The organism is Bacteroidota bacterium (assembly GCA_016718825.1).
Classification (GTDB): Bacteria; Bacteroidota; Bacteroidia; order J057; family JADKCL01; genus JADKCL01.
In genome coordinates this window covers 1-57671 of record JADKCL010000010.1, presented here as the reverse complement: position 1 = coordinate 57671, position 57671 = coordinate 1, and the positions used below count along the sequence as shown (strand labels likewise).

The 57671-nt window shown below is 50.3% G+C and carries 52 protein-coding genes and 6 tRNA genes (1 of these 58 running past the window's edge); 34 read left to right on the top strand and 24 right to left on the bottom strand.

Features of this window, described 5'->3' with window-relative positions; translation table 11 throughout:
• From IPN95_13235 to IPN95_13130, 22 genes are all read left to right on the top strand, one after another.
• Nucleotides 1-37 carry the 3' portion of a leucyl/phenylalanyl-tRNA--protein transferase gene (locus tag IPN95_13235; protein ID MBK9450344.1) on the top strand. It extends 644 nt beyond the left edge of the window, so only the last 37 of its 681 coding nucleotides appear in the window; its start codon lies beyond the left edge, outside the window; its stop codon occupies nucleotides 35-37.
• 78 nt (nucleotides 38-115) lie between these two features.
• Entirely contained in the window at nucleotides 116-649 is a 534-nt protein-coding gene (locus IPN95_13230; GenBank protein ID MBK9450343.1) for a LemA family protein, read from the top strand.
• Nucleotides 646-3795, top strand: a complete 3150-nt coding sequence (locus IPN95_13225) for a DUF2207 domain-containing protein (GenBank protein ID MBK9450342.1) — start codon at nucleotides 646-648, stop codon at nucleotides 3793-3795. The genes IPN95_13230 and IPN95_13225 overlap by 4 nt, the downstream gene beginning before the upstream one ends.
• A 98-nt stretch (nucleotides 3796-3893) precedes the next feature.
• Entirely contained in the window at nucleotides 3894-4844 is a 951-nt protein-coding gene (locus IPN95_13220; GenBank protein ID MBK9450341.1) for an SH3 domain-containing protein, read from the top strand.
• Nucleotides 4845-5706: 862 nt separating this feature from the next.
• Nucleotides 5707-6102, top strand: a complete 396-nt coding sequence (locus tag IPN95_13215; protein ID MBK9450340.1) for a RidA family protein — start codon at nucleotides 5707-5709, stop codon at nucleotides 6100-6102.
• A 53-nt stretch (nucleotides 6103-6155) separates the two neighbouring features.
• Nucleotides 6156-6953, top strand: coding sequence for a DUF4476 domain-containing protein (locus IPN95_13210; GenBank protein ID MBK9450339.1), 798 nt, complete (start codon nucleotides 6156-6158; stop codon nucleotides 6951-6953).
• Between the two features lie 491 nt (nucleotides 6954-7444).
• Nucleotides 7445-7527 (top strand) — tRNA-Tyr (locus IPN95_13205).
• Between the two features lie 77 nt (nucleotides 7528-7604).
• A tRNA-Gly gene (locus IPN95_13200) sits at nucleotides 7605-7677 on the top strand.
• 19 nt (nucleotides 7678-7696) lie between these two features.
• Nucleotides 7697-7769, top strand: a tRNA-Thr gene (locus IPN95_13195).
• 63 nt (nucleotides 7770-7832) lie between these two features.
• The gene (gene tuf / locus IPN95_13190; protein MBK9450338.1) at nucleotides 7833-9026 is read left to right on the top strand and encodes an elongation factor Tu; all 1194 of its coding nucleotides are present in this window, start codon (nucleotides 7833-7835) and stop codon (nucleotides 9024-9026) included.
• A 52-nt stretch (nucleotides 9027-9078) separates the two neighbouring features.
• A tRNA-Trp gene (locus IPN95_13185) sits at nucleotides 9079-9151 on the top strand.
• A gap of 14 nt (nucleotides 9152-9165) precedes the next feature.
• A complete protein-coding gene (gene secE / locus IPN95_13180) occupies nucleotides 9166-9360 on the top strand; it encodes a preprotein translocase subunit SecE (GenBank protein MBK9450337.1) in 195 nt (64 codons plus the stop codon).
• Nucleotides 9361-9377: 17 nt separating this feature from the next.
• Complete coding sequence (gene nusG, locus IPN95_13175; protein MBK9450336.1) at nucleotides 9378-9920, top strand: transcription termination/antitermination factor NusG; 543 nt, start codon at nucleotides 9378-9380, stop codon at nucleotides 9918-9920.
• A gap of 5 nt (nucleotides 9921-9925) precedes the next feature.
• A complete protein-coding gene (rplK, locus tag IPN95_13170; protein ID MBK9450335.1) occupies nucleotides 9926-10372 on the top strand; it encodes a 50S ribosomal protein L11 in 447 nt (148 codons plus the stop codon).
• A 12-nt stretch (nucleotides 10373-10384) separates the two neighbouring features.
• Nucleotides 10385-11080 (top strand): 50S ribosomal protein L1, encoded by a 696-nt coding sequence (locus IPN95_13165; protein ID MBK9450334.1) that lies wholly within the window; start codon nucleotides 10385-10387, stop codon nucleotides 11078-11080.
• Nucleotides 11081-11083: 3 nt separating this feature from the next.
• Nucleotides 11084-11602 carry a 50S ribosomal protein L10 gene (locus IPN95_13160; protein ID MBK9450333.1) on the top strand — a complete coding sequence of 173 codons (519 nt, stop codon included), beginning with the start codon at nucleotides 11084-11086 and terminating at the stop codon, nucleotides 11600-11602.
• Nucleotides 11603-11662: 60 nt separating this feature from the next.
• Nucleotides 11663-12040 carry a 50S ribosomal protein L7/L12 gene (gene rplL, locus IPN95_13155; protein ID MBK9450332.1) on the top strand — a complete coding sequence of 126 codons (378 nt, stop codon included), beginning with the start codon at nucleotides 11663-11665 and terminating at the stop codon, nucleotides 12038-12040.
• Between the two features lie 140 nt (nucleotides 12041-12180).
• Complete coding sequence (rpoB, locus tag IPN95_13150; protein ID MBK9450331.1) at nucleotides 12181-15975, top strand: DNA-directed RNA polymerase subunit beta; 3795 nt, start codon at nucleotides 12181-12183, stop codon at nucleotides 15973-15975.
• A 27-nt stretch (nucleotides 15976-16002) separates the two neighbouring features.
• Nucleotides 16003-20334, top strand: coding sequence for a DNA-directed RNA polymerase subunit beta' (gene rpoC, locus IPN95_13145; protein MBK9450330.1), 4332 nt, complete (start codon nucleotides 16003-16005; stop codon nucleotides 20332-20334).
• Between the two features lie 132 nt (nucleotides 20335-20466).
• On the top strand, nucleotides 20467-20982 hold the full coding sequence (locus IPN95_13140) for a phosphoribosyltransferase (GenBank protein ID MBK9450329.1): 516 nt from the start codon (nucleotides 20467-20469) through the stop codon (nucleotides 20980-20982).
• A gap of 12 nt (nucleotides 20983-20994) precedes the next feature.
• Nucleotides 20995-21990 carry a zinc-binding dehydrogenase gene (locus IPN95_13135; GenBank protein ID MBK9450328.1) on the top strand — a complete coding sequence of 332 codons (996 nt, stop codon included), beginning with the start codon at nucleotides 20995-20997 and terminating at the stop codon, nucleotides 21988-21990.
• 62 nt (nucleotides 21991-22052) lie between these two features.
• Nucleotides 22053-22385 (top strand): hypothetical protein, encoded by a 333-nt coding sequence (locus tag IPN95_13130; GenBank protein ID MBK9450327.1) that lies wholly within the window; start codon nucleotides 22053-22055, stop codon nucleotides 22383-22385.
• 129 nt (nucleotides 22386-22514) lie between these two features.
• On the opposite strand, the gene IPN95_13125 is transcribed toward IPN95_13130, so the two are convergent.
• The 3 genes from IPN95_13125 to IPN95_13115 form a co-directional block, all read right to left on the bottom strand.
• On the bottom strand, nucleotides 22515-23312 hold the full coding sequence (locus tag IPN95_13125; protein ID MBK9450326.1) for an alpha-ketoglutarate-dependent dioxygenase AlkB: 798 nt from the start codon (nucleotides 23310-23312) through the stop codon (nucleotides 22515-22517).
• Nucleotides 23313-23320: 8 nt separating this feature from the next.
• On the bottom strand, nucleotides 23321-24544 hold the full coding sequence (locus IPN95_13120) for a hypothetical protein (protein MBK9450325.1): 1224 nt from the start codon (nucleotides 24542-24544) through the stop codon (nucleotides 23321-23323).
• A gap of 327 nt (nucleotides 24545-24871) precedes the next feature.
• Nucleotides 24872-25147, bottom strand: a complete 276-nt coding sequence (locus tag IPN95_13115; protein MBK9450324.1) for a hypothetical protein — start codon at nucleotides 25145-25147, stop codon at nucleotides 24872-24874.
• A 234-nt stretch (nucleotides 25148-25381) separates the two neighbouring features.
• Here IPN95_13115 and IPN95_13110 point away from each other — a divergent pair, with 234 nt between their 5' ends.
• Nucleotides 25382-26551: a PKD domain-containing protein gene (locus tag IPN95_13110; GenBank protein ID MBK9450323.1), complete on the top strand. Its 1170-nt coding sequence runs from the start codon at nucleotides 25382-25384 to the stop codon at nucleotides 26549-26551.
• A gap of 80 nt (nucleotides 26552-26631) precedes the next feature.
• Here the strand turns inward: IPN95_13110 and IPN95_13105 are convergent, their stop codons facing one another.
• From IPN95_13105 to IPN95_13090, 4 genes are all read right to left on the bottom strand, one after another.
• The gene (locus tag IPN95_13105; GenBank protein MBK9450322.1) at nucleotides 26632-27000 is read right to left on the bottom strand and encodes a hypothetical protein; all 369 of its coding nucleotides are present in this window, start codon (nucleotides 26998-27000) and stop codon (nucleotides 26632-26634) included.
• On the bottom strand, nucleotides 26994-27326 hold the full coding sequence (locus IPN95_13100) for a hypothetical protein (GenBank protein MBK9450321.1): 333 nt from the start codon (nucleotides 27324-27326) through the stop codon (nucleotides 26994-26996). Before IPN95_13100 ends, IPN95_13105 begins: the two co-directional genes overlap by 7 nt.
• A 40-nt stretch (nucleotides 27327-27366) precedes the next feature.
• Complete coding sequence (locus tag IPN95_13095; protein ID MBK9450320.1) at nucleotides 27367-29775, bottom strand: hypothetical protein; 2409 nt, start codon at nucleotides 29773-29775, stop codon at nucleotides 27367-27369.
• 295 nt (nucleotides 29776-30070) lie between these two features.
• A complete protein-coding gene (locus IPN95_13090) occupies nucleotides 30071-30658 on the bottom strand; it encodes an alpha-ketoglutarate-dependent dioxygenase AlkB (GenBank protein ID MBK9450319.1) in 588 nt (195 codons plus the stop codon).
• A gap of 72 nt (nucleotides 30659-30730) precedes the next feature.
• Between IPN95_13090 and IPN95_13085 the strand changes: the two genes are divergently transcribed.
• Nucleotides 30731-31333 carry a hypothetical protein gene (locus tag IPN95_13085; GenBank protein MBK9450318.1) on the top strand — a complete coding sequence of 201 codons (603 nt, stop codon included), beginning with the start codon at nucleotides 30731-30733 and terminating at the stop codon, nucleotides 31331-31333.
• Between the two features lie 134 nt (nucleotides 31334-31467).
• Here the strand turns inward: IPN95_13085 and IPN95_13080 are convergent, their stop codons facing one another.
• The 5 genes from IPN95_13080 to IPN95_13060 form a co-directional block, all read right to left on the bottom strand.
• Nucleotides 31468-33402, bottom strand: a complete 1935-nt coding sequence (locus tag IPN95_13080) for a flotillin family protein (GenBank protein ID MBK9450317.1) — start codon at nucleotides 33400-33402, stop codon at nucleotides 31468-31470.
• Between the two features lie 581 nt (nucleotides 33403-33983).
• Nucleotides 33984-34460 (bottom strand): DinB family protein, encoded by a 477-nt coding sequence (locus IPN95_13075; protein ID MBK9450316.1) that lies wholly within the window; start codon nucleotides 34458-34460, stop codon nucleotides 33984-33986.
• 445 nt (nucleotides 34461-34905) lie between these two features.
• Nucleotides 34906-35424 carry a shikimate kinase gene (locus IPN95_13070; GenBank protein ID MBK9450315.1) on the bottom strand — a complete coding sequence of 173 codons (519 nt, stop codon included), beginning with the start codon at nucleotides 35422-35424 and terminating at the stop codon, nucleotides 34906-34908.
• 174 nt (nucleotides 35425-35598) lie between these two features.
• Nucleotides 35599-36651: an ABC transporter permease gene (locus IPN95_13065; GenBank protein MBK9450314.1), complete on the bottom strand. Its 1053-nt coding sequence runs from the start codon at nucleotides 36649-36651 to the stop codon at nucleotides 35599-35601.
• Nucleotides 36652-36654: 3 nt separating this feature from the next.
• Entirely contained in the window at nucleotides 36655-38010 is a 1356-nt protein-coding gene (locus IPN95_13060; protein MBK9450313.1) for a DoxX family protein, read from the bottom strand.
• A 296-nt stretch (nucleotides 38011-38306) separates the two neighbouring features.
• Between IPN95_13060 and folP the strand changes: the two genes are divergently transcribed.
• The 6 genes from folP to IPN95_13030 all read left to right on the top strand — a co-directional run bounded on the left by folP (nucleotide 38307) and on the right by IPN95_13030 (nucleotide 42909).
• Entirely contained in the window at nucleotides 38307-39140 is an 834-nt protein-coding gene (folP, locus tag IPN95_13055; protein MBK9450312.1) for a dihydropteroate synthase, read from the top strand.
• Entirely contained in the window at nucleotides 39127-39918 is a 792-nt protein-coding gene (locus IPN95_13050) for a TIGR00159 family protein (protein ID MBK9450311.1), read from the top strand. The genes folP and IPN95_13050 overlap by 14 nt, the downstream gene beginning before the upstream one ends.
• 2 nt (nucleotides 39919-39920) lie before the next feature.
• Nucleotides 39921-40277, top strand: a complete 357-nt coding sequence (folB, locus tag IPN95_13045; GenBank protein ID MBK9450310.1) for a dihydroneopterin aldolase — start codon at nucleotides 39921-39923, stop codon at nucleotides 40275-40277.
• Nucleotides 40274-40999 carry a substrate-binding domain-containing protein gene (locus IPN95_13040; protein MBK9450309.1) on the top strand — a complete coding sequence of 242 codons (726 nt, stop codon included), beginning with the start codon at nucleotides 40274-40276 and terminating at the stop codon, nucleotides 40997-40999. The genes folB and IPN95_13040 overlap by 4 nt, the downstream gene beginning before the upstream one ends.
• Before the next feature lie 23 nt (nucleotides 41000-41022).
• A tRNA-Cys gene (locus IPN95_13035) sits at nucleotides 41023-41093 on the top strand.
• Between the two features lie 463 nt (nucleotides 41094-41556).
• A complete protein-coding gene (locus IPN95_13030; GenBank protein ID MBK9450308.1) occupies nucleotides 41557-42909 on the top strand; it encodes an FAD-dependent oxidoreductase in 1353 nt (450 codons plus the stop codon).
• A 6-nt stretch (nucleotides 42910-42915) separates the two neighbouring features.
• Here IPN95_13030 and IPN95_13025 read toward each other — a convergent pair whose 3' ends face one another.
• The 8 genes from IPN95_13025 to IPN95_12990 form a co-directional block, all read right to left on the bottom strand.
• Complete coding sequence (locus tag IPN95_13025) at nucleotides 42916-44115, bottom strand: CapA family protein (GenBank protein MBK9450307.1); 1200 nt, start codon at nucleotides 44113-44115, stop codon at nucleotides 42916-42918.
• Between the two features lie 47 nt (nucleotides 44116-44162).
• Nucleotides 44163-44960, bottom strand: a complete 798-nt coding sequence (locus tag IPN95_13020; GenBank protein ID MBK9450306.1) for a sel1 repeat family protein — start codon at nucleotides 44958-44960, stop codon at nucleotides 44163-44165.
• Between the two features lie 72 nt (nucleotides 44961-45032).
• A complete protein-coding gene (gene blaOXA / locus IPN95_13015; protein MBK9450305.1) occupies nucleotides 45033-45857 on the bottom strand; it encodes a class D beta-lactamase in 825 nt (274 codons plus the stop codon).
• Nucleotides 45854-46123, bottom strand: coding sequence for a hypothetical protein (locus IPN95_13010; protein MBK9450304.1), 270 nt, complete (start codon nucleotides 46121-46123; stop codon nucleotides 45854-45856). Before IPN95_13010 ends, blaOXA begins: the two co-directional genes overlap by 4 nt.
• A 120-nt stretch (nucleotides 46124-46243) precedes the next feature.
• Nucleotides 46244-46882: a DUF2490 domain-containing protein gene (locus tag IPN95_13005; GenBank protein MBK9450303.1), complete on the bottom strand. Its 639-nt coding sequence runs from the start codon at nucleotides 46880-46882 to the stop codon at nucleotides 46244-46246.
• 498 nt (nucleotides 46883-47380) lie between these two features.
• Nucleotides 47381-47454 (bottom strand) — tRNA-Ala (locus tag IPN95_13000).
• Nucleotides 47455-47517: 63 nt separating this feature from the next.
• Nucleotides 47518-47865 carry a hypothetical protein gene (locus IPN95_12995; GenBank protein MBK9450302.1) on the bottom strand — a complete coding sequence of 116 codons (348 nt, stop codon included), beginning with the start codon at nucleotides 47863-47865 and terminating at the stop codon, nucleotides 47518-47520.
• Entirely contained in the window at nucleotides 47862-48260 is a 399-nt protein-coding gene (locus tag IPN95_12990; GenBank protein ID MBK9450301.1) for an outer membrane beta-barrel protein, read from the bottom strand. The genes IPN95_12995 and IPN95_12990 overlap by 4 nt, the downstream gene beginning before the upstream one ends.
• Nucleotides 48261-48337: 77 nt before the next feature.
• Between IPN95_12990 and IPN95_12985 the strand changes: the two genes are divergently transcribed.
• The 3 genes from IPN95_12985 (at nucleotide 48338) to IPN95_12975 (ending at nucleotide 51465) form a co-directional block, all read left to right on the top strand.
• Complete coding sequence (locus tag IPN95_12985) at nucleotides 48338-49354, top strand: potassium channel protein (protein ID MBK9450300.1); 1017 nt, start codon at nucleotides 48338-48340, stop codon at nucleotides 49352-49354.
• 70 nt (nucleotides 49355-49424) lie between these two features.
• Nucleotides 49425-50435: an SPASM domain-containing protein gene (locus IPN95_12980; protein MBK9450299.1), complete on the top strand. Its 1011-nt coding sequence runs from the start codon at nucleotides 49425-49427 to the stop codon at nucleotides 50433-50435.
• Between the two features lie 55 nt (nucleotides 50436-50490).
• Nucleotides 50491-51465 carry a CPBP family intramembrane metalloprotease gene (locus IPN95_12975; protein MBK9450298.1) on the top strand — a complete coding sequence of 325 codons (975 nt, stop codon included), beginning with the start codon at nucleotides 50491-50493 and terminating at the stop codon, nucleotides 51463-51465.
• Between the two features lie 204 nt (nucleotides 51466-51669).
• Here the strand turns inward: IPN95_12975 and prfA are convergent, their stop codons facing one another.
• From prfA to ftsH, 4 genes are all read right to left on the bottom strand, one after another.
• Nucleotides 51670-52740, bottom strand: coding sequence for a peptide chain release factor 1 (prfA, locus tag IPN95_12970; GenBank protein ID MBK9450297.1), 1071 nt, complete (start codon nucleotides 52738-52740; stop codon nucleotides 51670-51672).
• Nucleotides 52741-52877: 137 nt separating this feature from the next.
• Nucleotides 52878-53786 (bottom strand): hypothetical protein, encoded by a 909-nt coding sequence (locus tag IPN95_12965; GenBank protein MBK9450296.1) that lies wholly within the window; start codon nucleotides 53784-53786, stop codon nucleotides 52878-52880.
• Entirely contained in the window at nucleotides 53704-54579 is an 876-nt protein-coding gene (locus IPN95_12960; GenBank protein MBK9450295.1) for a UDP-2,3-diacylglucosamine diphosphatase, read from the bottom strand. Before IPN95_12960 ends, IPN95_12965 begins: the two co-directional genes overlap by 83 nt.
• 28 nt (nucleotides 54580-54607) lie before the next feature.
• On the bottom strand, nucleotides 54608-56665 hold the full coding sequence (ftsH, locus tag IPN95_12955) for an ATP-dependent zinc metalloprotease FtsH (protein ID MBK9450294.1): 2058 nt from the start codon (nucleotides 56663-56665) through the stop codon (nucleotides 54608-54610).
• A 673-nt stretch (nucleotides 56666-57338) separates the two neighbouring features.
• On the opposite strand from ftsH, the gene IPN95_12950 reads away from it, so the two are divergent.
• Nucleotides 57339-57671 (top strand): aspartate kinase (locus IPN95_12950; protein MBK9450293.1); only part of this gene is annotated, 333 nt, incomplete at its 3' end.

Here is a 57671-nt window from a genome sequence, read left to right as displayed (position 1 = left end):
TCAAAAGCCTTGCTGGACCGGAAAGTGGGATCGCTGACCAAAGTCGTTCAAATTCGGTAAGCTGAAAAGTTGTAGAATGCTTATCTTGACCTCAGTTTCAAAAATCGAGGTTCAAGTGCCCAGTTACGGATATATTTTTGGCGGCGTCTTCGGGTTCACCATGTTGATGGCCCTGATGGGAGTCTATTATTACAACAAGTTCAGCAGTCTCAAAGTGCGGATGGAGGAATCCATGCGAACGTTGGATGTGTTGTTGGATCGAAGGCAAGGTCAGTTGTTGCAAATCGCCACGCTGTTCAAACGCCTGGGATTGCTCGGCGAAAACGATGCCAAGACCGCCATTGAATTTGGCAGAAAGGCGATCGATACCGCCTCTGCACCGCAGAAGGCATTCGGACTTGAAGAGGCCGACAAGGCAGTGCAAAAGCTCTTCATCCAGAGCGCTAATTACCCCGAACTTCAAAAAAACTCAGAATTCGAGCCCGCTTACCGCGCCATCGAGAAGACCAACATTGAGATTGATGGCGCGCGACGCTACTACAATGCGCTGGCAAGGGACTACAATATGCTTGCCTCGCGCATGCCGTCTGCGCTGTATGCCTTGCTCCTCCGTTACCAAAAGTCAGATTATTTGGAGACGAAACCATGAAAGACTGTACCTTCCACCGGATGGTTCTCCGAACCTTTGTTTTCGGAGCATTGCTGCTTTTGTTGATTCCGTCAGCGATCGCCCAAGGGTGGCGTGTGAAGAGTTTCAGCGCCGATATCACACTTCACCCAGATGGAACTTTTGACGTCATTGAACGCATCAAAGTGAATTTTTCGGAGTCCAAACGCGGCATTATCCGCAAGCTTCCCTATCGGTTTGCGCAGTTGTCAGTCCCGGACGGGGAGCTTGCAGAGGATCATTCGCCAGGCAAGGATTATCTTACCCCGATCGTGAACATTGACGTTCAGGATTGGACCTATTCAGTGACGAAAAGCCAAAACGACCACGAAATCAAAATTGGAAAGTCGGATGTTTTCCTCACCGGTGAACAAGACTACGTGATTTCTTATAAGGTCTATGCTGCCATCAACTTCTTCAAAAACAGCCAGGAGTTTTATTGGAATGTCAACGGCAATGATTGGGACGTTCCTTTTGACAATATCGATGTGACGATCCATCTCCCCAACAATCGGAAAATGGCGGCTGAAGATGTGTTGGTGTTCGTGGGCGTGGCAGGATCGACAGAAAAAAGCTCCGAATTGATAATTGAGCCGGGAACCGTAAAGGTGCCTTCGACGCGGGGATTGTCGGCAAATGAGGGGATGACCGTTGTGATGCGATTTCCCAAAGGCTATCTTACCAAAACTCCAGTTCCACTTTCGGTCATGGCAAATAACTGCGTGATTGACAGTGTTTTCTCTGACTTTGCTTTGAGAAATGATGGAGTAGTGGAAGTGGAGGAAAGGCTTTACCTGAACGTGGTGACAGCTTCGGCGGATTTCGTTCGCAGCCTTGAAAGGTCCTATTTCGGACCGATGTTTCCTGAAATGGAGCCTGGCCGTGTGCAATATGAAATGCTCGAATCCACGGTGCATGTCGGGAGTGGCCATCATTACAAAGCCTACGAAAGCGTGTCCGGATATGAAGCCGACGCATCCGATTTCAAGATCTCCATACCCGGCTCCAATTTTCCCGAACCCGGGATGTATGTCGTCACGCTCAAATACCGGATTTGGGGAGCAACGCGCGAAAGTGAACGCGGATTGTCCGTTTATCTACCGTGGTTGAACCCCGACGACCATGAGCCGATCGCAGTCGCCCGTTGTCTCTTGCATTGGGATCAACCTGCCCGCATCAATCTGGGCGATGTTGGTTTGAAGGATACTGCCCCGGGTAGCGGCAAGGTCACCTTGGATTCCACCTATTTGGAGATGGAATTTCCGGAGAATCTCAAGGCTGGGCAAAAGCTGCACTTGGCCAAGTACTTTCCCGGGCTGGACTTGAAAATGGCCCGAACCCCCGGCCATGTTTCATCACCCGATCAGTATTATTCCTACTACGACATTGATTGGGAGATTCAGCCGAATGGAAATGTACATATCACGAACAAATTCTGCATGTACCGCTATTCAAGCTATAACCGGATCACGCGTCCGATTACCAATGAATACAACGGCTATCGCCCAACAATGGCCAATGCTGTAAAGCCACAGTCTTGGGGTAGCGTCGGGAAATATGCCTTCAATAATCTAGAGGGCCCCGGGGATTTGATCAATTACAGCACCTATGCCGATATGCAAATGGAGTTTCCTGGCAATGCCTCACTGACACGCACCGGATTTGATACCATCAGCTTCAGTTACGACATTCTGGGTATCGTCGGAAAGTCCGGGGACGGCTTCCGACTGAGTTTTCCGTTGTTGGAGACCATTGAACACGTGGCCGACGTTGTGCGGTTCCGCATTCGCTATCCAGGCGGAGCGACGCTCAAGGAAGGTGATATTCAACTCAGTAGTGGATCGACGTACGGCATCCAGCGTAACTTCGAAAATGGAGACAATGTCGACTTGAAGTTCGAGCCGGGGGAAATTTCTGGAGAATTCCCGGACGGTATTTTTGCTTTTGAAGAACTGAACATTGCCTTGGATTTGCCTGAGGGAAGTATTGAAGGGAGTATGTCGTCGGATTTGCGGCTGCTTTGGATCAATCACAAGGCTATTTTCTTCCCACTGTTTTTCTTGATCCCACTCGCCCTGGCTTGGCTGATTTTTGGTCGAGATCGCAAATTCACCACTGTTGTGGAGTTCTATCCGCCTGAGGATCTTACCCCGACGGAAGCCGGCTTGCTCATGGATGACCACCTGCACAACCGTGACTTGTTGGCACTGATCTATTACTGGGGTGCGCAAGGGGTCATTTCCATCGATGAGGTCTACGACAAGGATGGTACGGCAATTGATTACAAATTCACCAAGTTGAAAAGCCTTCCCGGTGGTGCCCGGAAATACGAAAAGACGATTTTCAATGGGTTGTTTTCCGCAAGCGATTCAACGACAGTATCGGCGCAGCGTCAGAAAATGTACAGCTACCTTGCCACGGCACGCTCGGAGGTCAATACCTATGCCAAAACGCGCAATTTCTATGTTCCTGGAACGATGGGTTGGTCTGCGGTGATTGGCTTGATAGGTTGGGTGGTCGCAGGTATCGCCGTGGTTGCCACAGGCCTTGTCATATTCCAGGCGACATCGTGGCAAGCAGGCAGGTGGGAAATCGCAGGTGGATGGACGCTAAGCGCTGCATTGTTGTTCCTGTTTGCCCGCCTTATGCCGCGTAGAGGGCCATTTGGTCAGCAGCAATACGAAAAATTGGTCGGCTTTCGGGAGTTTGTGCTCCGGGCCGAGAAGGACAAACTGCAACGACTCGTCGATACCAACCCCGATTATTTTGGGATGACGCTGCCGTATGCGATTGCCATGGGCATCGCCACGAAATGGGTGGACCAATTTGGAGATTTGCTCACTGCTCCGCCGACTTATTACCATTCCTCGCAGTCCGTTTCAAGCTTTCAGTTGCATCAATTCAATCGCATGATGCAACGTCAGCTGGATCAGATGGCCACGAGTTTTAATAGCACACCACCGGCGGCAAGGTCGAGTGGGGGTTGGGGCTCGGGTGGCGGATCCTCCTCCTCTTATTCCTCTTCCTCAAGTTACAGTAGCCGTAGCAGCAGCGGCGGCAGTGGTTTCAGCAGTGGGGGAGGGTCTTCTGGCGGCGGGTACGGCGGCGGCGGCGGGAGCGCATGGTAAGCGAGTTTCCTGAAACCCAGACTTTCGAAATTTTGCAGCGCCCAAACGATGAATTTGTCTATTTTGCGTCTTGATTACCCTCAAATTGATTCGATAGTATGAAGAACCTGAGTTTGTTTCTGTTGTGTTTGATGATGGCATTTGTATTTTCTGCCTGCAGTTCCGAGACCAAGGAAGGCGCAGACGATGAAACTGAAACCACATCTGACGCAGATGATTCGGATGCTGATGACAATGAGGATTCGAATATCGCCCTCAGTACTTGGGATGGGCATTCGGCAAAAGACGCTCCCGGGAACGATGCCAAATGGGTCGCTTCCATCGCATTTGGGGAGGAACTGACCCTGCTCAATGAGACAGAAACCGATTCGAAGACCAATAAATCCTTTGAAAAGGTAAAGCTCCTCGACGGAAAAGAAGGCTGGGTCCGCGCCGATTTCATCGCGAAAGGCGCCGAACTCGCTGCCGTGACCACCGATGCGCAAATCTATAAGCGGCCAGGCATCTCCAACATCACGGATGAAGTCATTTCGGCGGGCACGATTGTCGTTTTGAAAGGAACCAAGGATGAATTCTCCGAATTTATTTCCAAGAATGACGCTGCCAAAAAGCGCAAGGAAGGCTGGTTGTTGGGCGACAAGGCTTTGACAACGAACGAAGACGACCTTTCGGCAGCCATCCTGCTTTCCAAGGCTTTGGCGGAGAAGAACCCAGCAAAGCGCAAGGAAAAACTCAAGCAGGTTGCAGACCAGTACCCCAATTCGGTATTCGCGAAAACCGCCCAAAACAACATCGATGCCGTGGATGCGAGTGCCAATCTTGCCGAGGATGAATTGATGATCGCCGGAGAGAATGTGAACGTGCGCTCTGCACCTGACGTGAAGTCGGAAAACAAGATTTTCCAGCTCAACACCGGCGACGTCTGCAAAATCCTGGAGCGCGGCGAAATGGACGAAATCGGAGGCAAACTGGATTATTGGTACAAAATTTCATCTCCTGCCGGCAAAACAGGCTGGGTGTTTGGGACATTTACCAGCAAAGCACTGTAGTTCATTTATAAATCCATTGCACTGATATCGAGCAATGCTGGATGTTTCGTTTTGAATGGAATCCGAAGTTTCGTCAAAACAGTTGATACCAAAACAGTGCAATAATCCTTGCACTATACCTTTCCTTCGAAGTAAGTTTTATTGACCTAAATGGTGAATGAAAATTGAAAATAGGGCGGTATTGACCCGTTTTTGGCGTGAAATGCACGTAAGAATCGTTCAAATCCATCGATTGTTTTAAATTGAAATTCCCCACCTTTCGTTCACGCGATCAGAAACCGCGAATGAATGGATATGAATGTCGCTTATTCGGACTTGTTCGGTAAAAAAGTAGCCTTGCTCGTATGGTACAATAATGAAAGTGGGGATCAAACTGCGGGAGTGGTTTCGGGGACGGCCTTTCTGCACGATGGGCAAATGGCTTTACATCGGGGAAGCCTTCTCCCACCCATGGCGATCCCCCTTCAATTGGTGTGGCGTGCCAAAAGGGTTCCCAACGAATTGAAAGATATTCTGAAAATGGCGGATTTCTGCATTCAGGGAACTGTGAGCGAGCTCGGTTTGTGGCCGCGACCTGAACGAGAATGGCTTGATCATTGAAGAATGAGCCTTGTTCTTAGGTTTTGGATTGTTGTGCAATATGGGAAGTCCCGGTGCTGCGCAAAAACCACGTGGTCCTTTACCTATGACATAATTGGACCGCATCCGAATCAATTACTCTGAAAATCAGCTTTCTAATTCTTTTTTTGCTGCGTTCACTTGTCAGCCAAGCACATCTCGAAGTATTTTTGAGATGTCTTGCTTGCGGGCAATAGACGTCCAAACGATTGAATTAAAATCCAACTTCACCAAATTTCAACGAATGAGTGCCAATGATGAATCAATCCGCATTTCCAGCGGAGCGCCTTGGGAGGATATTGTAGGATATTCCCGGGCAGTGAGAAAAGGAAATATGATCTGGGTATCAGGAACCGCTCCGATGAAAGACGGACTCGTGGTAGGCATCGATGACCCTTACCGACAAGCGGTGATGTGTTTTCGCATCATCAAAAATGCCATTGAAGCCTCAGGAGGCAAAATGTCGGATGTCGTCAGAACCCGCATGTACCTCACGCGGATTCGCGATTGGGAACATGTAGCCCGCGCGCATGCAGAGTTTTTCGGAAGCGTACGCCCCGCAACAACCTTGGTGCAGGTTGCCAAACTCATCGATCCCAATATTCTTGTCGAGATCGAGGCCGATGCCATGCTCGATTGAGGCGTTTGCCTTCTGTCAGAGATGATTATCTTTGCCCAATAATTTGACTGAAGATGAAAACGCTGCGGCTGTTCTATGCCTTCCTTTTTCTGTTGGGTGCAACCAATTTGATGGCTCAAAATTCCAATTTGATCGTCTACACCGGCGAAAATGAGGATTTTACCCTGTGGATCAATGGTTTCAAGATCAACAATGTTCCCAGTCAGCATGTTCGGGTTACGGGTCTGAAACCTAGTCAGTACACGGTAGAGGCTGTTTTTCAGAATCTTCATCTGCCCAAAAGGTCCATCAACATTTCCATTCAGCCGGAAAGAGAAATCACCTTTGGGCTTGTGAGAGCAGCCAGTGCATCTGCAGTGGAATTCAAGTTTCTCTACGAATCAACTTTGGGATATTTTCCGGTAGCACCGCAAAAGATAGAAGTTATTCCCTACTTCGGTCCTGTGACTGTCCCGCAAAACGTGCAGCCCGTACCCACTCCTGCACCCATACAAGTCCCCGGACCTGTGGTCGTTGTCGCCCCAAACCCGCTGCCAGGATACAATGGCCCGTTGGGATGCCAAAATCCCATGGACCCAACGCAGTTCTCAGAGGCCAAAAAGAGCATTGCTTCAAAATCCTTTTCAGACACCAAAATGCAGCTTGCAAAGCAGATCACACGGAGCAATTGCCTCCTGACCAGCCAAGTATCCGAATTGATGAGCCTGTTTAGCTTTGAATCCCAGAAGCTTGAATTTGCCAAATTTGCCTATGAATTCACCTATGACAAAGGCAACTATTATAAGGTGAACGATGTCTTCGGCTTTGAGAGTTCGATCAGGGACTTGGAGGAGTATTTGAAGGGGAAATAGTGGCAAAGAAAAAAGGCGACCGACAATTCATGCCAAGCCGCCCTTTTGAATTAAAAGCCAATTCCGATCAATCCAAAGTTAAAACAATGTTTTTGACCTTGCCAACATTTGAGTGAAACTTTTTGAAAAAAAAGTGTTGAGCAATCCTGAGGAGGAAAATGCTGTATGCGTTACGATTGCAGTCAAGGACAGCAAGATTTCCATTGACACAAAAAGAAGCGTATCGGCGAGGCTCAAAAAAATGTGTATTTTTCTGGAATCTGGGTTTGTTTCATAAAATTATAGCGCTAACTTTGCCGTCCGCTATTGAGAAATGTGCTCTCAAGGAAACAAGAATCAAAAAAGATGATTGTAGCTATTGTGCGCACGGAAAAAAGTCTTAATTTTGCGTCTCTTTGATAGAAAAAGAAGCCAATCTTGAAAAAACAGCGATTTTCAATGATTCGGAAAGGTTGGCTAGAGTTCTTTGTGTTAAAGGTTTTAGGATCTTTGGGGAAATTCCAGAGCGGCCAAATGGGACAGACTGTAAATCTGTTGTCTTACGACTTCGGAGGTTCGAATCCTCCTTTCCCCACGGTGCAGTTTTAAGGAATCAGTTTAGGTGCAAGATGCTGCTCGTGCTTGTTTTACCAGGCCTAGACTGTTTTTGATGCGGGAGTAGCTCAGCTGGTAGAGCATCAGCCTTCCAAGCTGAGGGTCGCGGGTTCGAATCTCGTCTCCCGCTCTTTGAGAGTAAGTTACCAGCCTTTGTAGCTCAGCTGGTAGAGCACCACTTTGGTAGAGTGGGGGTCATCGGTTCGAATCCGATCAAAGGCTCAAAGGATCTGGATGGGTCCGATATTTTTTGTATAAGGCAATTTTTGAAAATCAAGAAAAACAATGGCTAAGGAAACTTTTAAACGGAATAAGCCGCACGTGAATATCGGTACCATCGGTCACGTTGACCATGGCAAAACGACGCTCACGGCTGCTATTACGTGTGTTTTGGCCAAAAAAGGCCTCTCACAAGTGCGTGATTTCTCGTCTATCGACAACGCTCCAGAAGAAAAAGAGCGTGGTATCACCATTAATACCGCACACGTCGAATACGAAACCATGAACCGTCACTATGCGCACGTCGACTGTCCAGGTCACGCCGACTACGTGAAGAACATGGTTACGGGTGCTGCCCAAATGGACGGTGCTATTGTCGTCGTGGCTGCCACCGACGGTCCTATGCCACAAACCCGCGAGCACATCCTGCTCTCACGTCAGGTTGGCGTTCCACGTCTGGTGATTTTCATGAACAAGGTTGACCTTGTTGACGACACCGAACTCCTCGACCTCGTCGAAATGGAAGTTCAGGAGCTGCTCACATCCTATCAATTCTCCGAAGAAACGCCTATCATCCGTGGCTCTGCCCTTGGTGGTCTCAATGGTGAGCCACAATGGGAAGAAAAAATCATGGAGCTCATGGACGCTGTGGACCGTTGGATCCCACAACCTGAGCGTGATACCGATAAGCCATTCCTTATGCCTGTCGAGGACGTATTCTCGATCACAGGTCGTGGTACCGTGGCTACCGGTCGTATCGAGCGTGGCGTGATCAACACTTCCGATCCAGTCGAAATCATCGGTCTCCGTCCAATCGACGAGAAGCCATTGACATCGGTTGTTACGGGTGTTGAGATGTTCCGCAAATTGCTCGACCGTGGTGAAGCAGGTGACAACGCCGGTCTTCTCCTCCGCGGTATTGAGAAGGAGCAAATCAAGCGCGGTATGGTTATCTGCAAGCCAAAGTCAGTGAACCCACACACCGACTTCAAATGCGAAATCTACGTGCTCTCCAAAGAAGAAGGCGGTCGTCACACACCATTCTTCAAAGGATACCGTCCTCAGTTTTACTTCCGTACCACTGACGTTACCGGCGTAATCACCCTTCCAGAAGGTGTTGATATGTGTATGCCAGGTGACAACATCTCGGTGACCGTGGAGTTGATCTACCCAATCGCTATGGAAAAAGGTCTCCGTTTCGCTATCCGCGAAGGTGGCCGTACCGTAGGTGCAGGTCAGGTAACTGAGATCATTAAGTAATAAAAAGTTCCCGACCCGTCCTTTACGGGGCGGTCGGGAATATTTGGTATAAACGGGTGTAGCTCAGCTGGTAGAGCGAAGGTCTCCAAAACCTTAGGCCCTGGGTTCGATCCCTAGCGCCCGTGCAAATCAGGAAAAGATGGATAGACTTAAGGCATGGTTCCAGACATATTCGGATGAGTTGCTGTACAAAGTGCAGTGGCCCACCGTGCCGGAATTACAAAGCAGTACCATCACCGTGTTGGTAGCTTCCCTGCTGATTGCGTTCGTGATTTTTGTTCTTGACATCGTCTCGAGCAATCTCATGTCGCTGCTTTACGGATTATTCAACTAATAAAAGCGTTCTTCGCGATGGGCAAGCAGTGGTTCGTAGTTCGCGCGGTCAGCGGGCAAGAAAAGAAGGTGAAAACCTATATCGAGTCCGAAATCGAGCGTCTTAAGCTTGAGAATCAGGTCTCCCAAGTTCTGATTCCTACCGAAAAAGTATTCGAAATGCGCGGTGGGAAAAAGAAGATTCGCGAAAGAAGCTTTTTGCCAGGTTATGTTTTGATGGAAGCTGATTTGGATGGTGAAATCATGCAAGTGATCAAAGATGTACCGGGAGTCATTGGATTCCTCGGAACTGAAAAAGGTCAGAAGCCTGTTCCCCTCCGCGCTGCGGAAATCAACAAAATCCTCGGTAAGGTCGACGAGATGAATGAACTTGGGGAAGTCCCTGAAGATCCGTTTGTCTTGGGTGAGCCAGTCAAAGTGATGGCTGGACCGTTCAACGGCTTCTCCGGCACTGTGGAAGAGATCTACGAGGATAAAAAGAAACTCAAAGTGATGGTCAAAATTTTCGGACGTAATACGCCAGTCGAACTGAACTATTACCAAGTCGAAAAAGAATTCTAAAAAATATGGCTAAGGAGGTATTTACATACGTTAAGCTTCAATGCAAAGGTGGTCAAGCCAACCCGGCTCCCCCCATTGGCCCTGCCCTTGGTTCCAAAGGTGTCAACATCATGGACTTCTGCAAGCAGTTCAATGCACGCACCCAGGAAAAGCAAGGTCAGATTCTCCCAGTGCTCATCACCGTTTACACGGACAAGAGCTTTGAATTTGTTGTCAAAACTCCCCCCGCTGCCGTTCTGCTGATGAATGCTGCAGGATTGAAGGGTGGATCTGCTGAGCCAAACCGGAAGAAGGTTGGTAAGGTAACTTGGCCTCAAGTGCAAGAAATTGCGGAGACAAAAATGCCTGATCTCAACGCCTTCACGCTTGAGTCTGCTATGAAAATGGTTGCGGGTACAGCCCGTAGCATGGGAATCACTGTCGAAGGAACCGCCCCCTGGGGAGCGAATTAATCTCAAGTAAAGATGCCGAAGGTTTCAAAAAAGCATAAAGCCGCAATAGCTGCTGTTGATCGCACCAAATTTTATCCGGTGAGTGATGCAGCCAAGCTCTTGAAGGATGTCACTTACACAAAGTTTGACTCCTCGATCGAAATGCACGTCCGTCTGGGAGTTGATCCACGTCAAGCCAATCAAATGGTTCGTGGCGTTGCAACCCTTCCACATGGTACTGGCAAAACTGTAAAGGTGTTGGTTCTTACTACACCTGACAAGGAAGCAGAAGCGGTCGCCGCTGGTGCAGACTTCGTAGGTCTCGACGAGTACATCGAAAAGATCAAAGAAGGATGGACCGACATCGACGTCATCATCTGTTCTCCAAACGTGATGGGCAAAGTAGGTCCTTTGGGACGTGTGCTTGGTCCACGTGGTTTGATGCCTAACCCTAAAAGCGGTACAGTGACGATGGAAATCGGCAAAGCTGTTACCGAGGTGAAAGCTGGTAAAATCGATTTCAAAGTCGACAAAACCGGTATCATCCACGTGGGAATTGGTAAAACCACTTTCACAGCTGATCAACTCGCTGAAAATGCCCGCGAACTCGCAACGGTATTGCTCAAATTGAAACCAAGTGGCTCAAAAGGCACTTACTTCAAAAGCATCTACCTCAGCAGCACGATGGGCCCCGGTATCAAAATTGACAACACCTCAGTAGGAGTATAAGTCATGACGAGGGAAGAAAAAAACACAATTGTACAAGACTTGGTGAGTCAGCTTAAAACTGCTCCTAACGTGTACGTGACCGATGCCGGCGGTTTGACCGTGGCACAAGTCAATGACCTTCGCCGTATGTCTTTCAAGGCAGGCATCGAGCTGAGAGTCGTAAAAAATACATTGCTTCGCAAAGCGATGGAGGCTACTGGCAAAGATTATTCAGGAGTTTTTCCTGAATTGCAGCAGCAGTCCTCAGTGTTCTTTGTCGGTGAGAACTACAAAGTTCCTGCCAAACTCATTAAAGACTTCCGCAAGAAAGGTGCTAAACCTGCCTTGAAGGTAGCTTATGTCGATGAGTCTGTGTTTGTGGGCGACGATCAACTCGACGTCTTGCAAAACCTCAAAGGCAAAAATGAGTTGATCGGAGAAGTGATTGGTTTGCTCCAATCCCCAATCCAAAAATTGCTCGGCCAATTGTCCTCTGGCGGCACGACCATCGCAGGCGTGCTCAAGACCTTGGAAGAGCGTTAATTTTCTATTGCTGTTACACACTCGAGATAGATTTTCGAAACAATTTAATTATTAGGAAAAATGGCAGATCTGAAAGCATTTGCAGAGCAACTTGTAAATCTTACCGTTAAGGAAGTTAAGGAACTCGCTGATATTCTGAAGTCTGAGTACGGCATTGAGCCAGCTGCTGCAGCGGTTGCTGTTTCAACATCTGGTCCTGCTGCTGTCGCTGAAGAAGTCGTCGCTCAAACCGAGTTTGACGTCATCCTCAAAGACGCTGGCGCTGGTAAACTCAACGTTGTCAAAATCGTGAAAACTCTCACTGGCCTTGGCTTGAAAGAAGCTAAAGATCTCGTGGACGCCGCTCCCGGTCCAGTGAAAGAGAAGATTTCCAAAGAGGAAGCAGAAGCTATCAAGGCACAGCTTGTTGAAGCTGGAGCCACTGTAGAGATCAAGTAATCAGGTCTTTGACGACCCAACGCTTGGCTCTATCCTGCCGATAGACCTGGTTTGAAAAAATCAGGTCTATCGCTGTTTCCTCTGACTGTACTTTTCATCTTGTTGATGACCCTTTAATATTCTGGACATTGGCTGCCAATATTTATACCTCCAACCGGATCTCGTTCTCCCAAATTAAGAAGGTAATCGATTATCCTGACCTACTTGAGGTTCAGTTGAAGTCGTTCCGAGAGTTTATGCAGCTCGATACTCCGCCTGAAAAGCGCAAGGAGGAAGGTCTGCATAAAATGTTTCAGGAGAATTTCCCGATCACGGATGCACGGGAGAATTTTGTGCTTGAGTTCCTCGATTATTATATCGATCCACCCAAGTATTCAATCGAAGAATGCAAAGAGCGTGGACTTACCTACGCTGTACCCCTTAAAGCAAAACTTTACCTCTATTGTACCGATCCCGAAAACGATGATTTCGAGCCGGTCGTACAAGAGGTTTATTTGGGGAATATCCCTTACATGTCTGATTCTGGTACGTTTGTGATCAATGGCGCCGAGCGTGTCATTGTGAGCCAATTGCACCGGTCACCAGGCGTGTTTTTTGGTTCAAGTCTGCACGCAAACGGTACCAAGCTGTATTCAGCTAGGATTATTCCGTTTAAAGGCTCTTGGATTGAATTTGCAACGGACGTGAACAACGTCATGTTTGCATACATTGACCGTAAGAAGAAATTCCCGGTAACCACGCTGTTGCGTGCCATCGGTTATTCCACCGACAAGGACATCCTCGAAATCTTTGGCCTCGCTGAAGAGGTTAAAGTTTCCAAGGCGAATCTCAAGAAGTGTGTGGGCCGCAAGCTCGCCGCAAGGATTCTCCGTACTTGGGATGAAGACTTTGTTGATGAGGATACCGGTGAAGTGATCACGATCACACGTAACGAGGTTCTTCTCGAGCGTGACCACGTGATTGACAAAGATGATATCGATACCATCGTTGACTCGAGCGTCAAGGTGGTGATTTTGGTTTCCGACAACAGCAATTCTGCTGAATATTCGATCATCTACAATACACTTCAGAAGGATAACTCCAACTCTGAGGCTGAAGCTGTGGATTTGATCTACCGGCAGTTGCGCAACACCGAACCACCGGATGAGGAAACCGCACGTGGCATCATTGACAAATTGTTCTTCAGCGACAAGCGCTATGACCTCGGTGAGGTTGGGCGGTATCGTTTGAATAAGAAGTTGCACAAGGCCTACGATGAGAAGTCCCAGGTGTTGACGAAGGTCGACATCATTCGCATCGTCCAGTACCTCATTCAGCTTCAAAACTCCAAGGCACACGTCGATGACATCGACCACTTGAGCAACCGTCGTATCCGTACGGTGGGTGAGCAATTGTATGCTCAGTTTGGTGTCGGTCTTGCACGTATGGCACGTACGATCCGTGAGCGGATGAACATTCGTGACAACGAGGTGTTCACGCCTGCTGACTTGATCAACGCCCGTACATTGTCGAGCGTCATCAATTCGTTCTTTGGAACGAATCAGCTGAGCCAGTTTATGGACCAAACCAACCCACTTGCAGAAGTAACGCACAAGCGGCGTGTTTCTGCCTTGGGACCCGGTGGTCTTTCCCGTGAGCGTGCAGGCTTTGAGGTTCGTGACGTTCACTATACGCACTACGGACGTCTTTGTCCGATTGAAACACCTGAAGGACCAAACATCGGTCTGATTTCTTCTCTTTGTGTTTATGCAAAGGTGAACGACATGGGCTTCATCGAAACGCCTTACCGCGTTGTCGAAGGTGGTGTGGTTCAAGAGAAGACGGTCTATCTGAGTGCTGAGGAAGAAGACAACATCATCATTGCACAATCCAATGCCCCATTGGATGACAAAGGCAATTTTGTTGATCCTCGGGTTCGTGCACGTAAAATGGGTGACTTCCCGCTCGTCGAGCCAGGTGAGTTGACCTATATGGACGTGGCACCAAACCAAATCGTATCGTTGGCTGCATCGTTGATTCCATTTTTGGAGCATGATGATGCTAACCGTGCGTTGATGGGCTCAAACATGCAACGTCAAGCTGTTCCGCTTTTACGCCCGCAGGCACCGATCGTCGGTACCGGTTTGGAGCAAAAGGCTGCCGTTGATTCGCGTGCATTGATCATCGCCGAAGGCAATGGTGTCGTCGAATTTGTCGATGGCAACAAAATCACGATTCGTTACGAGCGTACGCTCACCGACGATCTCGTCAATTTTGAAACCAACGTCAAGGAGTATTTCCTTCCAAAGTTTCAACGCACGAACCAAAACACCTCCGTCAACTTGCGTCCGATTGTGAAGCAGGGAGACAAAGTGGAGCAAGGTTCTGTGTTGGTGGAAGGCTATTCGACGCACGACGGTGAATTGGCGATTGGCAAGAATCTTTTGGTTGCGTTCATGCCTTGGCAAGGATACAACTTCGAGGATGCTATCGTGATTTCCGAGAAGGTCGTCGCAGATGACGTGTTTACTTCGATTCACATTGAAGTGTTTGATATTCAAGTGCGTGATACCAAGCGTGGCGAAGAGGAACTCACCCGTGAGATTCCAAACGTCAGCGAGGAAGCTGTCAAAAATCTCGACGAAAACGGTTTGATCCGTGTCGGTGCTGAGGTGAAAGAGGGCGATATCCTGATTGGTAAAATCACACCAAAAGGCGAAACCGATCCGACTCCGGAGGAAAAACTCTTGCGCGCCATCTTTGGAGACAAAGCAGGTGACGTGAAGGATGCTTCATTGCGTGTGCCACCATCCGTAAGAGGTGTGGTCATCGACAAGAAGCTTTTCCGCAAGGACAAGAAGGAAGGTAAGGCCCGTGCCAATGACAAGAAGAAGTTGGGTGATCTCGAAGGTAAATACAAGAGCGATCTTGCAGACCTCGACCGCTTGATGACGGGTAAATTGTTGCAGTTGCTTGGCCAAGAAAAGTCGATCGGCGTACGTAACAAGTACGGTGAGGAGATTATCCCGAGCGGCAAGAAATTCAACGAGAAGACTTTGGCTGCGATCAAGTGGCTGGAGATCATTCCTTCTGATTGGACGGCAGACAATGAGCTCAACGGCAACGTTCAGCGCTTGTTCCACAATTACAAGATCAAGTACAACGAAATCGAAGGTACTTTCCGCAGGGAAGAATTCCAGATTCGTGTCGGTGACGAGTTGCCATCAGGCATCCTCCAATTGGCAAAAGTCTATGTCGCCAAAAAGCGTAAGCTGAAAGTCGGTGACAAGATGGCTGGTCGCCACGGTAACAAAGGGGTTGTCGCAAGGATTGTGCCTGTCGAAGACATGCCATTCTTGGAAGACGGAACGCCGGTGGATATCGTGCTCAACCCGTTGGGTGTGCCTTCCCGTATGAACTTGGGCCAAATCTATGAAACGGTTTTGGGCTGGGCAGGTCGCAAACTCGGAGTGAAGTTCGCTACGCCTATCTTTGACGGTGCGCACCCTGAAGACGTCGCAGGTTATCTGAAAAAGGCTGGACTTCCTGAGTGGGGCCGCAGTCACCTGTATGACGGTCAATCCGGTGTACGTTTTGATCAAATGACCACGGTCGGTATCATCTACATGTTGAAACTGAGCCACTTGGTCGATGACAAGATGCACGCAAGGAGCATTGGTCCATACTCGCTCATTACCCAGCAGCCGTTGGGTGGTAAAGCGCAGTTTGGTGGTCAGCGTTTCGGTGAGATGGAGGTGTGGGCACTCGAAGCATTCGGTGCAGCACATATTCTCCGCGAAATGTTGACGGTCAAGTCGGATGACGTCTTTGGCCGCGCCAAAACCTACGAAAGTATTGTGAAGGGCGACGTGCTGCCCAAGCCGGGAATTCCCGAGTCTTTCAACGTGTTGTTGCACGAATTGAGAGGCCTTGCACTTGAAGTTACCTTAGATTAACCTTGAAATATATTTAGGAGCATGTCAATGTCCGCAACCAAGGAAAAGAAAGGGATTACCAGCGATTTTAGGAGGGTTACGATCAGCCTAGCTTCGCCGGAGATGATTTTGGAAAGATCTCATGGCGAGGTCTTGAAACCCGAAACCATCAATTACCGCACATACAAGCCCGAAAAAGACGGCCTCTTCTGCGAGCGCATCTTCGGGCCGGTCAAAGACTATGAGTGCCACTGTGGTAAATACAAACGTATTCGCTACAAAGGTATCATCTGCGACCGCTGTGGGGTGGAAGTTACTGAGAAGAAGGTGCGCCGCGAACGCATGGGGCACATTGCCTTGGTGGTTCCGGTAGCCCATATCTGGTACTTCCGCACCTTGCCAAGCAAGATCGGTTATCTGCTTGGCCTCACCGGCAAGAAACTCGACCAAGTGATCTATTATGAGCGCTATGTCGTGATCAATCCGGGTGTGAAGGCTGTTGACGGGATGGAAAAGATGGACTTCCTTACAGAGGAAGAATATCTCAATGTCCTGGAATCGCTGCCGAAGGATAACCAAATGTTGGATGACCGCGATCCAAACAAGTTCGTAGCTAAAATGGGTGCCGAGGCGCTTGATCAACTTTTGGGTTCGATCAACCTCGATGACCTCAGCTACAACTTGCGCAAGCGCGCCGCCGACGAAACCTCGCAACAACGTAAAAATGATGCGCTCAAGCGTCTCAAGATCGTTGAAGCTTTCCGCTCAGCCAACCGTCGCATCGAGAACCGTCCTGAATGGATGGTGATCCGCATGGTGCCTGTCATTCCGCCAGAATTGCGCCCCCTCGTTCCCTTGGAAGGTGGTCGTTTCGCAACTTCTGACTTGAATGACTTGTATCGCCGCGTGATTATTCGCAACAATCGTCTCAAGCGATTGATCGAAATCAAAGCTCCGGAGGTGATTTTGCGCAACGAAAAGCGCATGTTGCAGGAAGCCGTCGACTCCTTGTTTGACAACACGCGTAAAGTCAACGCTGTCCGTTCTGATTCTAACCGTGCTTTGAAATCCCTCTCAGATATGCTGAAAGGTAAGCAAGGCCGTTTCCGTCAGAACCTCCTTGGTAAAAGGGTGGACTACTCCGGTCGTTCTGTGATCGTGGTCGGTCCAAACCTCAAACTGCACGAATGCGGTTTGCCAAAGGACATGGCCGCCGAATTGTTCAAGCCGTTCGTGATCAGGAAACTGATCGAGAGAGGCATTGTCAAGACGGTGAAGAGCGCCAAAAAGATTGTGGACAAGAAAGAGCCTGTGGTATGGGACATCTTGGAAAACGTGTTGGTGGGCCACCCTGTGCTCCTCAACCGTGCTCCAACCCTTCACCGTCTGGGTATTCAGGCTTTCCAACCCAAGTTGGTAGAAGGTAAGGCCATCCAACTTCACCCGCTCGTCTGTACCGGTTTCAACGCCGACTTCGACGGTGACCAAATGGCAGTTCACGTACCGTTGAGCAACGAGGCTTGCCTCGAGGCCATGGTGCTGATGCTTGCTTCGCACAACATCCTTCACCCTGCAAACGGTAAGCCGATCACCCTTCCTTCACAGGACATGGTTTTGGGCATCTATTACCTGACAAAGGGGCGTCCAAAGCAAATTGGGGAAGGTCTTGTCTTCTCGAGCTTCGAAGAGGTCGTCATTGCCCACAACGAAGGTCGTCTTGCCAAGCACGCACACATTCGCATCCGTGTTCCTAAAAAGGAATTTGCTACCGGTGAAGTGCATATGCACCCCATCACGGGCAAGCCGGAGACTGAGATCATCGAGACCACTTGTGGCCGCGTGATGTTCAATCAGATCGTGCCGGTCAATGTTCCTTATATCAACAAAGTCCTCACCAAAAAGGCCGTTAATGCGATCATTTCCGACATCTTCACAAGATGCGGTTTGAAGCGTACCGCGATCTTCTTGGATGATTTGAAGGCGCTTGGTTTCCGCAATGCATTTGCAGGTGGCCTTTCCTTCGGTCTTTCCGAGGTCTTGATTCCCGAGGAAAAAGAAGCCTTCATCAAAGGAGCCGAAACGGCGATCGCTGCGATCACCGACGACTACGAAATGGGCTTCATTACGGAAAACGAACGTTACAATCAGGTGATTGACGAGTGGACAAAAACCAACCGTGAACTCACCAAGACGTTGATGCTCCAATTGGAAAACGACAACGACGGCTTCAACTCCGTTTACATGATGTTGGATTCCGGTGCACGTGGTTCACGTGAGCAAATTCGTCAATTGGGTGGTATGAGGGGTCTGATGGCCAAACCACAGAAGTCACTCAAGGGTTCTGCTGGCGAGATCATCGAAAACCCGATCCTCTCCAACTTCAAAGAAGGTCTCTCCGTGTTGGAGTACTTCATTTCGACCCACGGTGCACGTAAAGGTCTGGCTGATACCGCTTTGAAAACGGCTGACGCAGGTTACCTTACCCGTCGTTTGGTCGACGTCTCACAAGACGTGATCATCACGGAAAGCGATTGCGGAACGTTGCGTGGTCTCAAGGTTGAAGCCTTGATTCAAAGCGACGAACTTGTCGAGGGCATTGGCGAACGTGCTTTGGGTCGTGTTTCCGTTGAGGAAATTCGTCATCCAGAAACGGATGAAGTGATTGTCCCTGCCAATGAGATGATCACTGAGACCTATGCCACCGCCTTGGATGCATCCGGTTTGGAAAGTATTGAGATTCGCTCCGTGCTTACCTGCGAAAGCAAAAACGGTGTATGTATTAAGTGTTATGGTCGCAACCTCGCAACCGGCCGTCACGTTGAAGTTGGCGAAGCTGTCGGTGTCATTGCAGCGCAATCGATCGGTGAACCTGGAACCCAGTTGACATTGCGTACCTTCCACGTGGGTGGTGCTGCAAACCGTCTTGCTGCGGACTCCAAAATTGTCGTCAAGTACGCTGGAAAGATTGAATTTGAGAACATTCGTACCGTTCAGCGGCGCGAAGGTGACGATTTCAAGACCATCGTGATCACCCGTTCCGGTGAGATGCGTTTGATGGGTCCAAAGGGTAGGGTGCTTTCAACGCACAATATTCCTTACGGTTCACAATTGCTTTTCGCAGATGGTGCTGATGTCGAAAAAGGAAATGAAGTCTGCCGTTGGGACCCTTACAATGCTGTGATTCTCTCCGAGTTTGATGGTGTGGTTCACTACGATAGCCTTGCCAAAGACATGACCTTTTTGGAGGAGACGGAGGAAACTACTGGTCACACTGAAAAGGTGGTCATCGATTCCAAAGACCGTACCTTGAACCCGGCCATCAAAGTATGTGACGCCAAAGGCAAGCCTTTGCGTTCCTACAACTTGCCGATCGGTTCACACATCATGGTCGACGACAAAGAGGAAATCAAGGCCGGTCAAATCTTGGTGAAGATTCCAAGAGTCAGCGGCAAAACCTCTGATATCACCGGTGGTCTTCCAAGGGTAACGGAACTTTTCGAAGCACGTAACCCAAGTAACCCTGCTGCTGTCTCCGAGATCGACGGTATCGTCTCCTTGGGTGGTATCAAGCGTGGTAACCGCGAGGTGTTTGTCACGAGCCGCGATGGTTCTGACACCCGTAAATACATGATTCCGCTCACGAAGCACATCCTCGTTCAAGACAATGACCTGGTTTACGCTGGTGATTTGCTCTCCGATGGTGCTGTGGTTCCAGCCGAAATCTTGGCCATCAAAGGCCCAAGTGCGGTGCAAGCCTATATCGTGAACGAAATTCAAGAAGTGTACCGTCTCCAAGGTGTGAAGATCAACGATAAGCACATCGAGGTCGTGGTACGCCAAATGATGCAAAAACTGCTGATTGTCGATGCAGGTGATACGATCTTCCTCGAGAAGGAACAAGTCTCCCGCCGCGACTTCCAGGAGGAGAATGACTGGATCTGGGACAAAGTCTTCATCGAAGAGTCTGGTGACAGCGAGAAGCTGAAAGCTGGACAAATCGTCAGCAGCCGCAAATTGCGCGAAGAAAACCAAATGTTGGCCCGCAAGGAGCTCAAATTGGTGGTCGCTCGCGTCGCTCGCCCTGCTGTCGGCCGTCCGATCCTGCAAGGAATTACCCGCGCCTCTTTGGGTACGAAGAGCTGGCTATCAGCTGCATCGTTCCAAGAGACCACCAAGGTGCTCAGCGAAGCCGCTATCACAGCCAAGACCGACGAATTGTTGGGTCTGAAGGAAAACGTGATCGTCGGCCACTTGATCCCTGCAGGTACCGGTCTGCGCGAATACGAAGATGTCATTGTCGGCGACCTCGCAGAATTCAAGGCAAAACATGCCAAGGAAAAAGCTGGGGAAGCTCGTCATCGCGACGTGGTGCGCGACTAAGCGCTGCCATATTCCAAAATGAAAAACGGGAACTTTCGGGTTCCCGTTTTTGTTGATACCTTGTGCAGCCTTTTCTACTTTTATTGTTGCCTTTCGCGCATCCAATCCCGCTTTTGTATTATTTTTAGCCTGATGGAAGCTACCAAGGAAAAAGTTAAAATTCTGAGCGCAGGTGCCATTTCGGCCATGCTTCGCAGAATGGCCTATGAGATTTATGAACGCAATTTTGCTGAATCCACGATCTTGCTGACGGGCATTGGTCCACGTGGAGGGTATCTGGCAGACAGAATTCAGCGGCATTTGAATGAAATATCGCCATTGCAGGTAACGCGTGCCGACTTGGTCAAAGTTGCTGATCGTAACGAACTCGCTTGGGAAACGCCGGTCAGCGTTGAAACCCTCGCGAGTGGTACGATCCTGATTGTGGACGATGTCTTGTATTCCGGTGGTACCGTCGTGCAAGCGCTTATTTTGGCTGCCGACTTGCGCCCTGCCAAGATTCAGACGGCATTTCTCATTGACCGGGGCCACCATTTGTTTCCCGTCACACACGATTATGTAGGGATGGAAATGGCGACGAGTCTCAAACAATATATCACGGTTGAAGTCGATCCCGATACAGAGCGGGCCGAAGCCTTCATTTTCTAATTCAATTCCGCTATGAAAGCACTTGTCCTCGAAGGCAAAGACATTCCGTTGCAAATCAAAACACTACCTGATCCATTGTTGAAGGCGGGGAAGCTGCAAATCCGCATCAAGGCGGCTGCCTTGAACCACCGCGACCTTTGGATCACCAAGGGGCAATACGCTGGCATCAAGTACCCTTTGGTACTCGGTTCAGATGGTGCCGGCATTGTCGAGAAGGTAGGTGCAGCGGTATCCCAGGAATGGATGGGGAAGGCTGTGTTGATCAATCCAAGCTTCAATTGGGGAGAAGACGAAGATGCGCAGGGCAGTGAATTCAAGATTTTAGGTTTGCCGGATAACGGAACTTTGGCCGATTTAGTCAATGTTCCTTTGGAATATGTGCATCCAATGCCTGCCCACCTTTCGTTTGCCCAAGCTGCTGCCTTGCCTTTGGCAGGTTTGACGGCTTTTCGCGCCTTGTTCAAGCGCGCACGCACGAAGGCGGGTGACCGTGTGCTTGTGACGGGCATCGGTGGGGGAGTGGCTCAGTTTGCCTTGCAATTCGCGCATAAAAGTGGTTGCGAAGTTTGGGTCACAAGCGGATCGGATGCGAAAATCAAGTCAGCCATCGGAATGGGAGCAAAGGGAGGCGTGAACTACAAGACCGAGGGTTGGGCCAAACAACTCAAGGAAGCGGCTGGAAGTTTTGACGTCATCATTGACGGCGCAGGCGGTGCTGGATTCGCCGATTTGACCGATTTGGCAGGGAATGCCGGAAGAATCGTGATTTATGGTGGCACGCGCGGCAACCTGGAAAAAGTCTCTCCCCAAAAAATTTTCTGGAAACAACTCAGCATTCTAGGATCCACGATGGGTTCGCCTTCCGATTTTCACAATATGCTCCGGTTTGTCAATGAACACGAAATTGTGCCGGTCATCGACGAGGTTTTTCCGTTTGAGGAAGCACAGCAAGCATTTGCCAAGATGGAAGCCGGAACGCAGGTAGGAAAATTGGTGGTGGAGCTGTAGAATTGATGCAATCCGAATACAAGCAAAAGTTCAGCGATTTTTCAAACGAAAGGTTGATCACAATGCTTGCCAATCGTACGGATTACCGACCGGAGGCGATTGCAGCGATGGAGGAAATCTTGCAGGAACGAAATTTGCCTGCCAACGAAATCCAATCCATGTTGTCGGATGCTGAGCAGGCAAAGCAGGCGCAAGCGCAATTGGCGGAGGAACCGATGCCGTTGGGGTTAAAGATGACGTTGCTCGTTTTTCCAGTGATCGGATTCATTGGTGCGGCAGTCGTGAGTCTCTATTTGAAGGAAAAGGGATACCACCAAAAGGCTGCCGATACCGTTCTATGGACGGTATTGGGGTTACTCTTTTGGGGTTCATTGGTTTCGATCCTATCCGTTTGAATTTCGATTGTTTTCATTTTGGGATTATGGGATTCGTTCTGCAAATCCTTCATTTTCAAGTGTTTTTTTAGGGCGTTTTTGGGTTTCGGGGAATAGCCTTGGAATGGTCATGGATCGCCAAGCTACCTTTCAAATCTCCCGAGGTTCCAACATATCCCCGGTGCTCAACGTGTAGGAAATGTCAGGGTATTCAAATTCGAGGGCATCGTTTTCCTGCCCACGCAATTGATAAAATTCCCTGGCTTGTTCCGGGTCAGCCAAGGTCAACAATTCTCCGTTTGGAAAGTAACCGCGTTGATTCTTGAATTGAATCCATGTCTTGGATTGCCGAAATGTAATCCCAAGCCATCGGTTGCCGCCTTCTGTAGGCTGGAAACCCGTTGGCGCTTCCAAGACGATTTTGTGCTGGAATCTTGAATTGGTTGCCAAGGAAAAGAGGATCACCGAGTTGTTTTCAAGGGTGAATTCAAATTCCTCGAATGTGACTTTGTTTTGGATTTTGAGTTTTCTGAGCGTTTTTTCAGTAAGGTCCGACGGCCGCTCGTAGCAGGAAAACAGGGCAATACAGGAGTTTGCTTCCAAATCCAAGGCCTGATCGGAATGGTATTTCATCTTGCTGTAGCGGTCGTCGTAGATTTCAATCAAGGCGTTGTTGAATTTCAGAGAAGTGTCTTCGAGGATTTTCCGATGCCTGACGTCCTGACGGATGGCCTCCGAGATTGCTTGGTGTATGCCGGCGAATGTATTCGGAGCCTTTTCATAGCGGGTCGTCGTTCTCACAATCGGGACTCCCTGAGCCCCCGGATCGACCAAATGGGTTCCTTTTCTTCCCTTGGCAACGTCTTCAAATTCAGCGGAATGAGAAAGCGTGGTGAAGACTTCCTTTTCCAAGGGAAGCAAAATTTTGTGGAAGCCGTGGTTTTCCATTTCCGGTTTCAATGAATGGGTTGTTGATAGTCGCCACGGTTCATGCTGAAATGCACTTTTCCATATTGAACCCTTCTCTCCGTTTGATTTTCTTCGACATAACTCTCTTTCAAACTGTTCATCGTTTCAATCGTCATGTCTTCGAGCGGCACCCAATTGCCATTTTCCATGATGAACGTTTGCGCGTCCCGGAAAATCGCCTCGGTGGACGAGCAGCGTGCCACATATCCCAATCTTGTGGGAATCATGTCAATGTTGAGCATCGATGGCCGAATCTCATGGGTGTACAGCCGATTGGTGGAAAGTGGAATAAAAAAGACAGAATTCGGATACAAGGTCACACTGAATTCTTTGGCAAGACGATCATCAGCGACGGATTTTTTCAGTTTGAAGTGTAGCCGGGTCAATCCGCTAGCTTGCTTGTAACACCAATCAAATCGGTCCGTTGATGAGGGCTTGAGATGCTCGAAATTGGCGCTGTCGTAAAACGTACAGAACGCGATCAAGGCTTCTTTGGGCATATCCTTTGTCTTGTCGGAATGCGCTTTGATCCTGGCCTTGGATTCTTTTTCCTCCGAATCGGACTTCTTTTTGTTCTCATAAATCTGCGCTAAAACATGATTCAAGGTCGTTTCTTCCTCAAAAACATATTTTGCAGCGGCGTTGATGCGATCCATGATTTCATGGTCTGTCGACCTGAAATTGTCGGTAGGACCAGATAAATTACTTGAACAACGTAGCAGCCTGTAATGCAATGCCTCTTTGCCGTCCACGCTTTCCTCCTTTGAAACCGATGTCAAATAGATTCCCTTTCGCAAGGCCATTCCCGGCTTGGTCGATTCTGTCAAATCTTGGAATACATGCTCATTTTTGATCCTTTGAAAGTAATTATCCTCCTCAAACAACCTCCGAAAGTACACGCCGGCATTGCTGACAATCACTGGAACTTGGCCCAGAGAGAGGAAGTGAATTAGCGCCGGATTCGAGTCTTCGTAGTTGAAGGAAAGCTCCCGAATGATGTACAACGGCGTTCCGATCTCTTCAAGTTGGGCAATATCCCCACAAACATGGATCCGTTTCCCAGTGAGATCTGCTGGAAACTCCGCGAGTTTACTGACCACCACGCCGCAGAAATGCGCGGACAATTCCCGAAGTGCTTGCGCATTTTCGTCTCGGTTGTGCAAAAGGAGGAGCAGGTTCTTTGTTTTCGAAATCGTGTTTTCTGTTTTCATGATTGCGGTGCGCCGATGGGGGGGGATGAGATTTGAGCTCATTACCCTTTGCATATTTCCTTGAATTGTAAACGATTCACGTGGTGACCAAACGAATTCCGTGAATGAATTCATTCCGTTTAAAGATAAGGATCATGCAAGTGATTGCAAAATGTAAGAAAGAAGGCTATCGCTTCCAGCGCGTCGCTCAAAAAGCGCATTCATCGACAAGCGCACAGGTAAAAGGCCAAGCCCTAACTTATAGGGGAAAGGTCAAGCAGCCCCAAAGACGAGGATATCCTTGGATGTCGACTGAAATGCGTTTGCGGGTATCTATCGCGCATAGGCTCACAATTCCCGCACTTCCGAAAGCAACTTTTCAGTCTTGGCCTCTGAGATCCTGTTCATCAGCTTGCGCTGCTCATGCTGATCGCGCAGGGTTTTCGCTAAACTGAAGCATGAAACCGTGATGAAAACGATGCCCATTCCCAAAAAGGCTTTCACCCAGATCATCAAGGGTGCGATGACCAGGCCTGTCACCGTCGCTGTGAATGAGATCACAAAACCTGCCCAAACGAGAAAATTCCAGCTGCTTGTGTTGGAGTCAAAACTTCCTGGTTGCATATTTTTTGATGTTTTAGTGAGACAATGCGCAGGTTTACGAATCGGAATCGGATTTTGTTATGCATGCATACTAATTACCATTCAACTTTCGGAGGAATGGATCGCGCTTGCAGGCGAATCAGGAGGCTATTGGCGGCATTTACCTGTTGTTTTCCAAGAGATTACTTTGTAAATTGTCCTTCGCATACGGTAGGTAAGGCTTGATTTCGATTTATCTCACCAATCGGTTTCACAATGGTCAATTCGAAACGATGGGCAATTTCAGCCCTGCTTTGCTGCGTTTGTATCCTGTCTGGTCAATCCGTATTTGCGCAAAATCCACCTGTGGCGGGCATCACGTTTGACAGCCTGCGTGCTGGTTTTCAGGTTCAAGAATGGATGGCCTACCTGCACAACACCTCGACTGGCAGTCCGACATCATGGAACTACCGTGTCACGGCGGCCAATTGCCCTTCATTGCCTTGTGTCACCTATGGGAGCCAAAACGCAACAAACTACAGCCCCACTGCGATCGTGACCAGCAACAATATTCCGGGTAATACTGTGAAGATCTGGCAAATCGTTTCCAATGCCTTTGGGTCTGACACGACTTTCATCGTCCAGGACTTTGATTGCCAGCACCTGACTACGCCACTGAATTTGGAAGTTCTTTATTACACTGGTTCCCTGCCTTACTTGTCAGCGAATGCCTATGCCAATATCTGGGTCAATACGGTGGAGATCAACATATTTGGCCCGGGCCTCACGACCTCCCCCAAGTATTCTTTTGGGAGTGTTGTGACTGACACCGTATTGGTGCCAGGTCCAGTGTGGGCCTGCGGCTATTACTTTGGCAGCAATTGTTTTTCCTATGCAACGACCTGCGATACCATCAACATTGCTTGCTGGCGCTCGCCAGTGGTCATTTTGCAACACCAAATGAGTGGATTCCAAACGACTTTTACCGATTCCGTTATTGCCACTGCCGGTGCCATCTGGCTTTGGGATTTCGGCGACGGCAACACGAGTACTGCAGTCTCCAATTCCCTCACGCATACCTACGCCGGCCCGGGCACCTACAATGCCTGCCTCACCGTTACCGATACTTGTGGCACCACGACGACCTGCACGACGGTCAATCTGAACACTACGGCTATCCAAGCCTTGCAATGGACAGACCTCGAGATCGTACCCAACCCCAGCAATGGTCAGTTTCGGCTCGAAGGGCATGGCTTGCTGGATGGTGAATTGCGGTACTACATCCAAGACCTACATTCGAAGGTGCTCGCGGCTGGTTCTCTCCCGGTCAATCGAGGTATGTTGCGGCAAGAGCTGGACCTTCGACTGCCGCAAGGGCTCTATTGGATCCGTTTGGAGGATGGCAATGGCAGCAGTCTTGTGAAGAAACTTGTGATCGCAGAATAGGATTTGAATCCATTTGCGGATGCTTTGGCCGCGACGCAGATTCACAAAGTGGGATCGCCAATGCCAATTTCCAACCTCGCCTATGAGAGCTGGATTTCGATTCGTTTTCGCTTCGTGTCAATGTCGAATCCCAATTCCTTGCTTGGATCGGGAAAACATTCCCTGATGTCCAAGTTTCTTGCAAAGCGGCTCAAGGCTTTGTTTCCGAACTTTAAAATCAGTTCGTATTCCGTTTGCCCATCCTTGCCCACATAAGCTTTGAAGGCCATCCGCCGATTGTCATTTACAAATTTCTGAGCATCAGCAAGTTCGGGCTGGTGAAAAAGCACGCCATCGCACCAAAAACCTCTGATGCTGTCCATCTCAGAATGCTCAAATGCCTTGCAGAGTTTATACTCTAAAAATGTACAGAAGTCTTGGTCTAGCATCGCACCCACAGTTGTCACCACGACTTCTTTCCCCGGGATTTTGATTTGGCATCCGACAGCATGAAGTGCGCTTCACACAGGGTCGTTTCCCAGCCATCCATCACCGTGTAAAATCCGCTCTTTCCACATATTTCGCACATCTTTCGGCTGATGTAATTCACCTGCTGTGTAAGTTCCTTGAAATGCTCATCCTCTCCACGAAAACGAACTTCCAGCCCAGCCCATTTTTGGAACACTTCCGTGATTTGAACATTCTCCGGTTGATTGTCAAAAACAATATCCACCAAATTGAGCCATCCCAAGCCACAAGTTTCTTGGATGTGATTTTTTGCAGTTGCGCTATCCACGTAGAATATTGTTTTTGAAATCGATCATGACCTTTGGGTGCTACGCCTCCTTCACACTGATCACCACAATCGTACTCGTTCCTGCGCGGCCGGCCTTGACATCGGCGTCGTTTTTCTCGATGTAGTGCTTGACCAAGCTTGAAGGGATGCTCTGACCCTCATGCGAAATCCTGATTTTGCGCTCGATGGATTCACCCTTGTCGTGCGTCTTGACCTGCTTGGTCTTGCCGCCGTTGAAGACGATGCCGATCATGCCAAATTCTTCACCTTTGTAATGCGTGGAGCTCTTAGCTTTCGTGAGCTTGATCTTGTAATGGATATTGAAGTAACGCGCCCGGGTTTTCTCCCTTTCGGCGTCCTTTTTCTTCTTTTCCGCATCTTTTTTCTTTTGCTCGGCCTCGCGTGCTTTGGCGGCTTTTTCGCGCTCCTTGTCATTGGCGGCATTTGCCTTTTCGCGCTCTTTTTGAGCTTTTTCGCGCTCCTTGGCTGCAGCAGCTTCGACCTTTTCGCGTTCCTTTTGGGCTTTTTGGCGCTCTGCCTCCCGCTCGGCGGCAATGCGGGCTTGCTTGGCTTCCTCGATCTTGAGACGCTCTTTTTCCTTGGCCCAGGCATTGTCTACGAACCATGTGATGCCGTCCAAGTCCTGCAATTTGCCATTGACCAAGAGCCGCATTTCACCCGAATAAAACCCGTCCTCGTCCCACATGCCATCCTTGAATTCGCCCGTTTTGGGGTTTTCCCAGCGGCCCAATACATTCGGGATTCCTTCCGCCCACATACCTTCGTACCATGAGCCGTCGGCCTCGGTCTTGCGCACATCACCTTCTACAAATTGGCCGTTTTCCCAGGTGCCGTCTTCGAAATCGCCATTGGTCTTGTCCAGCCTGCCCTTGCCATGGTAGACGTTGTCAAGCCATTCGCCATCATAGACATTGCCGTTGGGATACACACGTTTCCCTTTGCCCGTCCAGTCACGGTCCACGATATCGCCCTCGTAGCTGCCGCCGTCGCTGAATGTGCGGTTGGATTTCCCGCTGACAAATGCATCGTTTTGAAAGAGGCCATCGCGGTAGCCGGAGCCATCGCCATAGGTGAATTTGCCCTTTCCGTGCATTTCATTGTCCTGAAATTCGCCTTCGTACACATTCCCTGAATTGTAAACGAGCTTGCCTTGCCCGTGGTACATGTCGTTTTTCATTTCCCCCTCGTAGGTGGCATTTTCGAGTACCAACTTTACCTTGCCCTCGATGAAATTGTCATTCTCCCATTTGCCCTCCTTCCAATCGCCATCCGAATAGACAAATTTGCCCCTGCCGTCGTAATTGCCATCCAGGAATTCGCCTTCATAGTAGCTTCCATTGACGAAGGTCAGTTTGCCCCTGCCATTGCGTCCCTCCAACGCGTAGCCGCCTTCGTAGACATTGCCATCCTCGTCCGTTTCGCGGATGCGTCCCTCGACGAATTCATCGTTTTCCCAAGTACCATTTTTCCAGTCGCCGTTGGGTTCCTGATATTTGCCTTGTCCCGTGAAAGCGTTGGTATTGAATTCCCCGGAGTAGAAGGTGCCGTCTTCATAGGTGTACTTGCCCATGCCGTTCCAGGCACCATCGCTGGATTCACCTTCATAGACATTGCCGTCTTCATCGGTGGAGCGCACTTTGCCCTTGATCAATTCGCCCTGCTCGAATGTGCCTTCCTCATAGCCGCCATCGCCGTTGTCGCGGCGGCCACGGCCCTGCAAATCGCCGTCTTCATTGAATTCGCCATCCTCGTAGAGGTCGCCATCGATGAAAATCTTGCCTGACACCATCACGCCCTCAGACCAATTGCCGTCCATGACGGTCTCGGCTTCTTCGCCTTCGTCCTCCGGATCCTCCTCGTCTTTGACGATTTCCGAATAGGTGTATTTGCCCTTGCCGTGCAATGCAAAATCCTTGAATTCGCCCTCGCTCACCGATCCGTCTGCCTCCGTAGCCTTGCCGCTGACGAATTGATTGCCAGCCCATTTGCCTTCATAGACAGTGCCTTCGGGATCGGTGAATTTGCCATCGGGCCCCGGGCCGACTACTGTTTCATTCGCGGGTGTCGTGAGCGAAGCAGGTGTGCTTGTTGCCACGGCCACAGGCGCGCTCACAGGTGCCTCCAGCACAGGCGCAGATACCTCCACAGGCGAAGGTGCGGCGGATCCGATACGGGTTCCGTTCCATTTCCCACGCATCGGTCCGGGCTCCATGCCGGATTTATAAACACCGTTGAAATTGCCGTCGGCATCAAATGTCCACTTGAAAAGGCCGCTGCCTGCGCCATTTACCCAAGTGCCGGTGACTTCCATGCCTTCGAGCTTCCCCTCGACTTGGCCTTTTTCTTGATACCGGGCGGTAATGGAATTTCCGTCCTGAAAGATCGTAACTTCCTGATGCTGCGTATCGTATTTTCCTGCGATGTTCATTTTTCTAACTCACTTTCTATGATTGCCGAATCGATCATCCTGCACGCGGTGCAACTGCACCGTGCTGCGTTTGGAGGGTAGGATCTTTTCGAAAGCGAATTTAGGAGATTTTTCGGGGGTGACAAATGGTCTTTGCGCGAAGGCAAATGAGTTTGCATGGCAAGCAAAAAGCCGTCTTTGGACCTTTCCTGAACCATTACGAAGGACTTGGTTGTTCAATTCCCATATTCTTCGCCATCTCAGCGTATCGCCTCTCGAGGATTCATTTCATCCATCAATTTCAGCCAAAAAATGGTTAGGAATACCCCCTCAAAGTCACCGAAATCCGCCTTCCATATTGTGTCTTCGAATGCGGTACCTCGTGCGTCCAGGCTTGGTTGGTGGCTTCGGGCACGACAATCGCTTGCCCATTTTGGAACGGAAAGTCCCGAAAGCCCTTTCCTTTGTAGGGGCGCATTCGAAAAACACGGGATTCGCCAAGAGAGATGGTCACGATCGGACTCCCCGGAATCAAGTCCCGTGTATCGTCTCGATGCGCACCGATATAGTGCCCAAGCCGACCGTCATACCAATTGAGCAGAAGCCCATTGAGGCGTTCATCGATGTTTTTGTTGCTCCATTCCAAGAATCCCATGAGAATTTCGGGGATCGGTAGCGCATTGTTTTCGGAGCCGGTGTAGCGGTAATTTTTACCGTAGGACTGCTGCCAACGCGGCGTGGGCACTTCCTTGCCTAGGATTTTGACCTTGTGAAAGATCGTCGGATGGCAATTCCAGATCGCATCAAAGGCTTCGCCAGTCTTGGCCAATTCCGAGACGGGTTTGGAAATGTAGACGCCATGTTGCGCATCAAGCATCACTTTCGTAAAATGAATAGGATTCATGTGTGCAAGATTAGTAAAAAACTAATTAAATTGCAATTGAGGAAATGAATTTTCGTCTTAATTTAGCGGCGAATGAAAACGGGACCGATTACAAAGCTTTTGTTGGTTGCTGGAATGCTGAGCCTATACTGGGGATGTCGGGAGAATCAACCTGCATGGACGGGTGCTCCAATCGCTGCCCTGCAAACCTTCGCTGCTGAACTAGAATCATCGGGTTGGGTTGCAGACACCGCTCGGGTGCGCAAGGTCGCCGGCTATGCTGGATTGAAAACGGCATCGATTCGCAGTTTTGATGGGCGACCGTTTTACCGCATCGCCTTTGAAGACAGTGAAATTCCTCACGGAGAAGGTTCCGCGGCCTTGGATCAGAACCTATTCCGCAATGCCAAAAGCATCTGGGGCTACTACTACCGCCAAAAAGACGCGACAGATTGGATTTCAGACGGCGTCATCGAACAATGGGAATTTGACAATGCAAGTTTGGCCTCAAAAGCGATGCAACAACTGACGCCCGTCGGCGACGAGGTCTATTTCAATACCACGCCTTATTTCTGCTGTTTGAATCAATACCTGATCATCTTTCACACGCGGGCAAATGCATTCAGCTATGACCAAGCACCGTTGTTTGCGCAGTTTGTGCGGGAAATGAAAGCGGAGACTTTAACGCGGAATTGAATGCGATTTGGGATGGGTAATCGTGAAATTGATCACGGTCATCCCCCAACGCAAAAAAGCACCGCCTCACAGCGGTGCCTCTTTTGCAAATTCTGAATGTATGGGAGTAAAACCCTCCGCAGAGCACTCAGCCCTCAATTTTCGCTCGGCTTTTCCTGCTCCAGCACAGCGGTGACACGCTTTTCCGGGTCCATCATTTCCATCAATTTCAGGCCGAGCAGGCCGTCCATCGCGGAGCCGCCGCCGTTGCCGCCATTGATCCAGAGGTCCGGAATAAGCTTGATGTGGCCCTTGGCGAGCTCCTTGGTAATCTTGAAGCGGGTGAAGTTCTCACCGCCCATGGCGCTGACGGCGAGCTCATAAGCATTCGCGTTGGACTCACCGATGGCGCGGATTTTGCCGGCCTCGGCATCGCCGGTGAGCGTGATTTCCTCGGCGAGCGCGGCGGCACGCAGCTTGAGTGCCTGCGACTCCGCGATGGACTTAGCCTTGGTCGCTTCGGCCTCGGCATGGGCGCGCATTTTGGTCGCCTCGGCCTCGGCACTCACGGCGAGCTTCATGCTTTGGGCCTCGCCCTCCGATTTTTTCACGGCGGCGTCAGCGGTGCGTTGCGCAATTTCCACGCTCTGCTGTGCTGACACAATCTGCCGCTGCATGTCGGCAATGGCCGTCTCTTTTTCCATCCCTTGGCGCGTTTCCTGAGCCTCTTGCTGCATCTCGTAGGTAATCTTTTGCTCCTCGGCGATCTTGCGGTCGGTGAGCGTTTTCATCAACGAATCCGGTGGCACAATATCCCCGATCAGGGTGTCGACGGCATTCACATTGTACTCGTCAAGCACGCGCTTGATGTGGGACTTGGCCGATTCCTGACGCTCCTTGCGGGTGGTGAGGAAGGCGATCACGTCTGCCTCCTGCGCAGAATTGCGGAAGTAGTTGCCGATCGTGGGCTCGAGCACTTGCGACACAAGATTGGTCATGTTCCCGAAGCGGGCGATCACCTTGGGTGCCTCCGTATTGGGCACGTGGATGATCTGCGAGACATCGAGGTTGAAAGGGAAGCCGTCCCGCGAACGCACCGTAATCGTTGAGAGATTCTTGTCGAGTTGGTGCGACTCTGTGCGGGCACTCGCCCAGTTCAGGACGAGGTTGGTCGTGGGCACAAGTTCGACACGCATGATGTACTTATTGACCGGATATTTACCCGGACCGAGTGGTTCCGACCATACACCTTTGAAGCCTTTTTCCACGATATTTCCGTGCTTGAATTCGACGCCTGTGAGGTCCATGCCATCCTGCCCGACAAAGGAGATCACCACGCCGACAAAGCCGATGGGTATCTCTGTCATGCGGTTTTCCTCGATTTGTACGGCCCATGGATTGAGGTTGTAGGAACCCGAAAGAATGACCTGTGGTTGCAAGCCGCGGCTGCCGCCGTGTGCGATGAAGGCATCGAAGTCTTGGAAATTGTTGTGCCCTTCGATCTGCTTTCCCGCAATTTGGCCGTCCTCGATGGGTTGTCCGTCGAGGGTGGTGACGATGCCTACCATGCCTTCGCCGATGCGCACCATCTCCGAGATCGTAATATGGAAGAGCATGCTGTTGATGCGGTAGCTGCCGGCCGTAATATAATTGTTTTGCCGACCGCGTTGCCCGCCGTTTTTCAGGAAAAGCTCCGCATCTTGAAAATTGTCACAGTCGACACGGCGGGCGAGGATATTGCCCGTCGGAATCTCAGCGCCGTCTCGCGCAAGCACGAGGCCGATCATACCTTCGGGGATTACGGTGAAGTCCTCCATGGTTACGTGGTATTGCCAGAGCCATTTCCAGAAATACAGGCCAGGAGCCAATGTTTTGGCTTGAAAACCAGGCTCTCCAAGGGTAGCCATGATGCGCCCGTCCGGCAATTCGCGGTTTGCGCCGAAGAGCACAAACTTCTTGGTCACAAGGCCGATCTTGTTTTCCGGTACGATCACGACGCCAAAGAAAAAGCGCAATGTGAATTTGTAAAAGAGCAAGGCAGCAAGCAAAGGCAATACCCAAAAGTAGGGCAATAATTGTATGAGTTCCATAATATTTAGGAATTGAGAATGGAGAATTGAAAATGGAGAATTGGAGATTTGAATCCTGTATTTGTCCCAGGATATGCGGCAAATAAGTTCATGAATGCCATTCTTGCGACCCTCCTAAAAATTGGATTGTGGTCGGCACAGAGGCAAACAGAAGCAGTGGAAACAGGGGACCAATGAAGAGTATGGAGAACTTTCCGTTCGTCCATCGTCATTGATCCTCTACAGGAAAAGCCAGGGCTGAAATTTTGGTCAGTCTAGCCTTGGGAGGCGTGGTGGGGAGGATCCGTGTTGCGATACATAATGCAACGATCGGCAGCAATTTTGCGTTGCCGATGACGGGATTGTACGTGGGGCTTGTGAAGAGGTTGGGTGTAGGTTGGGAAATATTTTTGGAGAATGGTTTAGTCGAAATGAAGGCGGTTTTGGCTGCGATATTTTTGTTTTGTGATCGCCACCAAGGCATAAAGACACGAAGTTAGGGTGCCCTATCTTCGTGTCTTTGTGCCCAAATCATCACGCGGCACAACGATCCTGGACAGTCACCCTGCCCATCACATACGCGCTACAAATGCCGCTTCTAATCAACCTTTCAAAAACGCAATCTGCCCCATGTGGTAGCTCAAATGGTTCGTACGGCTGTTGAGCACGTTCAATCGATTACGATGCGGCTCCTTGGCGAAGTCCTCGGCAGAGACTGAATTGTGCTTGAGGAACCATTCTTCCGGCTTGATAGTGCTGAAACCACTTGCCAAGGCTGCATTTACCTGATGCCAAACGGCGCGTAATTCGGATGGGCTCATTGCATCGGCGGCGGGGCCGTCTGCGGTGCGGATGTAGCTGTCCACAAGCTGCGGATGCTGTGCTTGACCGAGGTTCAGCAACGGCAGCATCGCATCGTGTACAGCAGTGAGGTGCCCGAGCAAGTAGGTGCCACGGTTGCGACCGGGCGCGACGGGGCGCAGCAAGTCGTCATCCGAAAGCTTTTCCAAAAGTGCATCAGCGCGCTTGATCGTCGCGTACCATGCATCCAAAACCATTTTGACGAGTGTTTCTTCCATTTGGGCTAAACTCCATCGGCGGAGGATTGTTGGATGACATCGACCTCAATGTTTAGTTTTTGACGCGATGCATGCGTTTCGACAAAGGATTCCTCTCTTGTGCCTTCGATTTCTTCGGCGAATGATTTGTTTTTAAAAACGCCACCTAGAGGATGCAATCATTGACGCCCGTCGGCGACGAGGTCTATTTCAATACGACGCGGTACTTCTGACGCCTCCTGCAATACTTGATTATCTTTCACACGCGGGCAAATGCCTTCAGCGATGATCCGGCGCCTTTGTTCAAACGGTTTGTGCTGGAAACGAAATCGGATACCCTTGTGAGAGAATAAGATACGGTTCGTGGTCGATGATGTGTTGGGCAATTCGCTTGATGCGGATGCGGTAATTCTGCCCGGCAACTTCAGTAAACGCTCAATCGCAGTGATGTTGAAAAAACACTGGTTTAGGTTGCGACGATAAATTGCGCAATCAACTCCCCCACAAATTTTTTGTTGCAATCGGTTTCCGGAATCACGGTCTTGGCCTGCCCGTAAAATCCTGCACGCTCCATCAATTTCTTGTGCACAAAAACCTGCAAATCACCGTCGATGCTGTTGAGCAGTGGCCGTTTGTCTTTTGAATTGCGGAGCCGGTCGGTGAGACGTGCGGCACTCATGTCGAGGTAAATCGTATGTCCGCTTTGGTTCATCAGCGCCATGTTGTCAAAGAAACAAGGTGTGCCGCCGCCACAGCTGACAAACAGATCAAGCCCTTCGATGGCACAAACCTCTTCCAGGCATTTGCGTTCAATGTTGCGGAACCAATCCTCGCCTTTTTCTCGGAAAATGGCTCTCACATCCATTCCGACCTTCTTTTCAATATATTCGTCGAGATCGAGGAAGTGCAGCCCGTTCTGATTGGCCGCATATTTGCCAATCGTGGTCTTTCCAGCACCCATAAATCCGATCAAGAAGAATTTCATCCCGCGAAGGTAGTGAAAAGGGAAAAGCACGGGAAGACTTAGCAGTTAGAAAGTAGCAGTTAGCAGTGTCTTCGCGTCGCCGGCGTCATCCAAACCTGCCAATACCCATCCATCATTTCTAATTTCCAATTGCTCATTCATCACTGCTAACTGCTAACCGCTCACTGCTAACTTTCAATTCACACGCGGATCGACCACGGTATAAAGTACATCGACCACAATGTTGATGACCACAAACATCACCCCGATCAAAATCGCAGAACCGAGGATCATCGGGTAATCCTTTGCGCCGAGCGCTTCGATGGTGAGTTTGCCGATGCCTTGCCAGTCAAAAATGGTTTCGATGAAAAATGCACCTGCAAGCAGCGAGGCAAACCATCCTGAAATCGACGTCAGGACCGGATTGAGCGCATTCCGGAAGGCGTGGCGCAACAGTACCACATTTTCTGTCAGTCCCTTTGCATGGGCGGTGCGCACATAATCCGCTGCGAGTGCCTCGGTCATGCTTGCGCGTGTGAGCTGGGTGATGATCGACAAAGGGCGCATTCCAAGCGCCAAAGCAGGCAGCAAGAGATTGCTGAGCCGCATTCCATAACCGTCGCCAAAAATCTCCTCCTCCCAAAGGTAACCTGAACTTTGCAATCCCGTCCAAGGCCCAAGATCCACCGCAAAAACACGGATGATCAATACTGCCATAAAAAAGGACGGCGCAGAAATCCCGAGCAAGGTCAAAAACGTGATGATCCGGTCTTGCCAGCGTCCGTTTTTCATTGCCGAAACCACACCCAGCGGAAGGCCCAACAGCATCGCAAACAGCATCGCTGCCACCGCAAGCACGATCGTACCCGGCAAATGTTCCAGCAAACGATCGGTCACTTTGCGGTTGTTTTGGAAGGAACGGCGCATCCACGGCGTTTTCAAGGCAAGGCATTTTCCTTGACCCAGCCCCAAAATCCGCCAATGTGCGATTTCCTTCCCGTCCGCCTCGAAATGATCCACCATTCCGAGAGGGGAGAGGTCGTTCAAGTAATAAAGGTATTGCACAGGTAGCGAACGATCGAGATGGAAGGCGCGTTCCACGGCTTTGCGCGTCGCTTCGTCCGTGTTCTCGTCCGTCATCGCCTCGGCCGGACTGCCCAACAAATTAAAAATAAGAAACAGCAGCGTGACGATTCCCCAGACCACCAAAAGTCCTGACAAAAGGCGGCGGCCGATGGATCGAAGCATGCGTTATTCTTGGTTCAAACTGTCTTGGACCACCTGCGAGCTGTCAGGGCTTTCCGGGGCCGGAGGCGCGATATTGGCTGCAGGACCAACGAGTTTTTGCAGTTGTTCCACCGAAGGCATGTCGTTGTGATGCCATTTTTTCATCACGATGCCATCTTGAACCAAGACAAATCCCGGCGTCGAACGAATAATCGTGCGGATGACTTTCTGGTCAAAATCATTCCAACAGAAGTCTTCGGCAAATTTCATCCCGAGCTTTTTCCGCGCTGAGGGGCCCGAATTCGTGCCACCGACGACTTTGATGCCGGGCGCTTTCGCTTTCAGTTCCGCGACAAGTCCTGCAGCTGCATCAAATGGCTCACGGGGGTGATCCTCAATGTCATACATGATGATCATCAACCAAGGACCTTTTGTAAAATCTTCATCGCAAAAGACAGGGGAGGAGGCAGGAGGAAAGGTGAAATCGTGCGCATAAATTTCGCCGTCTTCGCCAGCATTCATCGAATTGTAAGCCAAATCTTGTCCGACTTTGTAAGCTCCGCGGAAATCCAACAACTCCAAATGCCAATAGCAGTAGATGCTCAATGCCGCACCAAGAATAAAGGAACCGATGCTGGCAAATGCAGGCATGGGGCGGCGGTAATACGGATGAATGCGCTTGCGGTGCAACCAAATCACAATGCCGGGGATCATCAGCAACAAATCCTTGCCAAAAGTCTGCATCGGCTCCAGTTTCAAGGCATCGCCAAAACAACCGCAGTCCTGAAGTTTGCCGGTAAATGCCGCCAAGCCGGTGAGCAACGTGAAAAACATCATGATGAGCAACAACATCCAGGCGGTGGCGCGCATTTTGTATCCTGTGATCAGCGCAAATCCCAATGCGACTTCAAAAACACTTACAAATGCAGCAATCGGGACGGAAAACGTTTTCATCGTATCCGCCGGAAAGAAACTCGCCAAACCATGGAAAAAGTACCAATAGTCGTCGAGTTTATAGCCAAAACCGATCGGATCTTGGAGTTTGACAAAGCCTGAGATCAGAAACAATCCGGCGACGGCCTTGCTCAAAACGTTGAGCAAGTTGAGCCCCAATGGCGTCAGAGACTCCAATTGGTCCTTTGGGCGCATCTTGCCCATGACCATTCCTCCGACAGCTCCGAGGGAAAGCAACACGATCACCGTCAAAAAGATCAGGAAAGCAATGAGAATCGTGGGATTGGGATCAGGACCCTTTGCAGGCGAGGTATGCGTCCATCCGACAATCAAAGGAGTAAGACCCAAAACACCTGCAACGAATGCAAGCGACACAAAATCAAGGACTTTGTTTTTTTTCAATCCGTCGGGTTTTGTAAGACTCATCTTGAAAACTATTTTTTGCGCTTTTATCGAATGCTTCTGTCAAGCTGGATGTTCCTGGGAACGCAGCTTTCGGGCTAAAACTACTAAATTTTGTCTGACGGTGGGAGGGTTTTGAATAATTAACTAAAAGATTAGTTGATTGGCGGCCGTGGCTCTGCTGCTGCATCTTTGATGGATATCTTGATCTCCACCCTCGCCTGCCTGAAACTGCGACTTTCGAAATGGTCCAATCCAACATTCCCGGCCGAAATCCTTCTATATTTGCTCCACCAAAAATGCTGGAAGTTCCCCAAAATATCACGCTGAATTGCCAAGGACGGTTGTTGGTCCTCGATCGTCCGCAGGTGATGGGGATTCTGAACATGACGCCCGATTCCTTCAGCGACGGAGGTCAGTTTGATACCGAATCCAAAGCCTTGGCCCATGTCGAAAAAATGCTTTTGGAAGGTGCCTCCATCATCGACATTGGCGGATATTCTTCAAGGCCCGGCGCAATCGACATTCAGCCCGAGGAAGAATTGCAGCGCATTTTGGTGACGGTAAAGCGCGTTTTGAAGGAGTTTCCTGAGGCCATTGTTTCGATTGATACCTTTCGCGCGTCGGTCGCAGCACCGTTGTTGGATGCTGGCGTTCACATCATCAATGACATTTCCGGTGGCATTTTGGACGCGGAAATGATGCCGCTTGTGGGCAGGTACGCAGCGCCTTATGTGCTCATGCACATGCAAGGGAGGCCTCAAACCATGCAGACGGCGCCCGTTTATGCGGATGTCGTCGGGGAAGTTTACAGCTATTTTGTCGAACGGATTCGGGCCGCAAGGGCGGCTGGGATTCGGGATTTGGTGCTTGATCCCGGATTCGGATTTGGGAAGACATTGGACCACAATTGGGAACTCTTTCGTAATTTGGGTCAATTCAATGTTCTTGGCCTCCCGCTGTTGGTGGGAATCAGCCGCAAATCAATGGTCTACCGCTTGTTTGATACCACGCCAGATAATGTCCTCGAATTGACGACTGCCCTGCATGTCAAGGCGTTAGAGTCTGGCGCGCGTTTCCTGCGGGTCCATGATGTACAGGCGGCCACACGTGCCATTCAGCTTCATCAATATTTGCAGTATGGAGCTCTTTAAACTCGGATTTCTTACGGTCAGGCTCATCGATTTGATCGACATCTCGGTCGTGACCTTCCTTTTTTACCGGCTTTACCACCTGCTCAAAGGCAGCATCGCGTTGCGCATCCTCTTTGCAATAGCCTTGGTCTTTGTTTTTTGGAAGCTGGTGGATCTGCTGGACATGGTTTTGCTCAAGACCATTCTCGATCAGTTTATCGGCGTGGGAGCCATTGCATTGATCGTGATCTTTTCGGCTGAAATCCGGCGATTTCTGGTCATGCTCGGCCGAAACAGCATCATTGCAAAGGCTTGGGAACAGTTTTTTACGAAGGCGGAGACACAACATAGCTACGAAGAATTGGTGGCAGGCATCGAAGAAATCGCGAAGGCGGGTTTGGGGGCTTTGATTGTCATCACGGGCGAAGATTCGTTGGATCGGATCAAGGAAACCGGCGACGCGATCGGGGCCGAGGTCAGCGAAAGGTTGTTGTATTCGATTTTTTTGAAGGACGGACCGTTGCATGACGGTGCCGTGGTGATTGATCACAACAAGATTGCTGCCGCACGCTGTATTTTGCCTTTGTCACAAAATGCAACCTTGGCACCCGAATTGGGACTGCGTCACCGCGCCGGACTTGGACTAGCAGAAGGTTGCGATGCCTTGGTCATTGTCATTTCAGAGGAGCGAAACGAAGTTTCCATTGTCAAGGAAGGCAAATTGCAGCGCGATGTGGATGTGATTACACTCGAAGGCGCTTTGCGTGCACATTTTAACCCTGGAGGGCCGATCAAATAACCATGGCCATCATTGCACTCGAGGGAATGCGCTTTTTTGCCCATCACGGGGTCTTTGAGCAAGAGCGTCAGCAAGGAAACCATTTCGAAGTCGACGTATGGTTGGATACCGGTGATGTACCCTTGCCCGATTCCGATCAGTTGGAAGATGCGCTTGACTACGGGAAGGTCTATCTCATCGCCGCCGAAATCATGGCCACGCCTAAAAACCTGTTGGAGACTTTGGTCAATGCCATCGGGAAACGACTTTTGGAGACTTTTCCGCTGGTGGTATCCGCAAAAGTGCGTGTGAGCAAGGAGAATCCACCCGTTGCCGGGATTTGCAGGCGTTCGTATGTGGAGGCTACTTTTTGCCCATGAATCCGTTGGCGCGTCATATCGCTGCGTTTTGCCTCGCCATCGTTTTCCTCGTTGGTTGTGCAAATCAAAACCGCCTTGTCGTTTATGCCGATCCTTGGCTCGCCGAATTTGCAGACAGTCTCGTGGCGCAGTTCCAAGCTGCGCATCCTGAAACGGACATTCAACTGAAAGTCCTTTCTTCGGAGGTGATCGTGCAGCATATTCGATTTGGGCAGCCTGTCGATGTTTTTCTTTGTTTTGGCTGCGAATGGTATCAGCAGGCGGATTTTCGAAAGCAAATTGCTGAGGAATCGACGATGGCGCCTTCCCAGGTAGTGCTCATTTCGAGGAAGGACAGCCTGCCAACGGCACAGCAACGCACCATGAAAACCGAAAACGCCGTGATGGTGGAGGCGAGCGACCGGCCGATGCGGTTGTATACCGATCAGACAACATGGGCGAATGCGATTCCCAAAGACCGGCTGCTTTATGCGAATTTCCAGCGGCAAGCAACGGATTACCTGCTGCGGGGCTGGGTGGCGAAAGGTTTTTTACCTGTTCATTTTGCCCGCCAACATGCCGCAGGCTTCCAAATCGAGCAACAAGGGCCTTTGATTACCAACGCATTTACGTCGATATTGATGCAAAATGCCCCCCACAAGCCATTGGCTGAGGATTTTTTTGCGTTGTCGAATTCAGAAAAATCAAAGGCAATACTTGCCCATTTGAGATTTCTTCCTTAACCTTGCAATCCATTCGGAAAAACGGCGACGTGGCCGAGCGGCTAGGCAGAGGTCTGCAAAACCTCGTACAGCGGTTCGAATCCGCTCGTCGCCTCACAAAATCGGGTTCTTAGGAATCCGATTTTTTTTTTGTGCCAACTTTCCGGCATTTGTCGGCCCTGCCGTCCGGTGGAATCCCTCCGCGAAACCTTTTCTGTCCAAACTCCATTGACTTCAGCTTTTCGTTGGTCTCCACCTCCCCCATTTTTAGTACTCCCATGTCACAGTCCGGCCGGTTTCTGCATTTTGACTTATCAACAAATTTGCTGCACATTTTTCTAAGCAATGTGGATAGCATGTGGATTGTGGATTACGTATATTGGCCTATCAATGAATGTTCCCACGAACAATCGTTGATCATTATTGTAGGCGGTGGGCTTATCCGCATGTTGATATCGGATGTGGAAATAGCCCTATCTTGCCGTTTTCAATGCCTGTCGGTCGCTGCTGTTTCCGCGGGCATACATTTTGAGGAGGTTTTGTTGTAGGTCCTTGGTAATGAGGATCTCTGGATTGGCATGAGAAGATCAGAATTCATCAAGTTGCTGGGAATGGGCTCCGCGAGCTTATTGCTGGCAAGCGTTGGCACGCATCGCCGCCGATTTGGCGGAACGAAGCGCGTGATCATCGTCGGTGCAGGCATTGCGGGAATCGGTGCCGCCCGTGCGCTGAAGGATGCCGGACACGAAGTTGTGGTCGTCGAGGCGCGCGACCGCATCGGCGGACGTATTTGGACCGATTCGTCGATGGGAGCCCCCATCGATTTGGGTGCAAGTTGGATCCACCATAGCAAAACCAATCCGCTCACGGCAATTGTCTCCGAACATCGGTTGGGTGTCAAAAACACCAACTACGGCAACTATTACCTGTTTGATTCAGAGGGCCATCCGCTGCCCGATACCGACCGCGAAAGCCATTTTGCCCAGGCCGAAAAGGTGCTCAAAAAGGCCAACAAGGCCTGGAGCAAGGCCGAGATGGGCATGAACATGCGGCAAGCCGTCGATGAAATTGTCGATTCGGAGAAAATTGTCGAGCCGCTGCGCCAGGCCTTGGAGTGGCGGATTTCCATGTTGGAACTCTACAAAGGTGCCGAATTGAGTTTGGTCGCAGCAGCTGCAGACGATGGCATTGCCTTCAACGAAGACGATTTGCTGCTCACCTCCGGATTTGGGAAGGTGATGGAAAAATTGGCCTTGGGAATCGACGTCCGCTTTGGACAAAAGGCCTTGGTCATCCGGCAGGACGATCAGCGTGCAACCGTGACGACTGCCGGAGAGGATTTTGAAGGCGATTTTGTGATCGTCACCCTTCCGCTTGGTGTGCTCAAAGACGGCGACGTGCGGTTTGACCCTGCCTTTTCCACGGCAAAGAAAAATGCCATCAAGAAGCTCGGTGTTGGGAACATCAACAAGATTGCGATGCGGTTTGACAAGGCATTTTGGCCTACCGACCGCGACTTCATCGGCTATATGTCCAAACACAAAGGCGAATTTCCACTCTTTTTGAACTGGGCGCACGCTGCAGGTAAACCCTACCTGATTTCAATTTTAGGAAACGAATTCTCTAAAAGCATTGAAAAACAGGAGGATATGGACGTCACGGTGATGATGCATCAAATCCTTTACAAACTGTTTGAGGATGCCTCCATGCCCGTTGACATGCGCTTTTCGCGCTGGGGATCCGAAAAATTCAGCAAGGGTGCGTTTTCCTATTTGCCAGCAGGCGTCGAACCCGTGAACCGGGATTTCCTTGCCCAGCCTGAAAAGCGTGTGTTTTTCGCGGGCGAAGCGACCGTGCGCGAGGGCGCAGGCACAGCGCATGGCGCCTTCCATTCCGGCGTGCGCGCCGCGAATTGGATCATGGAAAAATAGAAATCCCTATTCGCCAAAGGCTTCCTTCAAATCCACCCGCCGGATCTTCCCGTAGAGGTTGATGTATTTGTCGGTATCCTCAAACGCCTGTTTCATTTTCGCCTTCGAATCAGCAAGAATGTAGGTATAAGCGGTGTCTTGCAGGTACCGTTCGGCAGGCAAGATTGTGTGAATATGCTGCTTGGGATGCTGCCCACGGAAGACCCAAGTGGGCAAATAACCCGTATCACTGATCCAAATCGAATCCTTGGTCACGTTTTTGGTCAATTCGATGTTCAGGATCACGCCGGCATCGCAATAACGTTGGTTTTGGTTGGAGATGAAATTCCCCATGGACCAAGCGACAAATCCGGTATCCAAGCTGGCATTCGCGGCTGTTTTGTAATATTCGACGGGCTGAATGACGTGGGGATGCGAACCGAGGATCAAATCGGCGCCTGCAGCCGCAGCTGCCTCAAATTGAATGCGTTGCGAGTCGCAAGGCTCGTGTTGATATTCCAATCCCCAGTGAAAAGAAACGACCACAAGGTCCGGCTTGAGCGCGCGCGCCGCCAAAACATCCTTTTCGATGAGGAGCGTATCGGTCAAATTGATGATCCACGGTTTGTCCTTGGGAATGGGAATGCCATTTGTGCCGTAGGTGTAATTCAGAATCGCCATGGAAATCCCCTTCACGTTGACGATACGGATCGAGTCCCGGTCAGCCGGCGAACGGTAGGTCCCGGTATGGTCAAATCCGTATTTGTCGAGTACGTCCAGCGTTTTGAAGGCGCCGTTTCCGCCCCGGTCCAGGCTGTGGTTGTTCGCCGTTACCAAAAAGTCAAATCCTGCCTCCTTGACCGCATCCAGATAGTCTTCCGGCGAATTGAACGTCGGATAACCCGTGTATTTTGCTGTCGGACCCGCAAAAACGGTTTCGATATTGCCGATGGTGAAGTCTGCACCTTTCAGGTAATCAGCCACTTCGGCATAACAACGGCGAAAATCGAAGGTATCCGTCCCCAGTCTTGCATATTCAAACTGCGGTGCATGGCACATCAAGTCACCGACGGCGCGAATGGTGATTTTGACAATCGAATCGGGTTTTGGGATGGCGTTTTCAGCGTCATTGTTGTGGGCATCGACCGGTCCGCAGGCTGCAAACAGCAATCCGCAACTCAAACATAACATTGCCAAAACTCCGGAATGGCCGAATCTCTTTTGCATCAAACGATTGATTTTCAGTTTCAAGCTACCAATTTAGCAAAAAAAGCCTATCTGATTTTGTAGCTGAACATCCCGAAGGGGAGGGCAGGATTCGATTCCAAATAGGTATTTTGAATCGCCTTGAAAAAGTTGTCGACGTTGTGGATCCCTTGCTCTGCGCGGCCCTTCTGATCGATATTGGCATGTCTGAAGGTCAATGCTTTGCGGTACCATTCGACGGCGATGAAGGGCTCCACCTGTTTGGTGACGCGTCCTTCAAAATACATATCGCCCATGCGGATGATCGCGGGGACATAATTTTTTTCATCGGCTGCACGGCGAAAGAAGGCAGAGGCGATCGAATCGTTTTTGGTCGTTCCGGTACCTGCGATACGGGCTTCGGCGCAATACATCAATGCCTCTGGAAGGCCCTGATTCGCTGCCAATTCGCCGTAAGCGTAGGCTTTTTTGATGTCATAGTATGTGTCGCTCACGTTGCCACGACCTTTGGAGCGATGCACCTCCGACAGGCGAAATTGCGCATCGACATGCCCTTGATCGGCGGCTTTTTTAAGCATCGATACACCCTTGGCATAGTTGGCAGATGAAAAAACATCCACCAACAATTCGGTTCCGAGAAGGAATTGCGCATCGGCCAATCCCTTGTCTGCGGCTTTTTTGACGTAGAATTTGGCCGAATCTTCGCTTTTTTCGACGCTTTTGCCAAACATGAATGCCTCACTGAGTTGCAACATCGCGGCGGAATCTCCAGCCCAAGCCTTCAAGCGGTAAGCAGGCGTTTGCGCCTTCCCATTCAAAAAAGTGGCCAGAACCATGCAGATGGCCAGCAACAGCGTCTTTTTCATGCGACAAAGATAGCGAATTTGATGCCAAACGGGAATTTGCCATGTGCAGGACGCGCTTTTCCGGATTTTACCCTACTCAGCACCAGGCATCAAGCCTTCTGCTTTGAGAATCTTCCGCGACAATACCTTGCGATATTCGGCATCCTCGTCCTCGTGGATGTCCATGTTCAGGGCAAAAATGCGTTTGGCTGTACCACTCCGGAGAAATCCCACATACCACCCGATTTGCCGATTGCCGTGGTCGCCCCAGCCGGTTTTGCCATAGAGCTTCCAGTCTTGGCCTTCCTCGGCCAGCATCAGACGGTGTACGTTGGCCTGGACGGACTTGGAAAATGGCAATTTCATCGCTTCCAACTTTGTCAGAAACGCTACTTGCGCGATCGCCGAAATCGAAAGCGTTCCATCCAGCCAGAATTCATCGACTTTGTTGCCGATTTGGGCATTGCCATACCCGACCTTGTCCAGCCAATGCTGCATTTTTTCGGTTCCGATTCGCCGCGCCAATTCCTGATAATACCAAACGCAGGAATACTGAAAGGCGGTTTTCATCGTCTGATCCATGTCCCATTTTTCCCAGCCGCGTACCTTGCCATCCCATTTAAAAAGGACGGAATCATTGGCCACGGCCTTGGTCTGCAGACCCACCAAGGAGTTGAAAATCTTGAAGGTCGATGCAGGCAAAAATGCACGCGCAGCCCGTTCGCGGTTGTGGAATTGCCATTTTCCCGAACTCGGATCATACAGTACAAACGTACCGTCCACACCCAATTGTGAAAATTCCTTGGCCCATTCGGGATTGTCGGTACCAGCGGGGGAGGAGGAGGCCGTCGAAGTTTTGCAGCCGGTGAGCAAAAGCAACGGCAAGAAAAGCGCGGTTGTGAAGAGCAGGTATTTCATACGGAGGGATTCTTCTTTTTTCGGGACAGGAGCCAAAACAACAATCTCAGAAGAAGGACCGCGGTCAAAACGGTAAAGAATACGCCCAAGTGCCAGACCCAAGTGGAATTTACATTGACCCAGACAGGGCCACGCGTGTTGGGCAATGGACTCGTCCAAAATGCCCCCATCCAGGGACGCGGCACGAAGACGTCTATGCCAATCGTGATGGCGCCCACGAGTGCCAACCAAAACATTTCCTTGAAAATCCGATTGATCGAATTCATTGATTGCCTCTGCCTCGGTCGGCATACGCAGCGGCTTTTTTGTCCGCTGCGAAAACGCTGCGCAAGGAGGTCAAAATTATGTATTTGTAGCCGGAAAAAGCGATCGCCGCAAGCGAAAGTTTAGAGATTCAGCAGCAGGTTCATCCGCAAGGCATGGCCGGGAATGGGGTTCCCCGTTGTTTTGGCAGGCAACCAAATGGCCAGATAATCAAGTTCGAACCGCCAACGGTCTTTCCAGTTCAATCCGGTGCCTCCAAAAAGGCGGAATTGGCTGAAGACCTGCTTGTTGGGTACGGCAAACATCTCGGCATGTCCATTGAGATAGGGTTTCGCACCAAGGAGGGCGAAGTTTTTGAAGTTATAAATGGCCTGCAGCTGATACCGCAACCTGAGTTGCAACTGGTATTGACTTCGAAGGGGTTGTTGCAGCCACCGCTCCTCGGCGCGGTAAATATGGCTGAGGCTCACCGGACCAAGCTTTTGTGGCAAAATCAATTTCTGGAACAAGCGAAATTCGCCGGATTCCTGACCGCTACCCGACAGGGGCCAAGATTCAAACCATGCTGCCCCCGCAATCAACGAAAAGTCCTTGAATTGCCTTCCAAATCCGACCCTTGCCAATGCTGTACCGGGTTCCAAATGCGCTGATTGTACGCGGTATCCGGCATCTGCTTCTACAATCCAATTGGATTCCGTCTTGTGTTTGAAATAGAATTGCCACCACCCCTGTAATGGGGCATGGGTTTGGGCGCATACCACAAGGAAACGAGGAGTGAACAAAAGGGAGAATAGGGATGTTCGACGATTCTGAGATCGGGAATTCCCTATTTTCAAAATTCGCGTTGCTCCAAGATTACACAGGTCTGAACACCCGCCCTTGAATTCGGTCGTGCTTCTCGAAGCAGGACATTCCTGAAATCGTTACTCGTAAGATTGTTTCAAGATGTTGTCTTTACTTTTTGAACCCTGTCAAATACAAACAGCCACCCTTCTCCTCTGTCCCAAGTGAGATCACAATTCGTAGCGTTCAAGACCACTTCGAATATTTCTTATCCGTTTGTAAAAGTACGTTGAAATGATTCCACGATTCCCAACCATAGAAATGTCAAATGCCAGGGAAATGGGAATGCCAAAGGTAGGATTCAAAAAGCAACCGAATGCGTTCGTTAGCTTTACACCAAAATCGGAAAAGGAAAAGTGGAACTGGTCGCAAAAGTTTTTAATTATAATCAACAAAAAAGCTGCTTTCTTGGGGAGTGGAGAATATCGGAGTCGAACCGATGACCTCTTGCATGCCATGCAAGCGCTCTAGCCAGCTGAGCTAATCCCCCAATTGTGGACGACAAAGGTAGGGTGATTTTTTTATTCTAGGCAAATTTTTAGAAAAATATTTCTCATCGCCAGTTGTTCCGCCAGGTACGGCCTTTGTAGTGCCGCGTCGTTTTGGAATGTGCACCCTTGATAATGAAGTTCATCCCGCCGACAATGCTCAAGGCCATGTTGTTGGCTTTTTTGCGCTCTGCAGCATAAAACGGAACCCCATTGTTGGAAACGTCCTTGTTCTCAAAGTCAAAAATGCCGTAGTCACCGCGGTGTTGCAACACAAAGTGAACGCCTTTGGTCACGCAAAATTCAGCTCCCAGTGCCCAGGCAAATTCCAGGTCATTGGCTTTCCACAGCAGGGTCGTCGGGAAGGTATACGTTTGTGGAATACCCGCGACGGATATGGACGCATCCCTCAAAGCCCGAATTGTGGTCCGATTTCCATCACAAACATCACCGGACCGGGGGCGCTGCTCAAGTGCAAGAGGATTGGCACCTTGATATACGTCGCACGGCGAGAGGTTCTTGTCTCAAATCCGACGGAATCCACCGTGGTATAGTCTTGTCCCTGCTCGGAGTAGGTGACCCCGACATGCAAGCCAATTGGCGGAACAAAGTTGTACCCGATTTTGAAGGTACCTGTCCTGCCAAAAGTGGGCACATACTTGAATCCTTTGCCACCAGCCTCGAGTGGCTGATTGTTGAGCATCATCGTGTATTGCGGTCCGCCCATGAAACCCAGGTTGAAACCCACCTGGGCGGATAGCTGGAACGCTGCAAGCATCAAAATGAGGGCAAAAACTGTATTCTTCATAAAAGTAAACCTTCCAAATCAGGGTTGAAGTTAATCAAACCTCTTCCAATCCCAAAATCTTCCTAAATTGTTCGCCTATGCTCAGAAGCAAAGTAGCAAGGCGGTTCCTGGGAGCGGTGATTCTATTGTTTTTCACCCTCGTCTTCGGGATTTTGGGTTTTCATTGGATCGAAGGTTATTCCTATCTCGATTCCGCCTACATGACCGTGATCACGATGAGCACCGTCGGCTTTGAAGTGCTCGGCGGAGAAGGCTTCAGCAACGATGGGAAGCTCTTTGTGATCTTTTTGATTATTTTTACCATCGGATTTTTCACCTATACGGTTTCAACCATCACCTCTTTTATGGTTGAGGGCGAAATCAGGAATTTGATCAAGGGATACCGCGTGACAAAGGAAATCAGTAAGATGCACGACCACATCATCATCTGCGGGCTCGGGCGGAACGGCCGGCAGGCGGCCATCGAACTCATGGCTGAGAAGGCGCCGTTCATTGGCTTGGAAATGCATCAGGAGGTCATCGACCAATTTTTGCAAGACTTTCCCGATGCCTTGATCCTGAAAGGGGATGCTACCGACGAGGACGTTTTGCGTCAGGCCAATATCCATGTCGCAAAAGGTGCCATCTGTGCCTTGGCCGATGATGCAGCCAATGTGTTTGTGACCCTGGGCATTCGGCAGTTGAATGCTACTTTGCCGATTGTGGCCCGCGCAAGCAATGAAAGCACGATCAAGAAGCTGGAGATTGCCGGGGCAAACAAAGTGATCCTCCCCAACGTGCTCGGTGGCCGGCAAATGGCAAAAGTACTCACGAAGCCCGCTTTGATGGATTTTGTGGATCTCGTGACCGGCAGGGGACAGTTCCACCTCAACCTGGAGATGATCGACTGCACGGGCAAGCCGCAGCTTGTCGGCAAGACCTTGGTTGAACTCAACATCCGGTCACGCACCGGAGTCTTGGTGCTCGGTCTTCAAGATGGGAAAGGTGATTTTCACATGAATCCGAATGGCAATCTCCCCATCAACAACAATGAAAAGCTGTTTGTCATCGGTACTGACGAACAGGTTCGCGACTTTTACAGGGAATTCACTTGAAACATTTTCAATTGTCCATCCGCCGATTGGCCTCCTTTGTATCTCCAAGCGCACAGCAATTGTCAATTGAATGAAAAGGGTCCTGATTTTACTGCGGACATTGACCCTGCGAAAGGCTTGGAATTTTTTCTTGTTGTATTGGTCATTTCAGTGGGCGCGTTTGCTGCGCAAGCCCATTCATTGGGGCAATCCAGCGAAAATCGGGGTAGAACCCACCACAAGCTGCAATCTGCGTTGTCCGGAATGCCCCTCGGGGTTGCGGTCCTTTACACGGCCCACCGGAATGCTCGACTTGGAATCTTTCAAGGTGATGGCGGATGCGCTGCACAAGGACTTGGTCTACATGTTGATGTATTTTCAAGGCGAACCGTATTTGAATCCGAATTTCCTGCCCATGGCCGCCTACGCGGCGCAACGCAACATCTACGTGGGCACGAGCACGAACGCCCATTACCTCACCGACCAAAACGCGAAGGCGACCATTGAAAGCGGCATTCACGAAGTGGTCGTATCCATCGACGGCGCCACGCAGGAAACCTACCAACAATACCGCGTTGGCGGCAACCTCCAAAAGGTCAAGGAAGGCACCCGCAAATTGGTCGAATGGCGCGAAAAAATGCATTCGAAGACGCCCTACATCATTTTGCAATTCCTCGTCACTGCCGCCAACGAACACGAAATTCCGGAAATTGAATCCCTCGGCAAGGAACTTGGCGTGGACAAAGTTGTCTTCAAAACCGCGCAGATTTATGACTTCGAAGGTGGCCATCCCCTGATTCCGAAGAATGAGCGTTATTCCCGCTACAAAAAAGGCGCCGACGGCAAGTTTGTCCTGAAAAACAAACTCAAAAACCAATGCTGGAAACTCTGGATGGGCGCTGAAATCACCTGGGATGGACGCGTTTTGCCCTGCTGCTTTGACAAAGACGCCCAATACGAGATGGGTAAGCTGCCCGAAATGGATTTTCACACGATCTGGCGCAGTCCGGCCTACAAGGACTTCCGTGGACGCCTCGTGCAATCACGCAAATCGATCGATATCTGTACCAATTGCTCCGAAGGCACCGAGATTTGGGCTTGAGAATCGGCAATTCTCCGAATTTTTCCATCTTTGCAAGCTCAATCACTCGCCGATCATGCGCAAAATTGTTTCTTCGCTCCGGATGTTTTTGAAGGAGGATTTCCACCTGTGGACCTATTTGCTGACGTTTTTGGTGCTCGGCATTTGCTTGACACTCAACTATACCCTGCATCTGACCAATAAGTGGATCTATACGCAGCCCGACGGATGGGTGAAATTGGTGCGCTGGACCTCGTTTATGGCCTTTCCCTATTTGGTGGTGGTAGGTTTGCAGGCGATTTTCCAGAAACCTGCCCCCGGACTGAAGAAGCCAGGGTTTTGGGCCATGCTCTTGTTAGCCTTGCTGATGGTTTCGATCACGGCATGGTTTCCTTGGCACAAAAACCTTGCCCGCGAACTGTTTCCGAAGGAATTGTTTCGTTGGGGATTGCTGGTTTTGTGGAACCTGAAGCGCTTTGTTTTCATGTTGGCACCCTTGCTGCTCTTTTGGTTTTTGGTGGACCGTAAACCGAAGGTTGTGCCGGCGCTGTATGAAAATGATCACGACCGCTACAACCAATTTTACGGCCTTTTTACAAAGCCCAAGGGCTTGGCGCCGTATTTTTTGATGTTGCTGATCATGCTGCCTTTGATCACCATTGCGTCTTATCAGCCCGATTTCCTCAAGGTTTATCCGCAGTATTTTGCGGGTCCGGCCGAAGCCAAAGTGGGTGTCTCGCCTTGGCTGACCGGTGCCGTTTTTGAATTTGTCTATCTCTCTGATTTTGCCCTTGTCGAATTGGTTTTCAGGGGATTCTTGGTGATTGGATTCATCCGGTGGTTGGGTCCAAGGGCGGTGTTGCCCATGGCGGCGATGTATTGTTTTCTGCACTTTGGCAAACCTGCGGGCGAGGCCGTTGCATCGGTCTTCGGTGGCTATATTTTGGGCGTCGTGGCCTACTATACCCGCTCCATCTGGGGCGGCATCGTCGTGCACATGGGCGTGGCAGCGATGATGGAGACCGCAGCGTACATCCAACGGACGCTTTGAAGGGGGGATTGAATCGGCTAATTCTCCGCGAACTCCGATCTTGAACTCAAAGTACAGCGTTTTTGGCGCTCACACCGCATTTTGGGTAGCGCCAACGACGCGCTGAATACGCGAAGGCGGCGCTACCCAAAACAAGATGTGAGCGCCGCCTTCGCTACAACCTCCCTCTCAACACTCGCTCTCACACTCCCTCTCTCACACTGTTTAAGCCAGTCCCGTTTTCATCTTCTCCGCGTTGTCGGCCATGCGCAGCGCGCCGATCAGATCATCGATTTCCCCGCCCATGATGGCGCTCAAGTTGTAGAGCGTCAGGTTGATGCGGTGGTCGGTCACACGGCCCTGCGGATAATTGTAGGTGCGAATCTTCGCACTGCGGTCACCGGTCGAAACGTAGGTTTTCCGCAGTTTGGATTGCACTTCGAGCTTCTTTTGCAATTCCATGTCGTAGATACGGGCAAACAGGATTTTCATCGCTTTCTCCTTGTTCTTGATCTGCGACTTTTCATCCTGGTTTTGGACTTCGATTCCCGTCGGAATGTGTACCAAACGCACAGCGGATTCGGTTTTGTTCACGTGTTGCCCACCTGCGCCACTCGCCCGGAACACGTCCACCCTGATGTCGGAAGGATTGATGTCGATGTCGACTTCTTCCATTTCAGGCATCGCCGCAACGGTGGCCGCGCTCGTATGGATGCGCCCTTGCGACTCCGTGGCGGGAACGCGCTGCACGCGGTGCACGCCCGACTCGAATTTCATGATGCCGTAGGCGTCCTCTCCCGAAATGGTCATCACGATCTTGCTGTAGCCGCCTGCTTTTCCTTCTTCGAAGTCGTTCAGGTCACATTGCCAGCCTTTTTTGTCCGCGTAGCGGGCGTACATTCGATAGAGATCCCCGGCAAAAATGCAGGCTTCGTCACCGCCCGTACCGGCCCGGATCTCCAGAATCACGTTGTTGCTGTCTTCCGGATCTTTCGGAATCAACAGGGTTTTCAGATACTCTTCAGCATCCGCGACTTTGGGCGTGAGCAAGTCGATTTCCTCCTTGGCCATTTCCCGCATTTCAGGGTCCTTTTCGCCGTTAAGCATGTCGCGGGCACTTTGAAGGCTCTTTTGGAGGTGCAAAAGTTCGTGCCAAGCCTTCACAATCGGATTCAAATCCTTGTATTCCTTGCTCAGGACCTTGGTGCGTTTCATGTCACTCAAGACTTCGGGCTTGGTGAGTTCGTCGCCGACTTCATGGAAACGGGCTTCAATCGCTTGCAGTTGCTCAAACATCGCAGTGAATTAGAAATGAGAAATTAGAAATGAAATTCGGTGGTGCACAATTTGGGCTGTGCTCCGGGGTTTGTAATCTCGGGCGCTAATGGCGGAGAATGTGGGCCGAAAAATTCATTTTCATTGTTGCTGCAGGCCTATTTCTGACTGCTGAGCGCGTACAAATCTACTTGATTTTCAAACAAAAGATAGAGGAAATCCTTGCCGCCAACCGCATCCACAAGTTTTTCCTTGCGTTCAAAGCGGATGGTTTGTCCTTTTTTGCTGAAGATATTGTAAAGGAAAATCTCCTTTTCGCCCAAAAAGAGCAGGTTGTCGTCAAAAGTGCTCAAACGTTTCCACCTGAATTCAAGGGGGAAACTCAGGGCGTATTGATAAGTGCCGTACAGGTCGAAGATGCTCACCTTTTGGTGGGTGCTGTCCACCGCAAACACCAGATTGGCGCTGTTCATCACGATATCGTAGGGTTCTGAAAGGCTGCCTGCGCCGTAGTCTACTCCTCCGAATGCACGCTCCAATGTACCTGCCGTGGTGAATTTGTAGATTTTGATGTCTTCTTGGTTCAAGAAAAACAATTCACCAGAAGGCCCCACCACAAAGCTGATGGGCCAAAACGATTCGACATCGGCAGTGAGCAATTTGGACTCCAAGGTCAGAAAGTCGATGTCTTTGATCACCCGGAGATTGGTGTTGAGCTGCACCAAACGGCGGTTCATTTGGTCGAGGATAAACACACTCTGCCGGTTGGGAACGGTGACTTTGCTCGGGAAATTGAAGCCTTCTTCGCCGATGCCCTTGCCACCAATCACTTGGATGGAGTCAAATTCGGTCATCTCGAAGAACTTGTAAATGCGGTGTTTTTTGGTTTGCAGCAGGTAAATATTGCCTTCTTGATCGACTTCCAAGTCCGTAAGGCCTTCGGGAATGCCCAGAACCGACTTGCTCGGGGCTTGGAACAGCGAATCAGCCTCGGTTTGTGCCGCCGCCCGGGAGGGGAATAGTGTTGCCATCGAGCAGAAAACGATACAACCGAGGACCTTGATCATCGACCTGCAGGTAAGTGAAGTGCGTGATCCAATCACCAAGGTTGAGATATGCTTTTTCGTTTTCAAGCGGATGGTATTTGGGCAAATGCCGATGTCCGAAGACAAAGTAATCAATTTCAGGGTTTTCCTTCAAGGATTCCTTTGCAAAGATGAGCAGAAACTCGTTGTCGCCATGGTCGATGGCGTCTTCGTGTCCCGTCTTGCGCCGGCTTTTCCTCGAAAAGTAGTTTGCAAGCCCAATGCCAAAGTTGGGATGCAACCGGTGAAATGCCCATTGCGCCAGCGGATTGCGGAAAACTTTTTTCAACAGCTTGTATTTGCGGTCGCCCGGACCCAATCCGTCGCCATGGCCGATGTAATAGGTTTTGCCATTGAGCTTGCGCATGACAGGATGGTAATGGATCTCCGCCCCGAATTGTTCGGTGAAGTAGCGCTGCATCCACATGTCGTGGTTGCCGACAAAGTAGTGGATTTTGACCCCCATATCGGCCAATTCGCAGAGTTTGCCGAGGATGCGGCTGTAGCCCTTCGGGATGGCTTGCCGGTATTCAAACCAGAAGTCAAAAACATCGCCCAGCAGGTAGAGTTCGGCAACGTCGGGCTTGATCTTGTCAAGCCACCGCACAAAATGGCGTTCGCGCACCAAACTCGTCGCCGCATCGGGCGCTCCAAGATGCAAATCAGATGCGAAGTATATTTTTTTACCCGTATTCAAGCCCCGCGAAGATAATGGATTGAGGTGGAAAATCGGTTGTACGACTTTTCCAAAAACCAAATCGGCCTGTTGAAACATTCCAACAGGCCGATTCTCACTCTCACTCTCACTCTGCCGCCGGAGGCGGTGGGAGGTCGGGGATTTGTGATTTGGGGGTCTCTTCTACATTCGGCTTGGCCTCCGCAGATGGCTCTATCGGGGCTGCCGGAGTTTCAGGTGTCTTTTCGATGCTCACCTTGACTTCTGCCTCGCTTGGATCCGCGAAGGGTCTTGGACCGATCAGGGTCTTGAGGTCATCCTTGAAGATGACTTCCTTTTCCAACAGGGTCTTGGCAACAATTTGCAGGGCATCCATGTGCTGTATCAGCAGGGCACGGGTACGTTCGTAGGCACCTGCAATCAGCTGCCGCACTTCCTTGTCGATCTGCGAAGCCATTTCCTCGGAATAAGGCTTCCGGAAGTTGAATTCGCCGTCATGATCCACGAAGGATACGTTGCCGATCGTCGCATTCATGCCGTAAACAGTCACCATCGCATAGGCTTGTTGCGTGATGCGCTCCAAGTCATTTTGCGCACCGGTGGTGATGCGGCCGAAGATCAATTCCTCTGCAACACGTCCGCCGAGAGCGACACACATCTGATCCATCATCTGCTCGGTGCTGTACAAGTACTGCTCCTTGGGCAGGTATTGGGCGTAGCCGAGGGCTGCAACACCACGCGGTACGATCGTCACCTTCACCAGCGGATAGGCATGCTCCAAAAACCATCCGGCGACGGCATGACCACCTTCGTGGTAGGCAATGATCTTCTTCTCCTCGGGCGAAATGATTTTGTTTTTCTTCTCCAAACCACCGATCACGCGGTCAATGGCATCTTGGAAGTCGCTCATGTCCACCGCGTCCTTGTTCTTGCGGGCAGCGATCAAGGCGGCTTCGTTCACCACGTTCATGATGTCTGCACCGACAAAACCCGGGGTCTGCGAAGCCAATTTGGCGGCCTCGACGTCATCGCTGAGTTTGATATTCTTCAAGTGAACCTTGAAAATCTGCTCGCGGCCCTTCAAGTCGGGACGGTCCACGGAGATTTGACGGTCAAAACGTCCTGGGCGCAACAAGGCCGGATCCAAAACGTCGGGACGGTTCGTCGCTGCCATCAGGATCACCCCGGTGTCGCTGTTGAAGCCATCCATTTCGACGAGCAATTGGTTGAGCGTGTTTTCACGTTCGTCGTTGCCGCCTTGGATGTTGTTACGTCCACGGGCACGGCCGATGGCGTCAATTTCGTCGATGAACACGATACAAGGCGCTTTGTCCTTGGCCTGCTTGAAGAGGTCACGCACACGGGCTGCACCGACACCGACAAACATTTCGACGAAGTCTGAACCGCTCAACGAGAAGAACGGTACTTTGGCTTCCCCTGCTACTGCCTTGGCAAGCAAGGTTTTACCAGTTCCGGGAGGGCCTACGAGCAATACACCCTTTGGGATGTGGCCGCCGAGGCGGGTATAACGTGCGGGGTCCTTGAGGAAATCGACCACTTCTTCGACTTCTTCCTTGGCTTCTTCGAGTCCAGCGACATCGTTGAAGGTGACTTCCACCTTGTTTTCCTTGTCGTAGAGCAAAGCCTTGCTTTTGCCGATGTTAAAGATCTGTCCTCCTGGGCCTCCACCGCCGATACGACGCATGAAAAATACCCAAAGGGCGATCAGGATCGCAATCGGAACCAAAAATTGCAGCAATCCGCCGATGTAGTCGGTACGGGTCACGGGCGTCACTTTCAAGTTCAATTCCACGCATTTGTCGGTGATCGACTCTGCGGATGCGCCTGCGCTGAATGAAAATTGGGGAGCACGTGAACGCGATTCGGGGTTGTAATTGGGGAATTGCTTCTTGAATTCGTCCAATTGCATTGCCTCTTTGGTCAGGTAGATTTCGAATTCTTCCTTGTTGATGACCACCACACTATCGACCTGATTGGCAGGAATGAGCGTGTTGATGAAGTAGCTCGGCGAAATGGGTTTGATGTTGCCGCCCGTCGGGAAAAAGTACGTGGCAACGATGATGAAGAGGAGAATCAATGCATAAATCCAATACAAGTTTCCCGAACCCTTCGGAAACCCTTTCCCACCTTGTGAGCCGTTTTGATTTTCTGGTTTTCCAGCCATGCTTCTTAGCGATCAAATTGTATCCTGAGCCAACTTCTGAATGTCAAAAGCGGCGAAAGTTAAGCTATTTGTCCGTATAACTGAAAGTTCTACCTCTTGTTCAGGCCGATTTTTCGCAGTATCCGGGTGAGAACGAATCTTGAACAATGCCCTCCTCTATCGGTGACGAAGCTGAAAATCATCCGCAGCTTCATCGAGAGGCGAGTCTCATCTTTATTGTAGTTGGGGAATAGAACTCAACATGCTTGGAAATGTTTTGCAGGATGCGGTTCTGTGCAGAAAAATGGGGGAGGGGGATCAAACGAATCCATGACTTAATTCGCCGCCGAGCCCGCGCCGCGGGCTCGGCGGAGAATATCTAAATGGGCTCCATACCATGGGCTTCGCCCACGGCTACTGTTGTTGAGGCCCTTCGGGCCACGAAAACGAATGGCAATCCGTCCCATAATCCGCTCACGCCGCTACGTGAGCGACAATTGTTGAGGCCCTTCGGGCCACGAAACCCACCGACGATATTCCGTGCATGAAGACGGTTCATACAATTCGTAAATGCAACTAGTGATTCAAACAGCCATTTCATCCGCCCAACGAAACGTTAACCACTCCCAACTCCACTTTCCATTCTCAATTCTCAATTCTCAATTTTCCATTCCCTTTTCACTTATTTTGCGTCATGCGTGTAATGAAATTTGGAGGTGCCTCCGTGAAAGACGCCGAGGCCGTCCGGAATGTCAGCCGAATCATCGGTCAGTTTTTGCCCCAACATCGTTTGGTGATCGTCATTTCGGCGATGGACAAGACCACCAACCACCTGGAAAAATTGGCTTGGCTCGCCCGCGACTGCCGCGAAGTCGATACTTGGGAACAATTCGAGAAGATCAAGACCTTCCATTTTGGCATGATCGACCTGCTGTTTGGCACCGACCGGAGCGAAGTGCGTTCGCAGGTGGAGGCTTATTTCACGGAAATCGAACGCATCTGCCGCGGGATTTTGCTGCTCAACGAA

What these genes read in the sequence shown, in the direction of transcription:
- rpoC (MBK9450330.1), top strand. Translation starts at nt 16,003, where the DNA reads ATGTCCGCAACCAAGGAAAAGAAAGGGATTACCAGCGATTTTAGGAGG.
- IPN95_13165 (MBK9450334.1), top strand. Translation starts at nt 10,385, where the DNA reads ATGCCGAAGGTTTCAAAAAAGCATAAAGCCGCAATAGCTGCTGTTGAT.
- IPN95_13135 (MBK9450328.1), top strand. Translation starts at nt 20,995, where the DNA reads ATGAAAGCACTTGTCCTCGAAGGCAAAGACATTCCGTTGCAAATCAAA.
- rplK (MBK9450335.1), top strand. Translation starts at nt 9,926, where the DNA reads ATGGCTAAGGAGGTATTTACATACGTTAAGCTTCAATGCAAAGGTGGT.
- IPN95_13095 (MBK9450320.1), bottom strand. Translation starts at nt 29,775, where the DNA reads ATGAACATCGCAGGAAAATACGATACGCAGCATCAGGAAGTTACGATC.
- IPN95_13215 (MBK9450340.1), top strand. Translation starts at nt 5,707, where the DNA reads ATGAGTGCCAATGATGAATCAATCCGCATTTCCAGCGGAGCGCCTTGG.
- IPN95_13065 (MBK9450314.1), bottom strand. Translation starts at nt 36,651, where the DNA reads ATGCTTCGATCCATCGGCCGCCGCCTTTTGTCAGGACTTTTGGTGGTC.
- blaOXA (MBK9450305.1), bottom strand. Translation starts at nt 45,857, where the DNA reads ATGAAATACCTGCTCTTCACAACCGCGCTTTTCTTGCCGTTGCTTTTG.
- ftsH (MBK9450294.1), bottom strand. Translation starts at nt 56,665, where the DNA reads ATGGCTGGAAAACCAGAAAATCAAAACGGCTCACAAGGTGGGAAAGGG.
- IPN95_13220 (MBK9450341.1), top strand. Translation starts at nt 3,894, where the DNA reads ATGAAGAACCTGAGTTTGTTTCTGTTGTGTTTGATGATGGCATTTGTA.
- IPN95_13075 (MBK9450316.1), bottom strand. Translation starts at nt 34,460, where the DNA reads ATGGAAGAAACACTCGTCAAAATGGTTTTGGATGCATGGTACGCGACG.
- IPN95_13085 (MBK9450318.1), top strand. Translation starts at nt 30,731, where the DNA reads ATGAAAACGGGACCGATTACAAAGCTTTTGTTGGTTGCTGGAATGCTG.
- nusG (MBK9450336.1), top strand. Translation starts at nt 9,378, where the DNA reads ATGGGCAAGCAGTGGTTCGTAGTTCGCGCGGTCAGCGGGCAAGAAAAG.
- IPN95_13070 (MBK9450315.1), bottom strand. Translation starts at nt 35,424, where the DNA reads ATGAAATTCTTCTTGATCGGATTTATGGGTGCTGGAAAGACCACGATT.
- IPN95_13130 (MBK9450327.1), top strand. Translation starts at nt 22,053, where the DNA reads ATGCTTGCCAATCGTACGGATTACCGACCGGAGGCGATTGCAGCGATG.
- IPN95_13120 (MBK9450325.1), bottom strand. Translation starts at nt 24,544, where the DNA reads ATGAAAACAGAAAACACGATTTCGAAAACAAAGAACCTGCTCCTCCTT.
- IPN95_12990 (MBK9450301.1), bottom strand. Translation starts at nt 48,260, where the DNA reads ATGAAGAATACAGTTTTTGCCCTCATTTTGATGCTTGCAGCGTTCCAG.
- IPN95_12980 (MBK9450299.1), top strand. Translation starts at nt 49,425, where the DNA reads ATGAAAAGGGTCCTGATTTTACTGCGGACATTGACCCTGCGAAAGGCT.
- IPN95_13225 (MBK9450342.1), top strand. Translation starts at nt 646, where the DNA reads ATGAAAGACTGTACCTTCCACCGGATGGTTCTCCGAACCTTTGTTTTC.
- IPN95_13040 (MBK9450309.1), top strand. Translation starts at nt 40,274, where the DNA reads ATGAATCCGTTGGCGCGTCATATCGCTGCGTTTTGCCTCGCCATCGTT.
- tuf (MBK9450338.1), top strand. Translation starts at nt 7,833, where the DNA reads ATGGCTAAGGAAACTTTTAAACGGAATAAGCCGCACGTGAATATCGGT.
- IPN95_13210 (MBK9450339.1), top strand. Translation starts at nt 6,156, where the DNA reads ATGAAAACGCTGCGGCTGTTCTATGCCTTCCTTTTTCTGTTGGGTGCA.
- IPN95_13010 (MBK9450304.1), bottom strand. Translation starts at nt 46,123, where the DNA reads ATGAATTCGATCAATCGGATTTTCAAGGAAATGTTTTGGTTGGCACTC.
- IPN95_12975 (MBK9450298.1), top strand. Translation starts at nt 50,491, where the DNA reads ATGCGCAAAATTGTTTCTTCGCTCCGGATGTTTTTGAAGGAGGATTTC.
- IPN95_13020 (MBK9450306.1), bottom strand. Translation starts at nt 44,960, where the DNA reads ATGAAAAAGACGCTGTTGCTGGCCATCTGCATGGTTCTGGCCACTTTT.
- IPN95_13160 (MBK9450333.1), top strand. Translation starts at nt 11,084, where the DNA reads ATGACGAGGGAAGAAAAAAACACAATTGTACAAGACTTGGTGAGTCAG.
- IPN95_13110 (MBK9450323.1), top strand. Translation starts at nt 25,382, where the DNA reads ATGGTCAATTCGAAACGATGGGCAATTTCAGCCCTGCTTTGCTGCGTT.
- IPN95_13060 (MBK9450313.1), bottom strand. Translation starts at nt 38,010, where the DNA reads ATGAGTCTTACAAAACCCGACGGATTGAAAAAAAACAAAGTCCTTGAT.
- rplL (MBK9450332.1), top strand. Translation starts at nt 11,663, where the DNA reads ATGGCAGATCTGAAAGCATTTGCAGAGCAACTTGTAAATCTTACCGTT.
- IPN95_13025 (MBK9450307.1), bottom strand. Translation starts at nt 44,115, where the DNA reads ATGCAAAAGAGATTCGGCCATTCCGGAGTTTTGGCAATGTTATGTTTG.
- IPN95_13125 (MBK9450326.1), bottom strand. Translation starts at nt 23,312, where the DNA reads ATGGAAAACCACGGCTTCCACAAAATTTTGCTTCCCTTGGAAAAGGAA.
- prfA (MBK9450297.1), bottom strand. Translation starts at nt 52,740, where the DNA reads ATGTTTGAGCAACTGCAAGCGATTGAAGCCCGTTTCCATGAAGTCGGC.
- IPN95_13030 (MBK9450308.1), top strand. Translation starts at nt 41,557, where the DNA reads ATGAGAAGATCAGAATTCATCAAGTTGCTGGGAATGGGCTCCGCGAGC.
- IPN95_12985 (MBK9450300.1), top strand. Translation starts at nt 48,338, where the DNA reads ATGCTCAGAAGCAAAGTAGCAAGGCGGTTCCTGGGAGCGGTGATTCTA.
- IPN95_13090 (MBK9450319.1), bottom strand. Translation starts at nt 30,658, where the DNA reads ATGAATCCTATTCATTTTACGAAAGTGATGCTTGATGCGCAACATGGC.
- IPN95_13050 (MBK9450311.1), top strand. Translation starts at nt 39,127, where the DNA reads ATGGAGCTCTTTAAACTCGGATTTCTTACGGTCAGGCTCATCGATTTG.
- IPN95_13140 (MBK9450329.1), top strand. Translation starts at nt 20,467, where the DNA reads ATGGAAGCTACCAAGGAAAAAGTTAAAATTCTGAGCGCAGGTGCCATT.
- folB (MBK9450310.1), top strand. Translation starts at nt 39,921, where the DNA reads ATGGCCATCATTGCACTCGAGGGAATGCGCTTTTTTGCCCATCACGGG.
- IPN95_12965 (MBK9450296.1), bottom strand. Translation starts at nt 53,786, where the DNA reads ATGATCAAGGTCCTCGGTTGTATCGTTTTCTGCTCGATGGCAACACTA.
- IPN95_13115 (MBK9450324.1), bottom strand. Translation starts at nt 25,147, where the DNA reads ATGCAACCAGGAAGTTTTGACTCCAACACAAGCAGCTGGAATTTTCTC.
- IPN95_12960 (MBK9450295.1), bottom strand. Translation starts at nt 54,579, where the DNA reads ATGTTTCAACAGGCCGATTTGGTTTTTGGAAAAGTCGTACAACCGATT.
- secE (MBK9450337.1), top strand. Translation starts at nt 9,166, where the DNA reads ATGGATAGACTTAAGGCATGGTTCCAGACATATTCGGATGAGTTGCTG.
- IPN95_13080 (MBK9450317.1), bottom strand. Translation starts at nt 33,402, where the DNA reads ATGGAACTCATACAATTATTGCCCTACTTTTGGGTATTGCCTTTGCTT.